Raw genomic sequence first — 56,970 nt, 5'->3', positions numbered from 1 at the left:
CAGGGCTGTGGGCGGTCGAACCCCACCTCGGATTCCGGGGTACGGGCGCGAAGTTCGAGGAGATCCTGGTCGTCACCGACTCCAAGGACCCCGAGCAGAGCGCCTTCTGGCTGGACGACGATCTGCCGCATGTGCGGCGCTGGGCCGAGGAGAAGGTGGCGGCGTGAGTCTGCAGGGAGCGCGCGAGCGCCGGGTACGTACGGGTGGCGTCGAGCTCTGCGTCGCCGAACTGGGCGACGCGGACCGGCCGACGGTGGTGCTGGTGCACGGATACCCGGACAGCAAGGAGGTCTGGTCCGAGGTCGCCGTGCGGCTCGCCGAGCAGTGGCACGTCGTGCTGTACGACGTCCGGGGCCACGGCAGGTCGACAGCGCCCAGGCCGCTGCGCGGCGGCTTCACCCTGGAGAAGCTGACCGACGACTTCCTCGCGGTGATCGACGCCGTCAGCCCGGACCGGCCGGTCCATGTGGTCGGGCACGACTGGGGGTCCGTGCAGTCCTGGGAGTTCGTCACGGTCGGGCGGACCGAGGGCAGGATCGCCTCCTTCACCTCGATGTCGGGCCCCTCCCTGGACCACTTCGGGCACTGGATCAAACAGCGGATGGCCCGGCCCACCCCCCGCCGGGTCGGCCAGCTGCTCGGCCAGGGCGCCAAGTCCTGGTATGTCTACATGCTCCATACGCCGGTGCTGCCGGAGCTGGCCTGGCGCGGGCCCCTCGGCAAGCGGTGGCCCGGGATCCTCCAGCGGCTGGAGAAGGTGCCCGCGGGCGACTACCCGACCGCCTCCCTGCCCGACGACGCGGCGCACGGGGCCTGGCTCTACCGGGACAACGTCCGCGCCCGGCTGGGCAGGCCGCGCGCCGACGCCTACGCCCACGCGCCGGTCCAGCTCATCACGCCGACCGGCGACTCCTTCCTCTCCGAGCGGCTCTACGACGACCTGGAGCAGTGGGTCCCCCGCCTGGTGCGCCGGTCGCTGCCGGCCAAGCACTGGGTGCCGCGCACCCGGCCCGACCAGCTGGCCGCGTGGATCGGTGAGTTCGCCGCCGCCAACGAGGCGGACGGCCAGGAGGGGTTGCCGGCCCAGCAGCAGACGGCGAAGGGGCCGTACGCGGAGCGGTTCGGCGGTCAGCTGGTCCTGGTGACCGGGGCGGCCTCCGGGATCGGGCGGGCCACGGCCTTCGCGTTCGCCGAGGCGGGCGCCCGGGTGGTGGCCGTGGACCGCGATGCGGAAGGGGCCGCCAGGACGGCGGAGCTGGCCCGGCTGGTCGGGGCTCCCGCGGCCTGGGGCGAGGCGGTCGACGTCGGTGACGAGGCGGCGATGGAGAAGCTCGCCGACAAGGTCGCCGCCGAGTACGGCATCGTCGACGTCCTGGTGAACAACGCCGGGATCGGGCTCTCCGGCTCGTTCCTGGAGACCACCAGCGAGGAGTGGAAGAAGGTCCTCGACGTCAATCTCTGGGGCGTCATCCACGGCTGCCGGATCTTCGGCAAGCAGATGGCCGACCGGGGTCAGGGCGGCCATATCGTCAACACCGCGTCGGCCGCGGCCTTTCAGCCCTCCCGGGCACTGCCCGCGTACAGCACGTCGAAGGCGGCCGTGCTGATGCTGAGCGAATGCCTGCGGGCCGAGCTGGCGGAGAAGTCGATCGGGGTCAGCGCCATATGCCCCGGCATCGTCAACACCAACATCACCGCCACCACTCGCTTCGCCGGAACCGACGCGGCGGAGGAGCAGCGGCTGCGGAAGCGGACCACCCGGCTCTACGGCCGGCGCAACTACCCGCCGGAGAAGGTCGCCGACGCGATCCTGCGGGCGGTCGTCCGCAACCAGGCCGTGGTGCCGGTGACTCCGGAGGCGCGTGGTGTCCGGCTGCTCTCCCGGGTCAGCCCGGGTGTGCTGCGGGGGATCGCCCGGCTGAAGCCGCCGCTGTGAGCGGGCGGGGGGCGGGTGCCGAGTACCGGATCGAGGACCTGGCCCACGCCAGCGGGGCGACGGTCCGCACGATCAGGGCGTACCAGGACCGCGGGCTGCTGCCGACGCCCGAGCGGCGCGGACGGGCCAATGTGTACGGGGAGACGCATCTGGCCCGGCTGCACCGGATCGCGGACCTGTTGGACCGCGGCTACACCCTGGCCAGCATCAAGGAGCTGCTGGAGGCGTGGGACGCGGGGCGGGGGCTGGGCGGGGTCCTGGGCCTGGCCGCGGAGGTGCACGGCCCCTGGACCGACGAGAAGGCCGACCGGATCACCCGCGAGGAGCTCGACGCGAGGTTCGGCGGTTCGCAGGACGACGAGGCGATCGCCGAGGCGGTGGAGCTCGGGGTGCTGGAGCGCGTCCCCGGCCGGGCCGACGAGTTCCTCGTACCGAGCCCCCAGGAGCTGGCGGTGGCCGTCGAGTTGCACGCGGCGGGCGTTCCGCTGCTCGCGATCTCCGGTCATCTCAAGGAGCTTCGCGGCCAGGTCGAGCACATAGCCTCCCGTTTCCTGGAGTTCACCACCGAGCACGTCTTCGCCCGCTATCTCGGTCACCACCCGCCCACCGACTCCGACGCGGCCGAGGCGGCGTCGATGGTGCGCCGCCTGCGGCCGCTCGCCCAGCAGACCGTGGACGCCGAACTGGCCCGTGCGATGCGGACGTTCGCCACCCGGCACCTGCACCACCACCTCGGGTCGCGCGAGAGCGCCATCGAGGGGAGCGAGACCCGTCCGGTGCTGTTGCCGGCCCGGACAACGCAGGCCGTGCAGGATCTGGTTGGGGCGGAGCAGGTGGCGGCCTTCATCGCGGCGGCCACCGAACGCGAGCTGCAGGCAAGGACCTTGGATACCCTCGCCTCATCTCGCCCAGGAGCCAACAAACTTGACGAAATGGGTTAAATCGCACGCCACTTGTCCACAGAACCGTCAAATAGCCTGTGGATAACCCGAGTTAGCTGTGGATCAAACATCGGTTCGGAGAAAACGGAAAAGAATCCTGTAAGAAATCCGGATGCACCGGTGAACTGCCCACAGGCACTCTGGCGGGATGGACGAACGTCGCACCGTCAAGGTGTCCAAGTACCTCTCGGCCCATCTGCGGCACCAGCCGGAGCGCATCGGCCTCACCCTCGACGACAACGGCTGGGTCGCCGTCGGGACGCTGCTGGACGCGGCGGCCCGCCACGGCTTCCCCGTCACCCGGGCCGAGCTCGACCACGTCGTGGCCGTCAACGACAAACGCCGCTTCACGGTGGACGGCGACCGCATCCGTGCCAACCAGGGCCACACCGTCACCGTCGACCTGGACCTGCCGCCCGCGCAGCCGCCGGCGTACCTCTACCACGGCACGGTCGCCCCGGCGATGGACGCGATCCGGGCCGAGGGCCTGCGCCCCATGGCCCGCCACCACGTCCACCTCTCCCCCGACCGTGAGACGGCCACCCGGGTCGGCGCCCGGCGCGGCCGCCCGCTGGTGCTGACCGTGGACGCGGGCGCCATGCACCGCGCCGGCCATGTCTTCCGGGTCAGCGCCAACGGGGTCTGGCTCGCCGACGCCGTACCTCCGGAATTTCTGCGCCTGCGCGGGTGAACTCCCCCGGTCCTCAGGCCAGCTGGGCGAGCGCCTCGGTCGCGATGCGCTCGTAGACGGCCGGGTCCGTGTCGAAGTCGGAGTCCGGGATCGGGGCGTGGATGGCGATCTCGGTGAAGCCGAGCTCCGCATGGCGGCCCGCGAAGTCGACGAAGGCGTCCACCGACTCCAGCGGGGTGTTGCGGTCGGGGGTGAAGCCGGTGAGCAGGATCCGGTCCAGTTCGGACGCGTCCCGGCCGATCTCCTCGCAGGCGGCGGCGAGCTTCTTGCTCTGCTCGCGGAGGGCCTGGACCGACTGCTCCGGGGTGCCCTCCTCGTACAGCTTCGGGTCACCGGTGGTCACCCACGCCTGCCCGTGCCGGGCGGCGAGCCGCAGACCGCGCGGGCCGGTCGCGGCGACCGCGAAGGGCAGCCGGGGGCGCTGCACGCAGCCCGGGATGTTGCGGGCCTCCACGGCGGAGTAGTGCGTTCCGTGCTCCGTCACCGCGTCCTCGGTGAGCAGGCGGTCCAGGAGCGGGAGGAACTCGCCGAAGCGGTCGGCACGCTCCCTCGGGGTCCAGGCCTCCTGGCCCAGCGCAGTGGCGTCGAACCCGCTGCCTCCGGCGCCGATGCCGAGGGTGATCCTGCCGCCGGAGATGTCGTCCAGGGAGATCAGCTCCTTGGCCAGCGTCACGGGGTGGCGGAAGTTCGGTGAGGTGACCAGTGTGCCGAGGCGCAGCCGCTGCGTGGCCGTCGCGGCGGCGGTGAGCGTGGGGAGCGCGCCGAACCACGTCCGCTCGCGGAAGCTCCGCCACGACAGGTGGTCGTAGGTGTAGGCGGTGTGGAAACCCAGCTCCTCCGCGCGCTGCCAGCGCTCACGGCCCCCTTCGTGCCAGCGGTGGACGGGCAGGATCACAGTGCTCAGGCGCAAGGTCATGCCTCTGAGCCTACGGCCGCCCCCGAGCGGAACGACCTCCCCACGACCGCTTGGCATATGCCTGAGGAATGTTCCGCAGATCAGGGGCGCGCCCACTCACATGTGCGCCCCTCCGCACGCACGTGCACTCCGGTGGGCGAGAATGACGACGTGACCCCAGCTACCGATGCGCCTCTGCCTGCCCTGACCCGGCTGATCGCGACCGACCTCGACGGCACCCTGCTGCGCGACGACAAGACGCTCTCCGCACGCACCGTCGCAGCGCTCGCCGCGGCCGAGGAGGCCGGGATCGAGGTCTTCTTCGTCACCGGCAGGCCGGCCCGCTGGATGGGCGTCGTCAGCGACCATGTGCAGGGCCACGGGCTGGCGATCTGCGCCAACGGGGCCGTCGTCACCGACCTGCGGGCGGACCGCGAGCTGCTCACCGTACGGGCGCTGGAGCGCGAGGCCGCCCTGCACGTCGTGCACACCCTGCGCGAAGCCGCCCCCGGCACCTCCTTCGCCGTCGAGCTGACCACCGGCATCAACTACGAACCGTCCTACCCGCCCTTCCACCTGGACCCGGGCGCCACGGTCGCCGTCGCCGAGAAGCTGCTGCACGAGGACGCCCCGGGCGAGGGCGCCCCCGTGCTCAAACTCCTCGCCCACCACACCGAGATGCCCCCCGACGCCTTCCTCGCCCTGGCCCGCACGGCGGCCGGGGAGCGGGCCTCCATCACCCGCTCCAGCCCCTCCGCGCTCCTGGAGGTCAGCGGGCTCGGCGTCTCCAAGGCCAGTACGCTCTCCGCCTGTTGCGCCCAGCGCGGTATCTCCGCCGCCGAGGTGGTCGCCTTCGGCGACATGCCCAACGACGTCGAGATGCTCGCCTGGGCCGGTGCCTCGTACGCGATGGGCAACGCCCACCCCGCCGCGCTGGCCGCCGCCTCGGGGCAGACCCTCACCAACGAGGAGGACGGGGTGGCCGTGGTCATCGAGCGGATCCTCGCCGCCCGCTGACCACCCGCCCCCCCCACGCTCACCGGGCCGCCCGGTGGCTCACAACGGGGCCTCCCACACCACCGTCGTACCGCCCCCGTCCTCCCCGATCCCCGGGCCGAACCAGCTCGCCCCGCCCAACGACTCGGCCCGGCGGGCCAGATTGCGCAGTCCGCTGCGGCGACCGCCCTCCGGGATGCCCACCCCGTCGTCCGCGACCGACAGGCGCACGGCGGCCCGGCCGTCCGGCAGGGTCGCCGTGGCGTCGACGACCACGTCGATCACGGAGGCCCGGGCGTGCCGGAAGGCGTTGGACAGGGCCTCGCGCAGCGCGGCGACGAGGTTCTTGCCGGTCAGCTCACCCACGAGCGAGTCGACGGCACCCAGGAAGCGGTGCGAGGGCTTGAACCCTAGCGGGACCGCCGCCATGTTGATCTCCCGCAGGACCCGGGTGCGGAGCCCCGAAGGGGCCTCTGCCGGTTCCTGCTGGAGCGCGAAGATGGCCGTACGGATCTCCTGGATGGTCACGTCCAGCTCGTCGACCGCCCGGCCCACCCCCGTCCGCACCTCGGGGACCACCGACCGGCGCTGGGCGCTCTCCAGCATCATCCCGGTGGCGAACAGCCGCTGGATCACGAGGTCGTGGAGGTCGCGGGCGATCCGGTCGCGGTCCTCGTAGACCGCGAGCCGCTCCCGGTCCCGCTGCGCCTCGGCCATCATCAGCGCGAGGGCGGCCTGCGAGGCGAACTGGGTGGCCAGCGTGCGCTCGGTCCGGCTGAACGGGCGCGCTCCCCTGGCCCGGGGCGTCGCCAGGGCGCCGAGCACCCGGCCGCCGCTCTGCAGCGGCAGCAGCATGCTGGGCCCGAAGAGGCCTGCCAGCCGGGTGACCATCCGGCTGTCGGTGGCCGAGTCGTCGATGAAGACCGCCTCGCCCGCCAGCAGCTTCGCCACCACCGCGGAGCGGGCCGGGATGATCACCCCGAGCGAGGACGAGGGATCGTCGGCGGAGACGGCGACGATCTCGAGACCGCCCTCCGCCGTGGGCAGCAGCACGATCCCGGCAGCCGAATCGGCGAGGTGGCGGGCCTGTTCGGCGACCACGGAGAGCGCGTCGTCGGCATCCCCGCCCGAGAGGAGGGCGGTGGTCACCGCCACCGAACCGTCGATCCAGCGCTCCCGCTGCCGTGCCGCCTCGTACAGCCGGGCGTTGCCGATGGCGATCCCGGCCTCGGTGGCGAGCACCCGCACCATGTGCAGGTCGTAGTCGCTGAATTCGGCGCCCTCCCGCTTCTCGGTCAGGTAGAGGTTGCCGAAGATCTCCCCCTGGACCCGGATCGGCACCCCGAGGAAGGTCCGCATCCGGGGGTGGCCCGGCGGGAATCCGGCGTACCGCGGATCGCCGGTCAGATCGGCCAGCCGTACGGGTTCGGGGTCGTGGATCAGTGCACCCAGGAGGCCGTGGTGTCCGTCGGGCCTGCGCCCGATCGCCCGGACGACCTCCTCGGGCACCCCGTACGTGACGAAGTCGGAGAGCCCCTCGCCCGCCTCGTCGACGACGCCGATGGCGGCGTACTGGGCGTGGGCGAGCTCGGCCGCGGTCGCGCAGATGCGGTCCAGGGTGGAGTGCAGCTCCAGTCCCGTGCCGACCGAACGCATCGCTTCCAGAAGCTGCGGAACCCGGGCGGTGAGTTCGGTGGAGAGGCCCTGCAGGCTGCGGGTGGCCTGCGTAGCGGCATCGAGTGAGTCCTGCGGATCCGGCTCTGCCATGGCCTGAGCCTAGTTAGTGGCGATTGGGGAGGAAAGTCGGGTTTCTCTCCATGGGGCACCCTCAGGGCCACAGGGCACACCCGGGGGAGGCCGCACGGCACCACCCGGGAGGGGCCGCACGGCACACCCGGGGGTCGCACCGCACCGTCCGGCCTCAGGCCCCCGCCGCCACCGTCTCGTTCTCCCGCTCCAGCATGCGGCGCAGCGGCCCGTCCTCCGCGGCGAGTTCCGCGTACGGCCCGCGCTGCGCCACCCGGCCCGCGTCCAGCACCAGCACCTCGTCGACCGCCTCGACCCCGGCCAGCCGATGGGTGATCAGAACGGTCGTACGCCCCTCCGTCGCCGCCAGCAGGTCGGCGGTGAGCGCGTCGGCGGTCACCAGGTCGAGGTGCTCGGCCGGCTCGTCCAGGACGAGGACCGGGAAGTCGGCCAGCAGCGCCCGGGCCAGGGCGAGGCGCTGACGCTGGCCCCCGGAGAGCCGGGCGCCGTGCTCACCCACCGGAGTGTCGAGCCCCTCCGGCAGGGAGCGGACCCACTCCAGCAGCCGGGCCCGGGAGAGCGCGTCGTACAGCTCGGCGTCGCTCGCCCCGGTACGGGCGAGCCGCAGGTTCTCGCGGATCGAGCTGTCGAAGACGTGGGCGTCCTGGGCACACAGGCCGACGGAGCGCCGTACGGTGTCGCCGTCCAGGGCGTCCGCCTCCACACCACCGATGCTGTACGTCCCCGACGAGGCGTCCAGGAAGCGGAGGAGCACCTGCGCGAGCGTCGTCTTGCCCGAGCCGGAGGGGCCGACGACCGCGATGCGACGGCCGGGCACCAGCGTCAGGTCGAGCGACCGCAGGGCGTCGTGGCGGGCCCCCGGGTAGCGGGCCGACAGCCCCCGCACCTCCAGCGGGAACGGGGAGGAGGGCGCATCGGCCGGGGCCGCGGGCTCCCGTACGGGTACGGGGGCGTCGAGCACCTCGTACACGCGCTCCGCACTCCGCAGGACCCGCTGGCGGTACTGGACCGCGAGCGGCAGTCCGGCGACGGCCTCGAAGGCGGCGAGCGGGGTGAGCACCACCACCGCGAGCGCGACCCCGGCCAGCCGGCCGTCGTTCACGGCGGGGACGGCGACGAGTGCGGCGGCCACCACCGTGAGCCCGCAGACCAGGGCGGAGAGCCCGCTGCCGAGGGCCGTCGCGGTGGCCGCACGGGAGGCGATCCGGGTCAGCAGCCCGTCGGCGGCCCGCATGTGGGCCTGCCGGGCCGGGAGCGCCCCGGCGACGGTCAGCTCGGCCGTTCCGCCGAGGAGATCGGTGACCCGGGTGGCCAAGGCAGCGCGCGCGGGCGCCAGCTGACGCTCCGTACGGCGGGCGAAGGCACCGCTGACCAGCGGCACGCCGACCCCGGCGACCAGCAGCCCGACCGCGAGGACCACACCCGCCTCGGGCAGCAGCCAGCCGGTGAACCCGGCGGCGGCCACGGAGACCGTGAGCGCGGTCCCGGCGGGCAGCAGCCAGCGCAGCCAGTAGTCCTGGAGCGCGTCCACGTCGGCGACGAGCCGGGAGAGCAGGTCACCCCGGCGCACCGTGCGCAGACCGGCGGGCGCGACGCGTTCGAGGCCCCGGTAGACCGCCACCCGGAGCTCGGCGAGCAGCTTGAGCACGGCGTCGTGGGAGACGAGGCGCTCCGCGTACCGGAAGACCGCCCGGCCGATACCGAAGGCGCGCGTCGCGGTGACGGCCATCATCAGGTAGAGCACCGGCGGCTGTTCGGAGGCGCGGGAGATCAGCCAGCCGGAGACGGCCATGAGCCCCACGGCCGACCCCACCGCGAGGCTGCCCAGCAGCAGCGCCAGGGCCAGCTGCCCGCGCTGTGCTCCCGCCGCTTCACGGACCCGGGCGAGGACCCGCCCGGGGCGGGAGTCGGTCTCCCGCAGCAGTGCGGTGTCCCCCTCCCGTACGTCCCCGGGCTCCAGCAGGTCCGCCGCCTCCAGTACGTCGCCGGGGCGCCGCGCGTCCAGCGGCTCACCACCCGCGAGGGGCTGCGGCACGGGCAGCCCGGGCGCGACGACCGACGCGGCCGGTCCCTGGGCCTCCACCGCTCGCGGCTCCAGCGTCACCACCCGGTCCGCCACCGCCAGCAGCGCCGGGCGGTGGACGACCAGCAGCACGGTCCGGCCCGCCGCCAGCCTCCGTACGGCGTCGACGATCCCCGCCTCCGTCTCCCCGTCCAGGCTCGCGGTCGGCTCGTCCAGGAGCAGCAGCGGACGGTCGGCGAGGAACGCGCGCGCGATCGCGAGGCGCTGGCGCTGGCCCGCGGAGAGCCCGGCGCCGTCCTCGCCCAGCAGCGTCCGCTCCCCGTCGGGCAGCTCCGCGACGAAGTCGTACGCCCCCGCGTCCCGCAGCGCCGCCACCACCGCCGCGTCGTCGGCGTCGGGCCGGGCGAGGCGGACGTTCTCCGCGATCGTGCCCGCGAAGAGGTGCGGCCGCTGGGGGACCCACGCGATCCGGCTCCGCCAGCGCTCCGGGTCCAGCTCCGCGAGATCCCGGCCGCCGACCCGGACGCGTCCCTCGTCGGGTACGGCGAACCCCAGGACCACATTCAGCAGGGTGGACTTGCCGACGCCGCTCGGGCCGACCAGGGCCACGGTCTCCCCCGGCTCGACGGTGAGGGACACGGCGTCCAGCGACGGTTCGGTGCGGCCCTCGTGGCGTACGGTCACGCCCTCCAGCTCCAGGCGCGTCGAGTCCGGGACGTCCTCGGTGCCCGTCCCCCGGGGCTCGGTCTCCAGGACCGCGAAGATCTCCTCGGCGGCCGAGAGCCCCTCAGCCGCCGCGTGGTACTGGGCCCCGACCTGCCGGATCGGCAGATACGCCTCCGGGGCGAGGATCAGGACCACGAGGCCGGTGTAGAGGTCGAGTTCGCCGTGCACGAGACGCATCCCGATGGTGACGGCGACCAGGGCGACCGACAGGGTCGCGAGCAGCTCCAGGGCGAACGAGGAGAGAAAGGCGATCCGCAGGGTGCGCACGGTGGCCCGGCGGTACTGCGAGGTGATGGTGCGGATCGACTCGGCCTGGGCCTTGGCGCGGCCGAAGACCTTGAGCGTCGGCAGCCCCGCGACGACGTCCAGGAAGTGGCCGGAGAGGCGGGACAGCAGCTGCCACTGCCGGTCCATCCGGGACTGGGTGGCCCAGCCGATCAGGATCATGAAGAGGGGGATGAGGGGCAGCGTGACCACGATGATCGCCGCCGAGACCCAGTCCTCGGTGACGATCCGGGCCAGCACCGCCACCGGCACGACGACCGCAAGGCCGAGCTGCGGCAGATAGCGCGCGAAGTAGTCGTCGAGCGCGTCGACCCCTCGGGTCGCCAGCGCCACCAGGGAGCCGGTGCGCTGCCCGCTCAGCCAGCCGGGGCCGAGCTGCGCGGCCCGCTCCAGGAGCCGGCCACGCAGCTCGGACTTGACCGCCGCGCTCGCCCGGTGGGCCGCCAGCTCGGTGAGCCAGGCGACCAGGGCCCGGCCCACGGCCACCGTCGCGAGCAGGAGCAGCGGGGCACGGAGCTCGGTGACCGTGAGCCCGTCCTCGAACCCGCCCACCACGATCTCGGCGATGAGCATGGCCTGGGCGATCACCAGCGCGGCGCCGACCAGACCGAGGGCCACCACGGCCGCCAGGAAGAGGCGGGTGGCCTGGGCGTACCGCACCAGTCGCGGGTCGATCGGTTTCACGTGAAACATCCCCCAGCGGGATCGGCGGGATCTGTGAGGTGAGCTGGGCCGTGTTTCACGTGAAACACGGCCCGGCGGGGCCGGTGCGGATCAGTGCGCATCCGCGATGTGCTGGGTGCCGATCCGCTTGCGGAACACCCAGTACGTCCAGCTCTGGTACAGCAGCACCATGGGTGTGGCGATGCCGGCGCACCAGGTCATGATCTTCAGCGTGTACGGCGTGGACGAGGCGTTGGTGACCGTGAGGTTCCAGGCCTCGTTCAGCGAGGACGGCATGACGTTCGGGAAGAGCGTCAGGAACAGCATCCCCACCGCCGCCACGATGGTCAGCCCCGAGAACGCGAACGACCAGCCCTCGCGCCCCTTGGCGATGGCACCGATCGCCGCCACCAGGGCCACCACCGCCACGATCAGCGCCACCAGGCTCCAGCGGTCTCCGTCGGCGGCCTGGGTCCAGAGCAGGAAGCCCAGCGCGAGAACCGCCGTGGCCAGCCCCAGCTTCAGGGCCAGCGAACGCGCCCGCACCCGGATGTCCCCGGCCGTCTTGAGCGCGGCGAACACCGCGCCGTGGAAGGTGAAGAGGAAGAGCGTGACGAGCCCGCCGAGGATCGCGTACGGGTTCAGCAGGTCGAAGAAGGTGCCGACGTACTCCATGTCGGCGTCGATCTTCACGCCGCGCACGATGTTCCCGAACGCCACGCCCCACAGCACCGCGGGGATCAGCGAGGTCCAGAAGATCGCGTTCTCCCAGTTCGTCTGCCACCGCTCCTCGGTGCGCTTGGCCCGGTACTCGAAGGCGACCCCGCGCACGATCAGGCAGAGCAGGATGATCAGCAGCGGCAGGTAGAAGCCGGAGAACAGCGTGGCGTACCACTCGGGGAAGGCCGCGAAGGTCGCGCCGCCCGCGCTGAGCAGCCAGACCTCGTTGCCGTCCCAGACGGGCCCGATCGTGTTGATGAGGACCCGCCGCTCCTTGCGGTCGCGGGCGAGCAGCTTGGTGAGGACCCCGATGCCGAAGTCGAATCCTTCCAGGAAGAAGTAGCCGATCCAGAGGACGGCGATGAGCACGAACCAGATGTCGTGGAGTTCCATCTCTCAGCTCCTGTGCTCTCAGTACGAGAAGGCCATGGGCCGGTCGGCGTCTTCGTCGTCGTGGCCGTTGATCCGGGTGGGCGGGTTGAGGTCGGACTCGGTGAGCTCCGGCGGCCCGGCCTTGATGTACTTCACGAGCAGCTTGACCTCGATGACCGCGAGCACGGCGTAGATCAGGGTGAAGAGGATCATCGAGGTGAGGATCTCGCCCTGCGATACGCCGGGGGAGACCCCGTCGCGGGTCTGGAGGACTCCGTAGACCACCCACGGCTGGCGGCCCATCTCGGTGAAGATCCAGCCCCAGGAGTTGGCGATGAGCGGGAACAGCAGGGTCCAGAGCGCGGTGAGCCAGTAGAGCTTGGTGAACTTCGGACTGAGCGCCTTGTTCCGGAAGAGGACCAGGTTCGGCACTTCGTCCTCGCCGGTCCGCAGCGCCGGTGGCAGCAGGAACTTCCGCCGGGTCAGCCAGAGCCCCAGGATGCCGAGGCCGAAGGAGGCCATCCCGAACCCGATCATCCAGCGGAAGCTCCAGAACGCGACCGGGATGTTGGGCCGGTAGTCGCCGGGGCCGTACTTCTCCTCCTGCGCCTTGTTGATGTCGTTGATGCCCGGGACGTAGGAGTTCGGGTCGTTGTCGGCGAGGAAGGAGAGCACCCCGGGGAGCGAGATCTCGACGGAGTTGTGGCCCTCGCTGACGTCCCCGTACGCGAAGATCGAGAAGGGCGCGCCGTTCTGTCCGTCCCACAGCGCCTCGGCGGCGGCCATCTTCATCGGCTGCTGGCGGAACATCACCTTGGCCAGCGAGTCGCCGCTGACGGCGGTGAGCAGTCCGGCGATGACGACCGTGACCAGCCCCAGCCGCAGCGAGGTCCGCATCACCGGGATGTGCTTCTTGCGCGCGAGGTGGAAGGCGGCGATGCCGACCATGAAGGCCCCGCCGACCAGGAACGCGGCCGTGATGGTGTGGAAGAACTGGGTGACCGCGGTGTCCTGGGTGAGCACCTTCCAGAAGTCGGTGAGCTCGGCGCGGCCGCGCTCCTCGTTGATGCGGTAGCCGACCGGGTGCTGCATCCAGGAGTTGGCCGCCAGGATGAAGTAGGCGGAGAGGATCGTGCCGAGCGAGACCATCCACATGCAGGCGAGGTGGATCTTCTTGGGCAGCCGGTCCCAGCCGAAGATCCACAGTCCGATGAAGGTGGACTCGAAGAAGAAGGCGATCAGCGCCTCGAAGGCGAGCGGGGCGCCGAAGATGTCACCGACGAAGCGCGAGTAGTCGGACCAGTTCATGCCGAACTGGAACTCCTGGACGATGCCCGTCACGACACCCATGGCGATGTTGATCAGGAACAGCTTGCCCCAGAACTTGGTGGCCCTGAGGTACTTCTCGTTGTCCGTCCGCACCCAGGCGGTCTGCAGGCCGGCGGTGAGCGCGGCGAGCGAGATCGTCAGCGGAACGAAGAGGAAGTGGTAGACGGTGGTGATGCCGAACTGCCATCGCGCCAGGGTCTCCGGCGCCAGAGCGAGGTCCACGTCGTCTTTCTCCTTACGTCGCCGTGGTGACACCACGTCGCCGTGGTCACACCGGGCACTCTGCCCCTTTAATCCCACTGATCGTGGGAGGAATGGGGGCACGCTTGTGAACGCGTTCACATTCACAAGCAATTATGGCGCACACACTTTCGGACCGTTCGCCGGGGGTACCCCTTTTCGGCCGGAGGCGCCCCCGGACATACGCGGAAGGCCCCGGACCTCGTCGATCGAGGTCCGGGGCCACCGGCCGTACAGGCGCCCGCAGCGCGGTGCGCCGGGTCGCTACTGCTCCGAGCGGAACGCCTCCGCCGCCTTCAGGAAGATGTCGTTGCCCTCGCTCTCCCCGATCGAGACCCGTACGCCCTCGCCCTTGAACGGGCGCACCACCACGCCGGCCCGCTCACAGGCGGCGGCGAAGTCGAGGGTCCGGTCACCGAGGCGCAGCCAGACGAAGTTGGCGTGCGACTCCGGAACGGTCCAGCCCTGGCGCACCAGCTCCTCGCTCACCCGGCTCCGCTCGGAGACCAGCGAGCCGACCCGGCCCAGCAGCTCGTCCTCGGCGCGCAGCGAGGCGACCGCCGCATCCTGGGCGAGCTGGCTGACGCCGAAGGGGACGGCGGTCTTGCGCAGCGCCGCGGCCACCGGCTCATGGGCCACGGCGAACCCGACCCGCAGCCCCGCGAGGCCGTACGCCTTGGAGAAGGTCCGCAGCACCGCCACATTGGGCCGGTCCCGGTAGATCTCGATGCCGTCGGGCACGTCGGCGTCCCGGATGAACTCCTTGTACGCCTCGTCGAGCACCACCAGCACATCGCTCGGCACCCGGTCCAGGAACCGCTCCAGCTCCGCCCGGCGGACCACGGTCCCGGTGGGGTTGTTCGGGTTGCAGACGAAGATCAGCCGGGTCCGGTCGGTGATCGCCCCGGCCATCGCGTCGAGGTCGTGCACCTCACCGCCGGTCAGCGGGACCTTCACCGAGGTCGCACCGCTCACCTGCGTGATGATCGGGTAGGCCTCGAAGGACCGCCAGGCGTAGATGACCTCGTCGCCCGGGCCCGAGGTGGCCTGGAGCAGCTGCTGGGCCACGCCGACCGAACCGGTGCCGGTGGCGAGGTGCGAGAGCGGCACACCGAAACGGTCGGACAGCTCGTTCATCAGCCCGGTGCAGGCCATGTCCGGGTAGCGGTTGAAGCTGCCCGCCGCGCTGATCGCCGACTCCAGGACCCCCGGCAGCGGCGGATAGGGGTTCTCGTTGGAGGACAGCTTGTACGCGACCGGTCCGCCGGCCGCCGCAGGCTTGCCCGGCACATAGGCAGGAACGCCGTCCAGCTCGGCGCGCAGCTTGGGGCTCGTCTCGCTCACCGCAGGTCCTCCTCGACCGTCGTACACATCAATACTGCTCACCTTATGAGGATTGGGCTCCGCTGCGAATGGCCCGGGAGCGGAATCTCCCGCAGTGCCGGGAATGGTCCGCGTGGTGGGCCTCCCCAGGGGGGAGCGTTTCCGGTTCCGGCGCGCGCCCGTGTCTCACGCCGTGGCGCGCGTCCCCCGAAGTGGTGAGTTGAGACCTCTTCGAGACATCGACCATTCAGCAGGCCGTCAGCCGTCAATGCCTGATACACCAATGTCAAGACGGTCAACGGCCTTGCTTTGCACGGGATTTGACGGCGAATGACCATGCAGAAACGTGCCTGTCAATGCGTGCATATGCGACCGGACCGACCGCCCCTCGGAGCCCTACTATCGGCTCGCCATGACAGCAGCAGGGAAGCACCAGGTGAGCCGGACGGAGACCCCCCGGCGCAACGGCCGGCCAGGACGGGCGGGGATCCGTGACGTGGCCGCCGCGGCCGGAGTCTCGATCACGACCGTCTCCGACGCGCTCAACGGCAAGGGCAGGCTCCCGGACGCCACCCGCAGCCATGTCCGCGAGGTCGCAGAGCGCTTGGGCTACCGCCCCTCCGCCGCGGCCCGAACCCTCCGTACGGGCAAGTCGGGGCTCATCGGCCTGACCGTGACCACGTACGGGGATGAACCTTTCACCTTCACCGAATTCGCCTACTTCGCGGAGATGGCGAGAGCCGCGACCTCGGCGGCGCTCGCCCGGGGCTACGCCCTCGTCATCCTCCCCGCCACCTCCCGGCACGACGTCTGGTCGAACGTCGCGCTCGACGGGACCGTCGTCATCGACCCCTCCGACCAGGACCCGGTCGTCACCGAACTCGTCCGCCAGGGGCTGCCCGTCGTCTCGGACGGCCGCCCGGCCGGGACGCTCCCCGTCACCGCCTGGGTCGACAACGACCACCGGGCCGCCGTACTCGACCTCCTCGACCACCTCGCCGCCGCCGGAGCCCGCCGGATCGGCCTGCTGACCGGCACCACCACCGACACGTACACCCGGCTCTCCACCACGGCCTATCTCCACTGGTGCGAGCGGGTCGGCCAGGACCCCGTCTACGAGTCCTACCCGGCGCACGACCCCTGCGCGGGCGCGGTCGCCGCCGACCGGCTGCTCGCCCGCCCGGACCGCCCCGACGCGGTCTACGGGCTCTTCGACCCCAACGGGACCGATCTCCTCGCGGCCGCCCGCCGCTACGGCCTGCGGGTCCCTGAGGACCTGCTGCTGGTCTGCTGCAGCGAGTCCACCGTGTACGCGGCCACCGAACCGCCCATCACGACCCTCTCGCTGAAGCCCCGCCGCATCGGCACGGCCGTCGTCCAGCTCCTCATCGACGCCATCGAAGGGGTGGAGCACGACGGGCCGGTGGAGCAGGTGATACCGACGGAGCTCATCGTCCGGACCTCCTCGCAACGCCGTCCGCCGCGCACCACGGTCAGCCCGCCTCGCTCCCCCAGCAGGGACTGATCGGCTCTTTTCGGACCAATCGGCCGGTGAACCGTACGTGCGCGCGGATTCACCACCCCTGGTGCGTCACACAGATCGATCCGCATTCCTATGATGGGCGCACGACACCGCGGACCACCTCTACCAGGCAGGGCCCGTCAGGTGTACGGCGGCGCGACGGTGGTGGAGGGGTCGATGACTCAGGGGGCCGGTCAGGAACCCGTGGTGCGGACGGCGACGTTGCGTGACTTCCGGGTTCCGCCGTATGCGCAGACGCCCGTTCCACCGCAGACGGCCGGCGCGGTGCCGCACCCGTCACTGCCCCCGCGTGCGCCGGAGCCGCACGCGCCGACGCCGTACGCCTCCGTGCAGCCGCCCGCGGCTGCACCGCCCCAGCTGCCGCATCCCGGCAACGTGGCCGTCGGGGACGAACCCCCGGAGGGGTACACCCCCACCGAGCGCGATCTCCCCGTCATCAACCGCGGCGACACCGTCCAGGTGCAGGCCGTCCCCGAACCCCGCCCCGCCACCGGGGAGGGGCTCGGCCCGCTCTTCGTCGTCGGCGACGTCCACGGCTATCTGGACGAGCTGCTGGCCGCCCTCGCCGAACAGGGCCTCATCGACGCCGACGCCAACTGGGCCGCGGGCAACGCCCGGCTCTGGTTCCTGGGCGACTTCACCGACCGCGGCCCCGACGGCATCGGGGTCATCGACCTCGTCATGCGGCTCTCCGCGGAAGCCGCCGCGGCCGGGGGCTACTGCAAGGCCCTGATGGGCAACCACGAGCTGCTGCTCATCGGCGCGAAGCGGTTCTCCGACACCCCCGTCAACTCCGGTGCCGGCACCGCCACCTTCCAGGCCGCCTGGCTGCTCAACGGCGGCCAGAAGAGCGACATGGACCGCCTCCAGGACGTGCACCTCCAGTGGATGTCCCGGCTCGACGCGGTCGTCGAGGAGGACGGGCATCTGCTGATGCACTCCGACACGACGGCCTACCTCGACTACGGCTCCACCATCGAGGACGTCAACGACACGGTCCACGCCATCCTCACGCGTAACGACGCCGACGAGTGCTGGGACCTCTTCCGCAAGCTCACCAAGCGGTTCGCCTTCCGGGACGAGGGCGGCGCCGAGGCGGTGCGCGAGCTGATGACGACGTACGGCGGACAGCGCGTCGTCCATGGTCACAGCCCCATTCCGTATCTCCTCGGCGAGGTCGGCACGGAGGACGGCGAGAACGGTTCGGGGCCGGTGGTGAACGGCCCGCACGTGTACGCCGACGGGCTCGCCATCGCCATGGACGGCGGAGTGACCATGGCCGGAAAGCTACTGGTCGTCCAACTTCCCCTGCATGACTGACCTTCGGCGGGGAAGACGCTCCTGGATCGGACCGTGCCGATCATCGGGCCTATTTCCGGAAACACCCTGTCACCCCGCGCCGTGAGCGCTCTACCATCGGCTCATCAGTAGCAGGCTCTCCTCCGTTTCCGCCCGATCGCCCGGTCAACGCGGGCTGCCGGGCCCGACGGAGCATCGGGGGATGCAGATGACAAGCGCTCCGCACCTGCTGGCCGAGGACGGTCCCGAGTACGCGCGGATCCTGGGCGACGCACTGCGTCACGCCCACGACCGCCCGGACCTGGAGGGCGTCGGTGACCGGCTCAACACCGAACAGCTGCGCACGATGGCGCTCGACGCCACGGCGCTGATCACCGCGGCCGCGGCCACCGAGTACGAGCACTACGTGAAGGCCCGTGCCGAGCGGCGCGCCGCCGGAGCCACGGTCCAGGAGGGCGAGAGTTACGCGGACGGCTCGGGAGCGGCCGGTCCGGGCGCCGGCATAGGAGCGGTCCTCACGGTCCTGACGCCGCTGCTCGCGGGCACCGCCGCCGTGATCTTCCTGCTCGTCGGCTATCTGCTGGAGGCGGTCAGTCCTTCGGTCGCCTTCGGCACCACCATGGTCGCGGCCGGGTGGTTCTTCGCGGCCGTCGCCGCCGCGGCCATCCTGGTCGCCGCCGTGGGACTGCTCGTCACCGCCCTGCGCAACGGCTCGACCTCACTGGCCGCCGAGGACGAGGAGCAGGGGCTGCCGGAGGAGGTCGCCCGGGCCAGGGAGGCCTGGCGGCACGCCCTGCTGGAGCGCGGCATCCTGCCGTTCCTCCGGGACGCCCTGGCCGACCCGACCGCGGGCCCCGCCGCCCGGACCCCGCACCCCTCGCCCAACCGCATCCCGAAGATCGGCTACAGCAGGCCGGACTTCTCCGGCCCGGAGGACGGCCCGTCGGCGGGCCCCCGGCCCACCTTCACGAGCCCCGACTTCACCAGCCCGGACTTCGGCGGCCCCGAACATCGCCCGGAGTAAGGCCCGAGGGTTCCGCAAACGCCACAGGCCGGGGCGGCAAGTGCCGCGCCCGGCCTGTGTGATGCTCCGGCCGATGCCGGAGCGAGTGGTTCAGCCCACCTGCGGAGCAAGCTTCGGGTTGGTGCCGTACTGGTTCGGCTCCTGCTTGCCCTCCGAGGCGAGGAAGACGATCAGGACGATGAAGCCGACCAGCGGGATGATCGCGATGAGGAGCCACCAGCCGGTGCGGCTCGTGTCGTGCAGGCGGCGCACGCTGACCGCGAGCGTCGGGACGAGGATCGCGACGGCGTAGATGTAGGACAGGAAGTCCGCGCCGATCAGGCCACCGATGATCGACAGCACCAGGCTGATCACGAAGCTGATGAGCGTGAACATCCAGTACTCCTTGCGGCGCGCGCGCCCGCTGAAGCCTGCGTAGTTCTTGAGTACTGCCAGGTACCAGTCCATGGTGTTTCCCTCCCCGGGCCCCCCGTGCGAGGGCCGCCAAAATTCAGCCAAGCAAGCCGGAAAGTAAGCCACAGATAAGGAACAGGTCAAGCCCAGTTGACGCAACTGCGAAACGTACATCCAGCTGCCACACGACTGTGTCCATACTGTCGCCTGACAAGGGGTCGAACCACGCCAGAAGGTGTTCAAACGATCAAGAGGCCCATAAGGGACGGAGTCTGGCGGTACGTTCATCGTCGTGCAGCACCGCGCAGCACGGCTTCCGTGCCGCCTCGTGATCGAATACCCGCTGGCGCCCGTCTGGTTGCACGGATAGCGTCGGCCCCTCATCGACATCTGTCCGGGGGGACGCATGCAACCGCGCGGGACACGGCTGACGGCTACAGCCGCAGGAGCAGTCATAGGGCTGTTCCTCGCTTCGGGGTGCGCCCCGGCGCAGGACCCGAAGTCTGCCGCCGAAGCACCGTCCACCACCCCTTCGGCCGAGGCCCCGGCGAGGCCCCTGACGATGGCCCAGCTCAAGAGCGTCGCGTTCAAGGAGGGGGAGGTCCCGCAGGCACGCGAGCCCCTCGCGGTACAGGAACCCCTGCCGGAAGGAAGCGGACGCTCCTTCCCTCCCGTCTCCGTACCCGCCTGCCAGACCCTCATCGATGTCCGCAACAGCGAGGCGTCATTCGCTCGTGTCTTCCAGCACTTCAACTGGAAGGAGAACATCATGGGCGGCGGCTCGACCCTCGCCTCCTACGAGGACGGCCAGGCCGAACAGCGCTTCGCGGAACTCAAGCGGGCCCTCGCCACCTGCCGTCGCTACGAAGGCGAGGGATACGTCGGGCCGTTCGAGGCGACGGTGACGACGCAGGCATCACCGGAGTACGGCGAAGAGGCGGTGACCTTCCGCGAGATCGTCCCCATGGGCCCGGAGTACGGCGGCGACCGCAACGAGCAGTTCGTCGTGGTCCGCACAGGGAACACCATCGCCACCTTCTCCGAGCTCAGCATAGGCAAGGACCTCTTCTTCCCCCCAGAGGTGATCACCCGGCAGGTGGAGCGACTGCGGAACGCTCAACGCCCCTGACCACAGACACCTACGGCCGGCCGGCCCCCGTGGGCGCCGACCGGCCGTAGGTGGCAGGTCAGTCGGCGATCGGCAGGTAGACCCGGTTGCCCGCGGCCGCGAACTCCTTCGACTTCTCGGCCATGCCCTCCTCGATCTCCTCCTGCGAACCACCGTGCTGACGCCGGATGTCCTGGGAGATCTTCATCGAGCAGAACTTCGGCCCGCACATCGAGCAGAAGTGCGCCGTCTTCGCCGGTTCGGCGGGCAGCGTCTCGTCGTGGAACTCCCGGGCCGTATCCGGGTCGAGGGCCAGATTGAACTGGTCCTCCCACCGGAACTCGAACCGGGCGTCGGACAGCGCGTCGTCCCACTCCTGCGCGCCCGGGTGCCCCTTGGCCAGGTCGGCCGCGTGTGCAGCGATCTTGTAGGTGATGACGCCGGTCTTCACATCGTCCCGGTTGGGCAGCCCCAGGTGCTCCTTGGGCGTGACGTAGCAGAGCATCGCCGTACCCCACCAGGCGATCATCGCGGCGCCGATGCCCGAGGTGATGTGGTCGTAGGCGGGCGCGACGTCCGTGGTCAGCGGGCCGAGCGTGTAGAACGGCGCCTCCTCGCAGATCTCCTGCTGGAGGTCGATGTTCTCCTTGATCTTGTGCATCGGGACGTGCCCGGGGCCCTCGATCATCGTCTGGACGCCGAACCGCTTGGCGATCGTGTTCAGTTCGCCCAGCGTGCGCAGCTCGGCGAACTGCGCCTCGTCGTTGGCGTCGGCGATCGAACCGGGGCGCAGCCCGTCACCGAGGGAGTAGGTGACGTCGTACGTCGCGAGGATCTCGCAGAGCTCCTCGAAGTGCTCGTAGAGGAACGACTCCTTATGGTGCGCCAGGCACCAGGCCGCCATGATCGAGCCGCCGCGCGAGACGATGCCGGTCTTGCGGCGGGCCGTCAGCGGCACGTACGGCAGGCGCACTCCGGCGTGCACCGTCATGTAGTCCACGCCCTGCTCGGCCTGCTCGATGACGGTGTCCTTGTAGATCTCCCAGGTCAGCTCCTCGGCCCGGCCGTCCACCTTCTCCAGCGCCTGGTAGAGCGGGACGGTGCCGATCGGCACGGGGGAGTTGCGCAGCACCCACTCGCGGGTGGTGTGGATGTTGCGGCCGGTGGACAGGTCCATGACCGTGTCGGCGCCCCATTTGGTCGCCCAGGTCATCTTGTCCACCTCCTCCTCGATGGAGGAGGTGACGGCCGAGTTGCCGATGTTGGCGTTGACCTTCACCAGGAACCGCTTGCCGATGATCATCGGCTCGATCTCGGGGTGGTTGACGTTGACCGGCAGCACGGCCCGGCCCGCCGCGATCTCCTCGCGGACGACTTCGGCCTCGACGTTCTCCCGGATCGCGACGTACTCCATCTCCGGGGTGATCTCCCCCCGCCGGGCGTACGCGAGCTGGGTGACGGGACGTCCGTCGCGGCTGCGGCGCGGCTGGCGCGGGCGGCCGGGGAAGACGGCGTCGAGGTTGCGCAGTCCGCCCCGCGGCGAGGTGTGCTTGAGCCCGTCGTCCTCGGGGCGGACCGGGCGGCCCGCGTACTCCTCGGTGTCGCCGCGGGCGATGATCCAGTTCTCCCGCAGGGGCGCGAGGCCCCGGCGGACATCGGTGTCGATCCCGGGATCGGTGTACGGCCCCGACGTGTCGTACAGCGTCACGTCCTTGCCGTTGGTGAGGTGCACCTGTCGGACCGGCACCCGGAGGTCCGGGCGCGAGCCCTGGACGTACCCCTTGTGCCAGCCGATGGACTTCCCGGCCTCGTCGTTCGGAGTGCCGTCCGGCGTTCCGTCGTTCTGCTTCGAGGCAGGCGTGCGTGCGTCCGCTGTGGTCATGAGACCTACTCCCTACGCCGGCATTACCCGGTAACAGGTTCGGCGGTCGGCGCAGCGTGTCCCGTACGGAAGTACGGCGGTCAGCGCCCTCTCAGCCCGGTGCTCCGAGCTCCCGCGTGTGCAAAGGTGCCTCCACGCTAGCGTCCTTTCCGGCGAGCTGACCAGAGGGCCCTCCCCTTCTTGCGATGATCGCCCCGTGACCTCCCCCCAAAGCGACCCCGCACCCCAGCCGCCGCCCCAGGGCCACAGCCACGGCCACACGCACAGCCACGGGCCCGCCGCCCCGGTCTCCAAGCACCTGCGCAAGGTCATCGCCGCCGTCGTGATCCCGTTCGCCACGGCGGTGGTCGTCGGCCTGATCGCGTTCTGGCCCGGCGGCGTCCCCGACCACGAGCGCACCGGCGTCGGATTCGACCGGCAGACCCAGGACGGCAAGGTCGTCCAGGTCGTCCGGGTCGACTGCGCCGACGTCAACGCCGCGCAGGTCCCCCCCACCGGTGACACCTCCACTCCCTCGGGCCGGGAAGCCGTGAACGAGCAGGAGGGGGAGTGCAAGAAGGCGACCATCGAGGTGACCAGCGGCGACGACAAGGGCCGCAAGTTCGTCGAAGTGGTCCAGCCGGACGCGCCCCGGCAGCTGAAGGAGGGTCAGGGCGTGGTCGTGGCGTACGCCCCCGACGCGCCCCGCGACCTCCAGTACTCCGTCACCGATGTGAACCGCAAGGTCCCGATGACGCTGCTGGCCGCGATCTTCGCCCTGGCGGTGGTCGCTGTGGGCCGGCTGCGCGGGGTGATGGCGCTGGTGGCGCTGGCCGTCTCGTTCGCCGTACTGACCCTGTTCATCCTGCCGGCGATCCTGCAGGGATCGAACCCGCTGGTGGTGGCGGTGATCGGGGCCAGCGCCATCATGCTGGCGGCGCTCTACCTGTGCCACGGGGTGACGGCCCGTACCTCCGTCGCGGTCGTCGGCACGCTGATCTCACTGCTGCTGATCGGGCTGCTCGGCTCCCTCTTCATCGGCTGGGCGAGCCTCAGCGGCAACACCGACGACAACACCGGTCTCATCCACGGTCTTTACCCGGACATCGACATGAGCGGTCTGCTGCTGGCCGGCATCATCATCGGATCGCTCGGTGTGCTCGACGATGTGACGGTCACCCAGACCTCCGCCGTCTGGGAACTGCACCAGGCGGACCCGCAGATGGGTTGGCGCGGGCTGTACCGGGCAGGTATCCGCATCGGACGGGACCACATCGCCTCGGTCGTGAACACCCTGGTGCTGGCGTACGCGGGCGCGGCGCTGCCGCTCCTGCTGCTCTTCTCCATCGCGCAGAGCAGTGTGGGGACGGTGGCCAACAGCGAGTTGGTCGCCGAGGAGATCGTCCGGACGCTGGTCGGTTCGATCGGTCTGGTCGCCTCGGTGCCGGTGACGACGGTGCTCGCCGCGCTGGTGGTCTCCGCGGACCGCCCGGGCGCCCGCACCTCCTCGTCCACGGCCGCCGCCCCCGCACGGACCGGCAGGGGCCGCCGCCGTAAGGCGTGAGGCGGAGAGGCGCGGGGCAGGGGTGCAGGGGCCGCTCAGCCCGCGTTCTGCTCCTCGGCGAGGATGCGGCCGAGCGCCTCCTCCAGGTTCCCGTCGAAGTCACCCAGCGTGTGCTCCTGACCGAGGGGCACCAGTTTGTCGGTCCGGTCGAGAAACGCCACCAGCGGTGCCGTACCGGCCCGGAACAGCGCGCGGTCCGCGCCGACCTGAAGACGGATGTGCACATCGCCGAGGCCCTCGGGTTCGGTCGGCCCGATGTGCACATCGCCGTCACCGCTGGGGCTGTTGAGCCCGTCCAGCAGCAGCTCACGACCGAATGCCCAGGTCACAGGGGCATCGCCGGGCAGATGGAACGTCATCCGGATGGCGTAGGGATCAGCCACCTCGTACCGGAGCTCCACCGGAATACGGAACGAGAGCTCCTCGGAGACGAGGAAGCTCATCATGACCTCTGCTTGAACCGACTCGCGCATCGTTCAACCCCGCAGTAGATGAAACTGGCCAGGAATGATCCCCCATGGCCCTATTGACGCCATCGTGGTGCACGCGATAGCAGATCACAAGGAGTGATTTTTCAGATACTGATAGAGAACACGAACGAACGCAAGAGGCTCGCCACTTCGCCACGTAGCTGTTCGACTGCGGGAAGTAACCGTTCTTCCCGGTCCAGGGGTACGGAAATGGCCATCGCCGCAATGGTGGCACCGGCTGTGACGGGAATGGCGGCGCAGACGGTCCCCAGTGCGTACTCCTGGCGTTCGATGACCGGTTCACCCCGGCGCAACGTCCGCAGCCGCTCCAGAAGAGCCGCGCGATCTCGCACTGAGTAACGAGTGAGGGGCCGTACGGGGTGCCGGTCGAGGTGATCCTCGCGGTCCTTCTCGTCGAGCTGGCCGAGAAGGCACTGCCCGATCGCATGCGCGTGCCCGGTCTCCCGGAAGGAGGCCCACTCGTCCACCGCGGGGGCGTCGGGGGCGTCCGCGACCGCGATGAGCTCGATCTCGCCCTCGCGGTAGACGGCGCAGTACACCGGGACCCCGATGGCGTCCCGCCAGTGCGCGAGGGAATCGGTGACGGTGGAGGGACGGCTCCTCGACCCGCGGGCGGCGGTCAGGTTCTCGGCGGCCGCGCCGAAGAGGAAGACGCCGTTCTCCCGGCGGAGATAGCCCTCATGGGTGAGGGTGCGCAGCAGGTGGTACGCGGTGGGCAGCGGTAGGCCCGCTTCACGTGCGAGTTGCTTGGCGGGCGCCCCGTCCCTATGGGTGCCCACAGCCTCCAGCAGCCTCAACGCCCGCTGAACCGAACCGATCAACGTCGGGACAGCGGTGCTCGATGCCGTGGTCAAAGGTCACCCCCAGGCATGGTGACGGGCCGTCAGCCCACCCGTGGAGGCCGCCCCCACGGGACTGCCGCACCAACGACCGGGCTGTCGTACAAACCACTGGTCACTCGGTCGGTTCGGTGACAGAAGGTCACATTCCAGAGGGCGGCAGCGTTATGTCACTGTATCGGCCGCCCCTGGCAGGAGGGGGTTTTCCTTCTGGACTTAGCTCAGCTGGGCTAATCCGCAGGCCTGTGCGCACCCCCGCACCGCACCGGCCCGCGGGGCCTCCGCTACCAGTCGCCGCGCGAGGACGACGAGGAGGTGAACTTGCGTACGACGAAGATCAGACCGCCGACCAGCACGACGAAGACCAGCGCCTTGAAGAGGAGGCTGATCACGAAGCCGACCACGCTGGCGATCAGCCCGCCGAACACGAAGATCGCGATGACGGGCACCGCGATCCACTTCACCCACCAGGGCATCCCCGCGTATATCTCCCGCACGGCCATCGCCATCTACCTCGTCTCTCTGGGTTGCTGCCTCGATGCTAAGGGCGCGGGGGAGCCCGGCGGGGGCCTCGCAGCCCTTGAAGACCCCTGATCGAACCCTTAGGGAACCCGGGGTTCAGCCCTCCGGCGGGGAGAAGACGACCATCACGCGCAGGTCCTCGGTGATGTGGTGGAACTTGTGGGCCACTCCGGCCGGCACATAGACGACGCTCCCCCGGCCGACCTGCGTGGTCTCCATCCCGACCGTGATCGAAGCCCGGCCGCTGACGACGAAGTAGACCTCGTCCTGTTGGTGCGGCTGCTGCGGGTCGAGCGCGCCCGCGTCCAGGGCGTACAGGCCGACGGACATGTTCCGCTCCCGCACGAACTGCAGGTAGGCGCCGTCGTTGGCGGCCCGTTCCGCCTCCAGCTCGTCCAGTCTGAATGCTTTCATGGCCCGTCCGCCCCTTGTGACCCGTGCTACCGGTTCCGCGTGCGCTGTCGGTGTCCACCACCGATCATGTCTGCCACGATCAGACACATGAAGAATTTCGTAGTCAAGACGATCGCCAACGCGGGTGCGCTGGCCGTGGCCATCTGGCTGATCGGGAACATCACGCTGGAGGGCGGCTCCACCGGCCGCAAGGTCCTCACCCTGATACTGGTCGCGCTGATCTTCGGCGTGGTGAACTTCCTGGTCAAGCCGGTGGTCCAGCTCCTGACGTTCCCGCTGTTCATCCTGACGCTGGGGCTGATCACCCTGGTGGTCAACGCCCTGATGCTGATGCTGACCTCCTGGCTGGCCGGCGTCTTCGATCTCAGCTTCCACGTCGAGGGCTTCTGGACCGCCGTGCTCGGTGGCCTGATCATCTCGGTCGTCTCCTGGGCCCTCAACATGGTCCTGCCGGACGAGGGCTGACCCCGGCCCTCCCGGACCACCTGACTACTTACGGAGCAGCATGAGCACCATGGGCGACGGAACGCGCGCGGTACGCGCCGGACTTCCCGAACCGGAGCAGTACGAGCCGACCCTGCCCGGTCCGGTCTTCGCCGCGCACTTCCACCTCTCCGGCGAGCCGGTGGGTCCCTACACGTACGGCCGGGACACCAACCCGACCTGGACCCATCTGGAGCGGGCCATCGGCGAGCTGGAGGCGCCCGGCGAGGAGGTGAGCACGACGGTCTTCGCCTCCGGTATGGCGGCGATCACCGCCGTACTGCTCTCCCAGGTCCGCACGGGCGACACCGTGGTGCTGCCGGACGACGGCTACCAGGCGCTGCCGCTCGTACGGGAGCAGCTGACGGCTTTCGGCGTCGAGGTCAAGACCGCGCCGACCGGCGGCGACGCCCAGCTGGCACTCCTTGAGGGGGCGAAGCTGCTGTGGATCGAGAGCCCGTCCAACCCGGGGCTGGACGTCTGCGACATCCGTCGGCTGGTGGCGGCGGCGCACGAGGCGGGTGTGCTGGTCGCCGTCGACAACACCCTGGCCACCCCGATCGGCCAGCGCCCGCTGGAGCTCGGCGCGGACTTCTCGGTGGCCAGTGACACCAAGGGCATGACCGGGCACGGCGACATCCTGCTGGGCCATGTCACCTGCCGTGATCCTCTGCTGACCGCCGACGTACGGCGCTGGCGCAAGGTCGTCGGGGCCATCCCGGGCCCGATGGAGGCCTGGCTCGCCCACCGTTCGCTCGCCACGCTCCAGCTGCGCATCGACCGGCAGTGCACCACGGCTCTGGCCCTCGCCGAGGTGCTGGCCGGGCGGGCCGAGGTCACCGGGCTGCGGTATCCCGGACTGCCCGCCGACCCGTCGTACGGGGTCGCCGTGCGCCAGATGCGGCGCTTCGGTTCGGTGGTGTCGTTCGAGCTGGCCGACCGGGAGACGGCGGAGCGCTTCCTCGCCGCGCTGCGGCTGGTCGACGACGCGACGAGTTTCGGCGGTGTACGTTCCACCGCCGAGCGCCGGGGCCGTTGGGGCGGTGACGCCGTGCCGGAGGGCTTCATCCGCTTCTCGGTCGGCGCGGAGGACCCGGAGGACCTGCTGGCGGACGTCGAGCGGGCGCTGGACGAAGCGGTCGGGCGGGCTGGGGGAGTTTCAGACGGGTCCGCGCGGGCCACTCTCTTGCCATGACCGAACGTCCTGTGGTCAAGCGCACCGCACGCGCCATCCTGCTCGACGGCGACGACCTCGTCCTCATCAAGCGCACCAAACCGGGGGTCGATCCCTACTGGCTCACGCCCGGCGGCGGGGTCGAGCCGGAGGACGCCACGGTCGTCGAAGCCCTGCACCGCGAGGTCGACGAGGAGCTCGGCGCCAAGATCGTCGATGTGGTGCCCTGCTTCGTCGACACCGTCGAGCACATCGCGGACGGCGGTGTGACGGGGGTGAAGGTCCAGCACTTCTTCGTCTGCCGGCTCGCGTCGATGGACGTCACCCAGCGGCACGGACCGGAGATCGACGAGCCGTGCGGGGAGTACGAGATCGTCCGGGTGCCGTTCAGCCGGGTCGGGATCGCCGCCGTGCACCTCGTACCGCTCTCCCTGCGCCACTATCTGGACGGCAACATCGAGGGCGTACGGGCGATGCACGCCCCCGACCTGAGCTGACAACCCCCGGGTGTGTGGCCCCCGCGCGCGGCTGTGCTCCATGTTTCACGTGAAACCGAGTGGCCGAACAGCTTCGGTTCTCGGCCAGTTCCGGGAAACCGGTGGACGGGCGATCATCGCGTCGGACAGCCTGACCCCATGCACAGCCGATCACCCCTGCCCCTCGTCGACCTGCCCGTACGGCGCCTCACGCGGGGAGACCTGGTCTCCTGCGCCGACCTCAGCGAGGACCGGGGCTGGCCACGCGACGAGCACCGATGGGGGCTGCTCCTCTCCGCCGGTACGGGGTACGGCATCGCGGAACCCAAGGGGAAGGGCCTGGTGGCGGCCTGTGTGGTGACGTCGTACGGGCCCCGCCTGGCAGCCGTCGGCATGCTCCTCGTCGCCGAACGCCACGCCCGGCAGGGGATCGCCCGGCGGCTCATGCGCCATGTGATGGAGGAAGCCGGGTCCACCCCGCTCGCGCTGTACGCCACACCTCAGGGACAGCGCCTCTACGAGGAGCTCGGCTTCGCCCATGTGGGCCGGACCGAGCGGGTCCGCGGCCGGTTCCGTGCGGAGGCCCTGGGCTCGGCGGTGGCCACACGTCCGGCCGCCGCGGACGATCTGCAGGCGATGGTCCGGCTCGACCTGCCGGTCTTCGGTATCGACCGCACGCACATCATCGCCCGGCTCCCGGCCTTCTCCGACCGGCTCCAGGTCGCCGAGGAGAACGGCGAGCTGACCGGTTACGCGGCCCTCTGGCCGAGCGGCGAGGCCCACGTCGTCGGTCCGCTGGTCGCCCGGGACACCACCACCGCAAAGGCCCTCGTCACCGCGCTGGCCGCCACGACGGACCGGCCGCTGCGGACCGATGTCGACGCACGCCATGAGGAGTTGCTCGGCTGGCTGGTGGAGCGCGGCCTCGAGCCGGGCTCCCGGACCGCGGTGATGACGTACGGCATTGCGGAGCTGCCGGGCGACGCGACCCGCAGGTTCGCCCCGCTCACCGTAGCGACGGGCTGACGCACGGCAGCCGCACCGCCGGGTGGGCGGTGCGGCTGTGCTGTGGTGCGGCTCCTCCGCCTCAGACGAGGGAGGCCGCCGCGGCAGCCGCGAACCCGTGGTCCTGCTCGGGAGCCCCGCCGCCGACCCCGATGGCGCCGATCAGACGGCCGTCGCGGTGCAGGGGGATGCCGCCGGCGATGAAGAGCAGCGGGCGGTCGAGTGCGGTCGGCAGGGTGTGGAAGAGCCCGCCGGGCTGCACGGCGTCGACCAGGTCCGCGGTGGGGGCGTCGAGCTGCAGAGCGGTGAACGCCTTACGGGTGCTGGTCTCTCCGGCGATGAGGACCGCCCGGTCGTCGCGCCGGAAGGCCAGCAGGTGGCCGCCCGCGTCCACGACGCTCACGGCGACGGCGACACCGGCCTCCTCGGCGGCGCTGCGGGCCGCCCCGACGAGGGCCTCGGCGTCCTGGATGGTCAGCGGGGCGACAGCGGTGGTGGTGCTCATGGAACTGCTCCTGTTCGGTGCGTGGTGGGGCGGGGTGTGGGGATGGTCGGTGGGGGGCTCGGTGCCGGGCCCTGAGGGGCCCGGTGAGGCTCAGTGCCGGGCCGTGGCGGCGACCGGCTCGGGGGTGCTTCCGGCGACGCTCCCGCCTGTGGCACGGGAGGTCCGGCGCTCCAGCAGGCTGGAGACCACGGCCAGGACCAGGGCGGACGCGGCGAGGACCGCGCCGACCCAGTTGGGGGCGGTGTAGCCGAGACCGGCGGCGATCACGAGGCCGCCGAGCCAGGCGGAGAGGGCGTTGCCGAGGTTGAAGGCCCCGATGTTGACGGCGGAGGCCAGGGTCGGAGCTCCTGCCGCCTGGTCGAGGACCCGCTTCTGCAGCGGGGGCACGGTCGCGAAGCCCAGGGCGCCGATCAGGACGATCGTGACGGCCGCGGCGACCTTGTTGTGGGCGGTCACGGTGAACAGGCCGAGGACAACGGCGAGCGCGCCCAGCGAGACGTACAGCATCGGCATCAGATGGCGGTCGGCGAACCTTCCGCCGACCAGGTTGCCGCCCACCATGCCGAGGCCGAAGAGGACCAGCAGCCAGGTGACGGACGAGGCCGAGTAGCCGGCGATCTCGGTCATCATCGGGGTGATGTAGGTGATCGCGGCGAAGACTCCGCCGAAGCCCAGGACGGTCATGGCCATCGCGAGCAGGACCTGGACGTTGCGGAACGCGGCCAGCTCGTGGCGGATGCGTACGCCTTCGGGCTTGGGCTGCTCGGGGATGAGCTTCGCGACTCCGAGGAGCCCGATCACGCCGAGGAGGGCGACGATGACGAACGTGGTGCGCCAGCCGGCGGACTGTCCGATGTAGGTGCCGAGCGGAACGCCGACGACATTGGCGACCGTGAGGCCGGTGAACATCATGGCAATGGCTCCGGCCTTCTTCTGCGGGGCGACCAGATCGGCCGCGACCACCGAGCCGATGCCGAAGAAGGCACCGTGCGCGAGGGAGGCGATCACCCGCCCGGCGAGCATGACGCCGAAGACGGGGGCGAGGGCGGACACCAGGTTGCCGACGATGAAGAGCCCCATCAGGAGCATCAGCATCCGCTTACGGGTGACCCGGGTACCCAGCAGGGTCATCAGCGGGGCACCGAGGACGACCCCGAGCGCGTAGCCGGTCACCAGGAAGCCTGCGGTCGGGATCGAGACCTGGAAGTCCGCGGCAACCTCGGGGAGCAACCCCATGATCACGAACTCGGTCGTCCCGATCCCGAATGCCCCGATGGCCAGGGCGAGGAGCGCGAGCGGCATGGGTTTCACCTTCCCTGAAGATTGCGTCTGCGCCTTACGAGCGTTCACAATAATTGCAGGCGCGGGCTAAATGCAAGCGCGGGCTATTGCAGGCGTCCCCTATCCTGGAACCACGCAGCTCCCGCACGGAGGAGAGACCATGACCGCGACCGACCCCGCCCTGACCGCCCTGGCCCAGGGTTGGTGCGCCCTCTCCCTGCTCCACGGGAAGATCGAGTCCCGCATCGAGCGATCCCTCCAGGCGGGCCACGGGCTCAGCGCACGCGAGTACTCGCTGCTGGACGTGTTGAGCCGGCAGCACAGCGGCCCCGGCGGCCATCTCCAGATGAAGCAGGTCGCCGACGCGGTGGTGCTCAGTCAGAGCGCCACCACCCGGCTGGTCACGAGGCTGGAGGACCGCGGGCTACTGACCCGGTATCTGTGCGACACCGATCGGCGGGGCATCTACACCGATGTCACCGAGGCCGGTCTCACCCTGCTCGCGGAGGCCCGGCCGACCAACGACAGCGCCCTGCGGGCGGCGCTGGACGAGGCGTCGGACAACCCCGAGCTCGCTCCCCTGGTCCGGGCGGTCGAAGAGCTGAAGGTCGCGGTCTGACAGGGGCGGGCCGGTACTCTGCCGCTCATGAGCGATCTTGAGATACGTCCCGTCGTCGAGACCGACCTGGACGCCGTGGTGGCCATGCTGGCCGACGACCCTCTCGGCGCGCAGCGCGAGTCGCCGGACGACCTCACCCCGTACCGGGCCGCGCTCCGGCGGCTGGCCGACGACCGGAATCAGCACGTCGTCGTGGCCGTCCGCGAGGACCGCGTGGTCGGGACCCTCCAGCTGACCGTGGTCCCCGGGCTGTCCCGGCAGGGCGCCACGCGCTCGATCATCGAGGCCGTGCGCATCCACGCCGACGAGCGGGGCAGCGGGCTCGGTACACAGCTGATCCAGTGGGCGGTGGACGAATCCCGCCGCCAGGACTGCCAGTTGGTGCAGCTGACCTCGGATGTCACCCGCGAGGACGCGCACCGGTTCTACGAGCGGCTCGGATTCACGGCAAGCCACGTGGGCTTCAAGCTCGCTCTCTGACCGACAACGGCCGGTGGGGTGGGTGTTTCACGTGAAACACCCACCCCACCGGCCGTCACAGCTCAGGCATCAGCCGCCGAGCCCCCTCCACCCTGCCGGGTCCAGCCCACCGGGAACATCCGCTCCCGCCTCATAGGGCTCACGGGTGAAGGTGAACGAGCCGAGGTCGAGGTGGTCGACCGAGCCGTCGTCCCGGCGTACGACCCGGAGGGTCTCCCCCGTGTAGTAGTCGTGCAGGCCCGTCCAGGTGCCGTCCGGCCGGGGGACGAAGGACGCTCCGCGACCGGTGCCGCCCAGCGGCCTGAGTTCCAGCCCCCGGCCACCGGTCAGCCTCAGCGTGAACGTGTGGGTCCCCCAGTGCCAGATCCCGGTCAGGGCCAGCAGCTCCTCGTCTGCCTCGGGCAGCGGGCGCCAGGGCTCGGGGATCCGCGGTTCCGCGTCGGCGACGATGCTCAGGAGTTCGGCGGCCACCGTGCCGGCGGGCAGCCCCGAGGTGGCGTTGGCGAGGGCGACCGCCGCGACGTCGTCGTCCTCGCTGAACCACAGGCCGGCGACGAATCCGGGCAGCGAACCCGCGTGCCCGAAGAGGACGCGGCTGTCGGTCTTCACGACCTGGAGGCCGAGACCGTAGGAATTGCCTCCGCCCTCCGCGGCGGGCGAGGCGGGCGTCCTCATCTCCCGTACGGAAGCGGCCGACAGAACCCGGTCGTCGCCCTTCGCCAGGAACCCGGCGAACCGCAACAGGTCGGCGGCGGTCGACCACAGCTGACCGGCCGGCGCCATCAGTCCGAGATCCTCGGCCGGCTCGCTCACCACCACATCGGCCCAGGGGTGCACGGCCCAGCCCTCCGCGTACGGAGCGACCGGCCCGGCCGTCGTACGGTGCATGCCCAGCGGCTCCAGGATCTCGCGACGCAGGGCCTCCTCCCAGGAGACCCCGCGTACCGCTTCGATCAGCGAACCGAGCAGGGTGTAGCCCGGGTTGGAGTAGTGGAAGCGGCGGCCTGCCGGGTGCATCTGCGGCTGCTCGCCGAGCACATCGGCGAGCTCCGGCCGCAGGGATCCCGGGGTCCGCTCCCACCAGGGGGCGGGCGCCTCGGCACCGAGCCCCGAACTGTGGCCGAGCAGCTGGAAGACGGTCGCACCGCCCGCTCCGGTGCCGGAGAGGTGCTTCTCCAACTGGTCGTCCAGGTCGATCAGCCCCTCGTCGCGCAGCCGTAGGACCAGAACCGCGGTGAACGTCTTGGTGATCGAGCCGATCCGGTACTGCGTATCGGCGTCCGGGGCTGGCCCCTCCAGACCCGTACGGCCCCCGCTCCAGACGATCCGGCCCTCCCGCCGCACGGCAGCCGCGAGGGAGGGCGCCCGGCCCTCGCGCTGTGCGGTGGCAACGCGATGGAGGAGGGTTCGCCGGGTGCCGGGGAGCAGTTCTTCACTGGGAGAAGTCATGGTCAACCCATACCCGACGGGCTGCCGCCTGACGAGGGGATTACCGGGCAGGAAGACCGCTCCTGGAGCAGCTCCCGCCCAGGCTCAGCGCTTCCGGCTGTACGTCCGCACCAGAACCCCGTTCTCGAACGTACGGACCTTCTCCAGCGTGAACTCGTCGGCGGCGAAACCGGATCCGAACATCGGCATCCCGGAGCCGTACACCAGCGGATAGGTCTTGATCACGAGCTCGTCGATCTCGTCGATCAGCTCCCCGGCCAGCTGGGATCCGCCGCAGAGCCAGATACCCAGTCCGCTCTCCTCCGCCTTGAGCGCCCTGACCCTGCCGACCAGATCCTCCGAGATCAGCTCCACGTTCGGGTCCGGCGCTTCGGTGAGCGTCCGGGAGGCGACGAACTCGCGCATATGGCCGTACGGGCTCGGCAGCCCCATGTCCAGGGCCAGCTGATAGCTGGCCCGCCCCTGGACCACGGTGTCGAACCGCTGGTTCACCAGATCGTGGAGCCCGAGGATCCTGCGACCCTCGGCCGAGATGGTCTCCGGGTACTCCTCCTTGAGGAAGGCGAGGAACTCCTCGTTCACGAAGGCCATCATGGTCTCGGCATCACCCTGCGGGTCACCGATGAAGCCGTCGATCGAACAGGCGATGAAGTACGTGAGCTTGCGCATGTGTTCCCCGTTCCACGTGCCGACGCGGGCCCGACGGCCCAGGACGAGGCGGCGGCCGCATCACGATGACGACGGCCGCAACCACGTCACTTATAGTGCTTCAGGTGTAGTGGTTCTGCAAGCCGCTTTTACGCAAGCCTCTTTTCGGAGGACGACGGGCAGGGAGAAGAGCTCATGGCGAAGAACCCCGAGCGCAGGGTGGCGCTCACGGACGCGGCCATCGACGTCCTGGCACAGGAAGGGGCCCGCGGCCTCACGTTCCGCGCCGTCGACGCCCGGGCCGGCGTGCCGGTGGGCACCGCCTCGAACTACTTCAGCAGCCGCGACGACCTGTTCATGCAGACGGGAGCCCGCATCCACAACCGGATGACCCCGGACCCGGCCCAGGTCGAACAGGCCCTGCGCCCCGCCCCCTCCCGCGAGCTGGTCGCCGAGCTGATGCACTGGCTGGTCCGGCGCATGACCGATGACCGGACGGGCTACCTGGCCATGCTGGAACTTCGCCTGGAGGCGACCCGCCGCCCGGAACTGCGCACCCGGCTGACCGGGACGATCCGCACGTCGTTCGAGGAGAGCGCCGCCTTCCACCGCGACACGGGCCTCCCCGGCGACCACTCCGCGTTCCTCGTCCTCTACCTGGCGATGACCGGCGTGCTCCTGGAGCACTTCACCCTGCCGGACGTGCTCGGCGACATCGCCCTCGACGCCCTGGTGAACACGGTCGTGGAGCGCATCATCCCCGCCGGGTGACCGTCACCGCACCGGGCTCACGACGGGCGTCATACGACCCCTCAGGTCTGCGCCATGTCCACGAAGCGGGAGTAGTGGCCCTGGAAGGCCACGGTGATGGTGGCCGTCGGGCCGTTACGGTGCTTGCCGACGATGATGTCGGCCTCCCCCGCGCGCGGTGACTCCTTCTCGTACGCGTCCTCGCGGTGGAGCAGGATGACCATGTCGGCGTCCTGCTCGATGGAGCCGGACTCACGCAGGTCGGACACCATCGGCTTCTTGTCCGTGCGCTGCTCGGGACCACGGTTGAGCTGCGAGAGCGCGATCACCGGGACCTCCAGCTCCTTGGCCAGCAGCTTCAGGTTTCGGGACATGTCCGAGACCTCCTGCTGGCGGCTCTCGGAACGCTTCGACCCGCCGGCCTGCATCAGCTGCAGATAGTCGATGATCACGAGCTTGATGTCGTTGCGCTGCTTGAGCCGACGGCACTTGGCGCGGATCTCCATCATCGACAGGTTGGGGGAGTCGTCGATGTAGAGGGGGGCTGCCGAGACCTCCGGCATCCGGCGCGCAAGCCGCGTCCAGTCCTCGTCCGTCATCGTGCCGGACCGCATGTGGTGCAGGGCCACCCGCGCCTCCGCCGACAGCAGACGCATCGCGATCTCGTTGCGCCCCATTTCGAGGGAGAAGATGACGCTGGGCAGGTTGTTCTTGATCGACGCGGCGCGCGCGAAGTCCAGCGCGAGCGTCGACTTGCCCATGGCGGGACGGGCCGCGATGACGATCATCTGGCCGGGGTGCATGCCGTTCGTCAGGGCGTCCAGGTCAGTGAAGCCCGTCGGGACGCCGGTCATCTCGCCGCTGCGCGAACCGATGGCCTCGATCTCGTCGAGCGCGCCCTCCATGATGTCCCCGAGGGGGAGGTAGTCCTCGCTGGTGCGCTGCTCGGTGACCGCGTAGATCTCGGCCTGCGCGGAGTTGACGATCTCGTCGACGTCCCCGTCGGCCGCGTATCCCATCTGCGTGATCTTCGTGCCGGCCTCGACGAGCCGGCGGAGGACCGCCCGCTCGTGGACGATCTCCGCGTAGTACGAGGCGTTGGCCGCGGTCGGGACGGACTGCACCAGGGTGTGCAGGTACGGAGCACCACCGACCTTGGTGATCTCCCCGCGCTTGACCAGCTCGGCGGCGACCGTGATCGGGTCGGCCGGCTCGCCCTTGGCGTAGAGGTCGAGGATCGCCGTGTAGACGGTCTCGTGCGCAGGGCGGTAGAAGTCGTGGCCCTTGATGATCTCCACGACGTCGGCGATGGCGTCCTTGGACAGCAGCATGCCGCCGAGGACCGACTGCTCCGCGTCCAGGTCCTGGGGCGGAACCCGCTCGAACCCGGGGGAGCCGCCGTCCCAGCCCTCGTCCGAGCCCCGGTCGTGCCGATCCTCGCGGTTCCCCTTGCGCTCCCCGCGGCGCGGACGGGAGACAGGCAGACGGTCGCCGGGACCAGCCTCGGTCCAGGGGTCGTCCAAAGGCTCGGGAATGCTCACCGGGCCACCTCCTCCCGTCCGCTTCGCGGACCTAGCCGTGCCACTCTTTCTTACGGCACGGCACCGACAAACAAGTCGCCCGACTCCGCTTCCGGCGCGTCTGGTTCTGCTGATTCCGGTGCCGGAACGGAGTGCGGGCGCCGGTCCACGGTAGGCCTGTCTCCACCGTCAGCCAATCTGGTTATCCACAGGGCATGTGGATGACGGATCAGATGCTGTGGAGAACTGCTCAGAACCTGTGCACGGACCGGGGGACAGCACTGTGGACAAACTCATAGCCGGACGACGACCACCAGCTTGACCTGCACATTCTCCGTCCACCGACTGTGGGGGAGAAAAACTTTCGCCCTGATTTCAAGATCACTGCGAACGGCGCCCGGATGAGCGCCGCACGGGAGCAGAAGTAAGGGACAATAGGCCATTGCATCTCTTACCTGTGGAAGATTAGATTGACCCCCATGACCCCGGCCCCCACCACCCCTCGAACAGGCCGCCGACGGCACGACCGCGAGATCGTCGCCCTCGCCGTTCCGGCCTTCGGCGCACTGGTCGCCGAGCCCCTGTTCGTCATGGTCGACAGCGCCATCGTCGGCCACCTCGGCACCCCGCAACTGGCCGGTCTCGGGATCGCCGCGGCCCTGCTGATGACCGCCGTGAGCATCTTCGTCTTTCTCGCCTACGCCACCACGGCCGCTGTCGCCCGACGCGTCGGGGCGGGCGATCTGCCGGCCGCGATCCGCCAGGGCATGGACGGCATCTGGCTCGCCCTGCTGCTCGGCGCCGTCGTCGTCGCGCTCGCCATCCCCTCGGCCCCCTGGCTCGTCGACGTCTTCGGGGCCTCCGACACCGCCGCCCCGTACGCCATCACGTATCTGCGGATCTCCAGCTTCGGCATCCCGGCGATGCTCGTCGTCCTCGCCGCCACCGGCGTGCTGCGCGGACTCCAGGACACCCGCACCCCGCTGTACGTCGCCATCGGCGGTTTCACGGCGAACGGCATCCTCAATGTGGTCCTCGTCTACGGGGCCGGGTTCGGCATCGCCGGATCCGCCTGGGGCACGGTGATGGCCCAGGTGGGCATGGCCGTCGCCTACCTGATCGTGGTCGTCCGCGGAGCCCGTAAGCACGGCGCATCCCTCCGCCCGGACGCCGCCGGCATCAGGGCAAGTGCCCGGGCGGGTGTCCCCCTCCTGGTCCGAACGCTGTCGCTCAGGGCCGTTCTCATGATCGCCACCGCGGTGGCCGCCCGGCTCGGTGACAGCGACATCGCCGCGCACCAGATCGTCCTCTCCCTGTGGAGCCTGACCGCCTTCGCACTCGACGCCATCGCCATCGCGGGCCAGGCCATCATCGGCCGCTACCTGGGAGCCGGCGACGAGAAAGGGGCACGGGAGGCCTGCCGCCGCATGGTCGAGTGGGGCATCGGCTGCGGTGTCGTGCTCGGGGTGCTGATCATCCTCGCCCGGCCTCTCTTCATCCCGCTCTTCACCAGCGACCCGGCGGTGAAGGACACGCTGCTCCCCGCGCTCCTGGTCGTGGCCCTCTCGCAGCCGATCGCCGGGGTGGTCTTCGTCCTGGACGGCGTCCTGATGGGAGCGGGAGACGGACGCTATCTCGCGTGGGCCATGTTGGTGACGCTTGCCGTCTTCGCTCCCGTCGCGCTCCTGGTGCCGTCCCTCGGCGGCGGCCTCACCGCACTCTGGTGGGCGATGACGCTGATGATGGCCGTCCGGCTGATCACCCTGTGGGTGCGCGCCCGCTCGGGCCGGTGGATCGTCACCGGCGCGACCCGCTGATACACGGGCTCTGCGGGCTGTTTCACGTGAAACGGTCCGCCCGATTGCCGTCCGGCTCGCGCCCAAGTCCCGCCCGAGTCCCGTCCGGGCGCGTGAACGGCTGGCGCTGTTTCACGTGAAACAGCCCGCCCCGGCACAGAGCGAAGGGCCGCACCCCCAACGGGATGCGGCCCTTCACCTGCTCTGCTGAGCTCTGCCCTTAGGCAGCAACGACCTCGACGCCGAGCTTCGCTGCGACCTCGGGGTGCAGACGGACGGACACCTGGTGTCCGCCGAGCGTCTTGATCGGCGAGCCGAGCTCGACGCGACGCTTGTCGACGTCGGGACCACCGGCGGCCTTGATCGCCGAAGCGACGTCCGCCGGGGTGACCGAGCCGAAGAGACGGCCGGCGTCGCCGGAGCGAACAGCCAGACGGACCTTCACGCTCTCGAGCTTGGCCTTGATCTCGTTGGCCTGCTCGATCGTCGCGATCTCGTGGATCTTGCGGGCGCGGCGGATCTGCGCCACGTCCTTCTCGCCACCCTTGGTCCAGCGGATGGCGAAGCCACGCGGAACCAGGTAGTTGCGGGCGTACCCGTCCTTGACGTCGACGACATCGCCGGCGGTGCCGAGGCCGGAGACCTCGTGGGTGAGGATGATCTTCATGCTGTTGTCACCCTTCCCTTATCGCGCGGTGGACGTGTAGGGCAGCAGCGCCATCTCACGGCTGTTCTTGACAGCCGTGGCGACGTCACGCTGGTGCTGCGTGCAGTTGCCGGTGACGCGGCGGGCACGGATCTTGCCGCGGTCGGAAATGAACTTCCGCAGCATGTTCGTGTCCTTGTAGTCCACGTACTGGGTCTTGTCCTTGCAGAACGCGCAGACCTTCTTCTTAGGCTTGCGCACAGGCGGCTTCGCCATGGTGTTTCTCCTGTGTGATCAAGAAGTGGGGGTACGAGCCCGCCCTAGAAGGGGGGCTCGTCCGAGTAGCCGCCGCCAGAGCCGCCGGAACCACCGGAGCCGCCGGAACCACCGGGGCTTCCGCCCCAGCCGCTCCCGCCGCCCTGCTGGCCACCGCTCTGCGGGCCGCCTGCCGGCGCGCCGGTCGCCCACGGGTCGTCGGCGGGAGCACCGCCGCCGCCCTGCTGGCCACCGCCACCGGGACCGCCGCCCCAGTTGCCGCCACCCTGCTGGCCACCGCCGCCGTATCCGCCCTGGCCGCCCTGACCGCCGCGACCGGTGGTCTTGGTGACCTTGGCCGTGGCGCTCTTGAGGCTGGGGCCGACTTCCTCGACGTCCAGCTCGTAGACCGTGCGCTTGACGCCCTCACGGTCCTCGTAGGACCGCTGCTTCAGCCGGCCCTGCACGACGACGCGCATGCCTCGCTGGAGCGACTCCGCGACGTTCTCCGCCGCCTGACGCCAGACCGAGCAGGTGAGGAACAGGCCTTCGCCGTCCTTCCACTCATTGGTCTGCCGGTCGAAGATGCGGGGAGTGGACGCGACACGGAACTTCGCGACCGCCGCACCGGACGGGGTGAAGCGCAGCTCGGGGTCGTCGACGAGATTGCCGACGACCGTGATGACGGTCTCGCCTGCCATGGGTGAACCTCTCGGCGGGGATTGCTTCTGGCTGCTTGCTGCTACTCGGACCCGAAAACCGCTGAGCTAGATGCTCAGTGGATCTCGGGACGGAGGACCTTGGTCCGGAGGACCGACTCGTTCAGGTTCATCTGGCGGTCGAGCTCCTTGACGACCGCAGGCTCGGCCTGCAGGTCGATGACCGAGTAGATGCCCTCGGGCTTCTTCTTGATCTCGTAAGCGAGCCGACGACGGCCCCAGGTGTCGACCTTCTCCACCTTTCCGTTGCCCTCACGGACAACGGAGAGGAAGTTCTCGATCAGCGGGGAGACTGCTCGCTCCTCGAGATCGGGGTCGAGGATGACCATCACCTCGTAGTGACGCATGTGGAACCCACCTCCTTTGGACTCAGCGGCCACGGTCGTTCCGTGGCAGGAGGGTCGTGATGCGTGTTGCAACGGCGTCTCCGAAGAGAACACCCAGCACTGACAATCCGCTCCCGGGATGTTCCTGGGGGAGGGGTTCGCCGTGCCGGCCTGGGCAGACACCGGTGCAGACCGTACAGACTACCTGCAGACCGGCTTCCGGTTGAAATCCGGAGCTCAGGGGGCACATCCGGACCACATCCCGGAGGGCAGATCCGGGGTCCGGGGGGCACAATCGAGACAGATGCGGTGTGAGAGGCGCTACATTCCACCGCCCGTCCGGCCAGGAGGTACTCCATGGCACAGACCATTCGTCCCGCCGGCTCCCGGTCCGCCACCGGGCGCCCCGCCACCGGCTCGCTCTTCGCGACGGACGGCAGGCCGCACCCCGTCCAGGACGTCCTGATGGTGGTGACCGGGGTGCTCGGCGTCCTCGCCTTCGTGACGGCGATGTTCCACCATCTGCACCTGATCAGCTCCTGGGCTGGGCTGGTCGGCATTCTGACCGGCCTCTACGGCCAGTACATCTCGAAGACCACCTGGGAGAGGTTCGGACTGATCATGGGGATCGGTGCCTCGGCGGTCGGCTTCTACCTCGGTATGGCGCACGGCGGCCTCTTCGGCGGCGTCATCACCTGACCGGCCCTGCGTCCGACGCGGCTGCCACGGCGGCCGCGCCGGTCTGCCGCGGGCGGTCCGGCCCTACGCGGCCAGGCCGGGTACCCCTCGGTCACAGTAGGCTTCGGCGCGAGAGCCGGAGCCCCTGACCGATGGGGACACACCTGCCGAGGAGCGCCCCGCATGAGCCTGACCCTGAGGACCATCAGCCGAGAGCAGCATCTGGCGTACATCCAGAACCTGCCCTCGGCCAGTCACTGCCAGGTCCCGGCGTGGGCTGATGTGAAGACCGAATGGCGCTCGGAGAACCTGGGCTGGTTCGACAAGAACGGCGAGATGGTCGGTGCGGGCCTCGTCCTGTACCGCCAGCTGCCCAAGATCAAGCGCTACCTGGCGTACCTGCCCGAGGGCCCGGTCATCAACTGGTACGCCCCCAACCTGGACGACTGGCTCCAGCCGATGCTGGCCCACCTCAAGCAGCAGGGCGCCTTCTCGGTGAAGATGGGCCCGCCGGTGGTCATCCGGCGCTGGGACTCCACGGCCATCAAGTCCGGCATCCAGGACCCGGACGTGAAGCGCCTGCGCGACGTCGAGGCCACCCACATCGAGCCGCGCGCCTTCGAGGTGGCGGACCGGCTGCGGAAGATGGGCTGGCAGCAGGGCGAGGACGGCGGCGCCGGATTCGGTGACGTACAGCCCCGTTACGTCTTCCAGGTGCCGCTGGCCAATCGCTCCCTGGAGGACGTCCTCAAGGGCTTCAACCAGCTGTGGCGCCGCAACATCAAGAAGGCCGACAAGGCCGGTGTCGAGGTCGTCCAGGGCGGCTACGAGGACCTGGCCGAGTGGCAGCGGCTCTACGAGATCACGGCCGTGCGCGACCACTTCCGCCCGCGCCCGCTCTCGTACTTCCAGCGCATGTGGACGGTCCTCAACTCCGAGGACCCCAACCGGATGCGGCTCTACTTCGCCCGCCACAACGGCGTGAACCTCTCCGCCGCCACGATGCTCGTCGTCGGCGGGCACGTCTGGTACTCGTACGGTGCCTCCGACAACATCGGGCGCGAGGTCCGGCCGTCGAACGCCATGCAGTGGCGGATGCTCCGCGACAGCTACGCGATGGGCGCCACCGTCTACGACCTGCGCGGCATCAGCGACTCGCTGGACGAGAACGACCACCTCTTCGGCCTGATCCAGTTCAAGGTCGGCACCGGCGGCGAGGCGGTCGAGTACGTCGGCGAGTGGGACTTTCCGCTCAACAAGCTGCTCCACAAGGCGCTCGACATCTACATGTCGCGCCGCTGACCCGCTTCGACACCCCTCTCGGCACACCCCGTTCGCTCCCTGATTCACCGCAGCCACCAGAAAGGTTCCGGGCCGGCCATGGCGCTCTCCCTCTACGTCGACACCGCGCGCTGGCGGGCGCACCAGAAGTCCGTGATCAACCAGTTCCCCGGGCTCGTACCGGTCTGCAAGGGCAACGGTTACGGCTTCGGCCACGAGCGGCTCGCCGACGAGACGATCCGCTTCGGCTCCGACACCCTGGCCGTCGGCACCACGTACGAGGCCGCCACGATCAAGGACTGGTTCAGCGGCGACCTGCTCGTCCTGACCCCGTTCCGGCGGGGCGAGGAGCCCGTACCGCTGCCGGACCGTGTCATCCGGTCGGTCTCCTCCGTCGACGGGGTGCACGCCCTGGTGGGCGCCCGGGTCGTCATCGAGTGCATGAGCTCGATGAAGCGCCACGGCGTCAAGGAGGAGGAGCTCGGGCTGCTGCACGCGGCGATCGAGGACGTACGACTCGAAGGCTTCGCGCTGCACCTGCCGCTGGACCGCACCGACGGCTCGGACGCCGTCGAGGAGGTCATAGGGTGGATGGACCGGCTGCGCGCCGCCCGCCTGCCGCTGCACACCATGTTCGTCAGCCACCTGCGCGCCGAGGAACTGGCCCGGCTCCAGCAGCAGTTCCCGCAGACCCGCTTCCGCGCCCGCATCGGGACCCGGCTCTGGCTGGGTGACCACGAGGCCACGGAGTACCGGGGCGCCGTCCTGGACGTCACCCCCGTCGTCAAGGGCGACCGGTTCGGCTACCGCCAGCAGAAGGCCGCGTCCGACGGCTGGCTGGTCGTCGTCGCGGGCGGTACGTCCCACGGGGTCGGCCTGGAGGCGCCCAAGGCGCTGCACGGGGTGATGCCGCGGGCCAAGGGCGTCGCGCGGGCAGGTCTGGCCACGGTCAACCGCAACCTGTCGCCGTTCGTCTGGGCGGGCAAGCAGCGGTGGTTCGCCGAGCCGCCGCACATGCAGGTGTCGATCCTGTTCGTGCCCTCGGACGCGCAGGAGCCGCGGGTCGGCGACGAGCTGGTCGCCCATCTGCGCCACACGACCACCCAGTACGACCGGCTCGTCGACCACTGAGCGAGCCGCCCCGGGTCAGCGCTCCCGGGCCGCGCCCCACTCCACCTGAGGTCCCGTGACCGCCGGGGCCGTGTGCCCGGGCGGACGGGCCTCGGGCGCCAGCACGAACGCGTCCGGCGACCCGTCGAGCACCCCGCCCGACGGGTCGTCCGACCCGTCCCTGCGCACCGGGTCCTTCTCCGGCAGCAGGATGTCCCGGACGACCAGGGCGCACAGGTAGAGCGTGCCCAGCAGGTGCAGGGCGATCGCGAGCTGGTACCCCTCCTGCGGCAGCCCCTGGTGCTTGTCGCCGCCGCTCGTGTACGCGAGGTAGAACCAGATCCCCAGGAAGTACATGACCTCGCATGCCTGCCAGATGAGGAAGTCGCGCCAGCGCGGCCGGGCCAGGACGGCGAGCGGGATCAGCCAGAGCACGTACTGCGGTGAGTAGACCTTGTTCGTCAGGATGAACGCGGCCACCACCAGGAACGCCAGCTGGGCGAAGCGCGGCCGGCGCGCGGCGGTGAGCGCCAGGCCCGCGATGCCCGCGCAGAACACGACCATCAGGACCACGGAGGCGGTGTTCACCGTCTCCACATCGATGGGCTTCCCGGTGCGCTGGGTGATGATCAGCCAGAACGAGCCGAAGTCGATGGGCCGTTCCTGGCTGAAGGTGTAGAACTTCCGCCACCCCTCGGGGGCGTAGAGCATCACCGGCAGGTTCACCACCAGCCAGGCCGCCCCCGCACCGAGCAGGGCCGTGGAGAACTCACGCCACCTGCCCGCCCGCCAGCAGAGCACCAGGAGCGGGCCGAGCAGCAGGACGGGGTAGAGCTTGGCGGCCGTCGCGAGGCCGATGAGGATGCCGAAGGCGAGCACCCGGCCCCTCGACCACATGAGCATCGCCGCGGCCGTCAGGGCGACGGCCAGCAGGTCCCAGTTGATCGTGGCGGTGAGCGCGAACGCGGGGGCCAGCGCGACCAGCAGGCCGTCCCAGGGGCGCCGCCGGTGCGTCCGTACGGTGCACACGGCGATGACCACGGCGCAGATCATCAGCATGCCCGCGTTGACCATCCAGTACATCTGCTCGCGCTGCTGGATGGGGTCGCTGTCGGGCGTCAGCGTCAGCCAGGCGGCCACCTGCATGAACACCCCGGTCAGTACGGGGTACTCCAGGTACTGCATGTCGCCGCTCAGCCGGTCGAAGTACGGCACCAGACCGTCGGCGAAGCCGCGTCCCAGGAAGAGGTGCGGGATGTCGGAGTAGCAGGCGTGCGTGTACTGCGAGGTCGCTCCGCGGAACCAGGCCCACTCGTAGCAGGGGATCTTCTGCACCATGCCGAGGGCGAACATCCCGATCGCGACCAGGGCGACGACCCGTACGGGCGTCAGCGGACCGTCGCCGAGCCGCGCCCAGCGCCCCACCCGCCCGCCGAACAGCTCACTGCCGGCCGCCGCGACCTCGTCCTGATCCGTGGGCCGCACGACGGGCCGCTCCTGCTGCTGCACGCTCGTGTCCTCTGCGCTGGGGCTTGGCATGCCGCACATCCTGCCGTACGGGGCTGTGGCCGGGGCATGGACCGCCCCGGGACACGGAAGGGGAAGCGGAGGAACACCTACGGGGTACGGGGCGGCTCCCACCGCCCGTGAAAGCGGCGAGGGCCGCCGCACCCCGTCCGGTGGCGGCGGCCCTCGTCCTGCGGGCGTCCAGGGCCTGTCAGAGGCCCACTGCGGTGTGGCTGTCAGCCGTTGGCACCGCTCCATAGGCCGCCGCCACCGTTGTTGTTGCCACCGTTCCCGCCGTTGGCACCTTCGGTGGCTCCTTCCGTGGTGCCGGTATTCGCACCGCCGTCGGCTCCGGCGTTCGCACCACCTTCGGTGGTGCCTGTATTGGCCCCACCGTCCGCTCCCGCGTTCGCACCGCCGTCGGCTCCGGCGTTCGCTCCACCGCCGTTGGGGTTGTTGCAGTCCCAGTCGAAGGGCTCACAGGTCTTGCTCGGCGTCGGCGACGGGGTGGTGGGCGTCGGGGACGGCGTCGGCGGCTCCGGCTCCTCGCTGGAGGACGTCGGGGAAGGCGTCGGGCTGGGCGTCGGGCTCGGGCTGGCCGCGCCACCGCCCCAGACGGTCTCGCCGATGGGCTGCGGCTCCGGGAACGAGAGAACCTTCTTCCCCTTCATGGCCGCGGTCATGTAGTCGTGCCAGATGGACGCCGGGAACGAGTTTCCGTGGATCTTCTTCTCGCCGCCGGTGCCGAACATCTCTTCGAACTTGCGCTTGGTGTTGGTCTCGTCGTCGTCCAGCCGGAACATGCTGATCGCCGTCGAGAGCTGCGGGGTGTAGCCGACGAACCAGGCGGACTTGTTGCCGTCCGTCGTACCCGTCTTGCCCGCCGCCTCACGTCCGGGAAGCCGCGCGGGCTTGCCCGTTCCGTTCTCCACCACGTTCTTCAGCACGTCCGTGACGTTGTCCGCGATCAGCGGGGAGAAGGCGCGCTTGGGCTGCTTCCGGTGCTGGAAGACGACCTCGCCCTTCTTCTTCACCTCGGTGACCGAGTACGTCGGGTTCTGCTGACCGCTCGTGGCGAAGGTGGCGTAGGCGCCCGCCATCCGGATGGCGCTCGGCGAGGACGTACCGATGGAGAACGACGGAACGGTGGAGTCCGCCATCATGTCGTCGTCCTTCAGACCGGCGGCGACAGCGGCTTCCTTGACCTTGTCCGTCCCGACGTCCATGCCGAGCTGCACGAAGGGGGAGTTGGCCGACTGCTCCATGGCGTGCCGCAGGTCGACCTCACCGTGGTCGTAGTCGCCGTCGTTGGTCTGGAGCCACTCGTTGTCGTCCTTGTCCCTCCAGACCTCACCGTTGTAGTTCTTGATCCGCAGCTTGTTGTCGCCGTTGTAGATGCTCTCCGGCGAGACGACGGTCCGCTGGGAGGCGTCCTGGTCAGGCCCGAGCTTCGGGTCGCGTACGCCGTACTGCATCGCCGCGGCCAGGACGAACGGCTTCCACGTGGAGCCGACCTGGGCGCCGGTCGCGTCGGCGTTGTTGGTGAAGTGCTTCGTGGCGTCCTGCCCGCCGTACGTGGCGAGGATGGCGCCCGTCTTGGTGTCCACCGAGGCGCCGCCGAACTCCACATGGGTGTCCGTCTTAGGACGCTCATCGGGCCGGATCTTGGCCTTGTAGACCTTGTCCACCGCCGCGCTGAGCTGCTTCACCTTCTTCTCGTCGAAGGTGGTGTGGATCTCGAACCCGCCGAGCTCCATGTCCTTGGCGGTGTACTCCTTGTTGTTGGCGAGGAAGTACTTGCGCGCCAGCTCCACCAGGTAGCCGGTCTGACCGCCGAGCTGGGCGTCCTTCCTCAGCGGCTTGGGCATCGGGAACTCGGTGATCTTGTCCCGCTCCGCCTTCTCCATCGTGCCGTCCTTGACCTGCTCGTCAAGGATCCACTTCCAGCGTTCCTCGGCGCGCTCCCTGTTGGCCTCGGGCGTCGCGTTCTTGTCGATCTCCACGGCGCCGGCGGGGTCGAAGTAGCTCGCGCCCTTGAGCAGCGTCGCCAGGAAGGCGCACTCGCTCGGGGTCAGGTCCGTGGCGTCCTTGTCGTAGTACGTACGGGCCGCGGCCTGGATACCGGAGGCGCCGCGTCCGTAGTACGAGACGTTCAGGTAGCCGGCCATGACATCGCGCTTGTCCTCGTTGCCGGCCACCTTGAGCGTGATGAAGAGCTCTTTGAACTTCCGGGAGAGCGTCTGGTCCTGGGTGAGGTGCGAGTTCTTCACGTACTGCTGGGTGATGGTCGACCCGCCCTGGGTCTGACCGCCCGTGGCCATGTTGAACACAGCGCGGCCGATGCCCTTGGGGTCGATGCCCCGGTCCGTCCAGAAGCTCTTGTTCTCGGCCGCGACCACGGCGTTGCGCATCGCCACGGGGATCTGCTCGTAGCTGATCACCTGGCGGTTGACCACACCACCGGTCGCCACCATCTGCCGGCCGTCGGCCCAGTAGTAGACGTTGTTCTGCGCCTTGGCCGCGTTCTGGATCTTCGGCGTATCGACCAGGGCGTACGAGACGCCGGCCACGCCCATCAGCATGCCGAGGAAGCCCACGCAGAGTCCCGAGACGAGCTTCCACGAGGGCAGCCAGCGGCGGAATCCGTACTTGCCGTAACGCGGGTAGTCGATCATCCGCTTCTTGCCGGGAGGCCCGGCAGCGCCCCGGCCGTGCGGCCCGTCGCCTCCGCCCCGCCGTCGGCCCCCGCCGCGCTGGGCCGCGCGACGGGCCTCGGCACGGCTGCCGTACTGGCGGTCCTCGCCGTGCGACTCGGAAGGGGATTCGGAAGGTGATACGGAAGTTGCTCTGCGTGACGGGACTGCTCGGCGTCCCGTCGACTGCTGGGCGGCTCGTCTGGCCGCGGCCCGCCCGCCACCTTGCGGCTGAGGCGATTTGCGACGGTGCTCGCTCATGGAACGACTACTCCTCGGGCAGGCGAGAGCGCCTGGAAGCGGCAGTTGAGATCCGGTCCCCCCGAATTACGGACCAGCCCTGCGGAAGGCTCATCCGCAGTACATCCGGCAGTCCGCGATGACTGACGCACAACGGCGCCTCACGGTTCCCGGTGGTCTGCATGCCGCACAGACTACGCACGGTCAAAACCCTCCTAGGGCCGAAGTTCACCCCAAACGACGCAAGTCGCTTCCTACGAATTGACGATGTGACGCCGCTCACGAAGGTCACCCTTGTCCAACCCGTCGGACCGATCTATCGTGCTGATGTATCGAGTCGATACATCAGTGCGGCATAAGTACGTCAGCGGGTCCGGCGGACGGCCCCCGCGGAACCAGCGGCAGAAGGAGGAGACGCCCGTGAGCCGACGCTCCGGCATCCTCGAGTTCGCCGTTCTCGGGCTGCTCCGCGAGTCTCCGATGCACGGCTACGAGCTGCGCAAACGCCTCAACACCTCGCTGGGGATCTTCCGTGCGTTCAGCTACGGAACCCTCTACCCCTGCCTCAAGACGCTGGTGACCAGCGGCTGGTTGATCGAGGAGCCCGTCGGCGACCCGGCGGACACCACACCCGCCTCCTCCCTCACGGGACGCCGGGCGAAGATCGTCTACCGGCTGACGGCAGAAGGTAAGGAGCACTTCGAGGAGCTGCTCTCGCACACCGGTCCGGACGCCTGGGAGGACGAGCACTTCGCGGCACGCTTCGCCTTCTTCGGGCAGACCGAACGCGAGGTGCGGATGCGGGTGCTCGAAGGCAGGCGCAGCAGGCTGGAGGAGCGCCTGGAGAAGATGCGCGCCTCCCTCGCTCGCACACGTGAACGACTCGACGACTACACACTTGAGCTGCAGCGACACGGCATGGAGTCCGTGGAGCGCGAAGTGCGCTGGCTGAACGAGCTCATCGAGAGCGAGCGGTCGGGACGGGATCAGAGACGATCCTCGCCCGAGGGCTCTGCTCAGCAGGACACATCAGGAGAGACGGGCGGCCTGCCCCGGCACCGGGGTAACACCCCGCCGGATCCGTCCGACGACACCGCCAAGTGAAGTCACCGCATTCCGCGGGGACTTCATCGGAAACACCGATTACACAGGGAGCAACCGGAATGGGTTCGGTTCGCGTAGCCATCGTAGGCGTAGGCAACTGCGCCGCCTCGCTGGTGCAGGGCGTCGAGTACTACAAGGACGCAGATCCGGCCGGCAAGGTGCCCGGCCTGATGCACGTCCAGTTCGGCGAATACCACGTCAGCGACGTCGAGTTCGTCGCCGCCTTCGACGTCGACGCGAAGAAGGTCGGCCTCGACCTCGCGGACGCCATCGGCGCCAGCGAGAACAACACCATCAAGATCGCGGACGTGCCGAACACGGGCGTCACCGTCCAGCGCGGCCACACCCACGACGGTCTGGGCAAGTACTACCGCGAGACGATCGAGGAGTCCGCGGACGCCCCGGTCGACATCGTCCAGGTCCTCAAGGACAAGCAGGTCGACGTTCTCGTCTGCTACCTGCCCGTCGGTTCCGAGGTCGCCGCGAAGTTCTACGCGCAGTGCGCCATCGACGCCAAGGTCGCCTTCGTCAACGCTCTCCCGGTCTTCATCGCCGGCACCAAGGAGTGGGCGGACAAGTTCACCGAGGCCGGTGTCCCGATCGTCGGCGACGACATCAAGTCCCAGGTGGGCGCCACCATCACGCACCGCGTGATGGCGAAGCTCTTCGAGGACCGGGGCGTCGTCCTGGACCGCACGATGCAGCTGAACGTCGGCGGCAACATGGACTTCAAGAACATGCTCGAGCGTGAGCGCCTGGAGTCCAAGAAGATCTCGAAGACGCAGGCCGTCACCTCGCAGATCCGTGACCGCGAGCTCGGTGCGGACAACGTCCACATCGGCCCCTCGGACTACGTGGCCTGGCTGGACGACCGCAAGTGGGCGTACGTGCGCCTCGAGGGCCGCGCCTTCGGTGACGTTCCGCTGAACCTGGAGTACAAGCTCGAGGTGTGGGACTCCCCCAACTCGGCCGGCGTCATCATCGACGCCGTCCGTGCGGCGAAGATCGCCAAGGACCGCGGCATCGGTGGCCCCATCCTCTCCGCGAGCAGCTACTTCATGAAGAGCCCGCCCGTGCAGTACTTCGATGACGAGGCCCGCGAGAACGTCGAGCGGTTCATCAACGGCGACACCGAGAGCTGAACCGGCCTTCACGGCTGACAGCCTCACCGGAGCGCTGAGCGGCGACGTTCACCTCCTCCTGCCGCACGTCGGGGGTCCCCGGGCAATCCGCCCGCGGACCCCCGACGTGTGTGACGCTTGCTCACATGTCTGTCGCGCGTGATCTGCGCACCCTCCTGCGCCTGCGGAACTTCCGCCGCCTGCTCACCGTGCGGCTGCTCTCCCAGTCCGCCGACGGCGTCTATCAGGTCGCCCTCGCGGCGTACGTCGTCTTCTCCCCGGAGAAGCAGACCTCGGCGGCCGCCATCGCCTCGGCCATGGCGGTGCTCCTGCTCCCGTACTCCCTGGTCGGCCCCTTCGCAGGCGTCCTGCTGGACCGCTGGCCCCGCCGCCAGGTCTTCCTGTACGGGAACCTCCTGCGCGCCGCCCTGGCCTGCTGCACGGCCCTGCTGATCCTCGCCTCGGTGCCCGACTGGCTCTTCTACGCCTCGGCCCTCTGTGTCACCGCCGTCAACCGCTTCGTGCTGGCCGGGCTCTCCGCCGCGCTGCCGCGGGTGGTCGACACCGAACAGCTCGTCGTCGCCAACTCGCTCTCCCCGACGGCCGGCACCCTCGCGGCCACCGCGGGCGGCGGCATCGCCTTCGTTGTACGGCTGGTGGCCGACGAGTCCGATGCGGCGGTCGTCCTGCTGGGAGCCATGCTCTATCTGCTCTCCGCACTGGCTTCGCTGAGCCTGCCGCGAGCGCTGCTGGGGCCCGATCCCGACGGAACGCCTCTGCGGCTGCGGGCGGCCCTGACCGTCACGGCCCACGGGCTGGTCGCCGGAGTGCGCCACCTGCGGGAGCGGACCCACGCCGCCCGCGCGCTGGCCGCGATGACGGTGCTCCGCTTCTGTTACGGCGCGCTCACCGTGATGGTGCTCATGCTCTGCCGCTACGCCTGGGCGGACGAGGAGTCCGACGGACTGGCCCTCCTCGGCCTGGCGGTCGGGGCCTCCGGTGCGGGATTCTTCGTCGCCGCCGTGGTGACCCCCTGGGCGGTGGGACGGTTCGGACGGTACGGGTGGATCGTGGTCTGCGCCGGATCCGCGGCCGTCCTGGTGCCGGCTCTGGGGCTCTCCTTCGCCCCTGTGCCGATGCTGATCGCCGCCTTCGTCCTCGGTGTCGTGACCCAGGGAGCGAAGATCGCGACGGACACGGTCGTCCAGACCTCGGTGGACGACTCCTTCCGCGGCCGGGTCTTCTCGCTCTACGACGTGCTCTTCAACGTCGCGTTCGTGAGCGCGGCGGGGGTGGCGGCGGTGATGCTTCCGCCGGACGGCAGGTCCGTCGCCGTGGTGGCGGGAGTGGCCGCGCTGTACGCGGCCGTCGCGGTGGCGATGTTCCGCAGGCGGTACACCAGCAGCGCCGGGTAGCGGGTCCCGGGTGTGCCGAGGGGCGTTGTTTCACGTGAAACAACGCCCCTCGGCACACCTGGAGCGGGTGATGTTTCACGTGAAACATCACCCGCTCCGGCTCAGCTCTGTTCCGCCCACCATTCCTTGAGCGCTGCCACCGCCGCGTCGTGCCCCATCGGGCCGTGCTCCAGCCGCAGCTCCAGCAGGAACGCGTACGCCTTGCCGATCACCGGACCGGGACCCACCCCGAGGGCCTGCATGATCTCGTTGCCGTCCAGGTCGGGGCGGATGGAGTCGAGCTCCTCCTGCTCCTGGAGCATGGCGATCCGCTCCTCCAGACCGTCGTAGGTCCGGGAGAGCGCGTTCGCCTTGCGCTTGTTCCGGGTCGTGCAGTCCGACCGGGTCAGCTTGTGGAGGCGTTCGAGGAGCGGTCCGGCGTCGCGCACGTAGCGACGGACGGCGGAGTCGGTCCACTCGCCGTCGCCGTACCCGTGGAAGCGCAGGTGGAGCTCGACCAGCCTCGACACATCCTTGACCAGGTCGTTGGAGTACTTCAGCTCGGTCATGCGCTTCTTGGCCATCTTGGCACCGACGACCTCATGGTGATGGAAGGAGACCCGGCCGTCCTTCTCGAAGCGCCGCGTCCTCGGCTTTCCGATGTCGTGAAGCAGCGCAGCCAGGCGCAGGACGAGGTCGGGGCCGTCCTCCTCCAGGTCGATGGCCTGCTCCAGAACGGTCAGCGAGTGCTCGTAGACGTCCTTGTGACGGTGATGCTCGTCACTCTCCAGCCGCAGAGCGGGGAGCTCCGGCAGCACATGATCGGCCAGTCCGGTGTCGACGAGGAGCCCCAGGCCCTTGCGCGGGTGGCTGGAGAGAATAAGCTTGTTGAGCTCCTCACGGACCCGCTCGGCGGAGACGATCTCGATCCGGCCGGCCATCTCCGTCATCGCGGTGACGACATCGGGGGCAACCTCGAAGTCCAGCTGCGCGGCGAACCGGGCGGCGCGCAGCATGCGCAGCGGGTCGTCCGAGAAGGACGCCTCGGGCGTCCCCGGGGTGCGCAGCACGCGCTCGGCCAGATCCTTCAGACCGCCGTGCGGGTCGATGAACTCCTTCTCCGGCAGCGCGACCGCCATGGCGTTGACCGTGAAGTCGCGGCGCACGAGGTCTTCCTCGATGGAGTCGCCGTAGGAGACCTCCGGCTTGCGGGAGGTTCTGTCGTACGCCTCCGACCGGTAGGTCGTGACCTCGATCTGATAGCCGTCCTTCTGCGAGCCGACGGTGCCGAAGGCGATCCCGACCTCCCACACCGCGTCGGCCCACGGACGGACGATGGTCAGTACGTCCTCGGGGCGGGCGTCGGTGGTGAAGTCCAGGTCGTTCCCGAGCCGGCCGAGCAGCGCGTCGCGGACCGAGCCGCCGACCAGCGCGAGGCCGAATCCGGCCTCCTGGAAGCGGCGGGCGAGGTCGTCGGCGACCGTGGACACTCGCAGCAGCTCACTCACCGCGCGATGCTGCACCTGGTTCAGTGCACTGGCGTTCTCTTCGTTGGCGTTCGGCACAACAGAAAAGGGTACGTGCCCGGACCGGCCGCGGCGTCATCGTTTATCCGGACCCTGCGGGCGTACCGCGATCATGTGAACCGGACCCCAGCACTTCGGCCCTCCGCACCTCGTTACCATGCGGGGACGCAGGACCGACAACGATCGACAGACTCCGATGACGACGAGGGACGGGTAGGCGCGTGGCCCAGGCGGCAGACATCCAGGGGATGCGTCCCTCTCCTGCCCGCCGATGGCTGCGGCGCACAGCCTCCGTGGCCCTCGGAGCACCTCTGCTGGCCGGTCTGCTGGCCGTTCCGACCGCCGGGAGCGCGGGGGCATCCGCACCGGACAAGGCCCCCACGGGCTCCAGCACGGTCGATGTGTCCCTGGACACGCTCTCCCCCGCCGCCCCTGTGAAGGGGGACACGCTGACCGTCTCCGGAACGCTCACCAACAAGGGCAGGCAGACGATCGACGGCGCCGAGATCGACCTGCGGGTGGGCCCCCGGCTCTCCGGCCGGGGAGAGGTCGACGACGCCGCCAAGCGCAAGGGTTACACGCCCGGCGCCGACCCGGACGCGATCGACGACAAGTACACGGTGAAGATCGCGAAGCTCCCCAAGGGGATCAGCCAGAACTTCACACTCGCCGTTCCCGTCGACAAGCTGGACCTCGACGCGTCGGGCGTCTACCAGCTGGGGGTCTCGGTCTCCGGCCGTACGGCAGCCGCCCCCTTCGAGCAGGTGCTGGGCATCGAGCGCTCGTTCCTCCCGTGGCAGCCCGAGGAGAGCGACAAGAGGACGAAGCTCACGTTCCTGTGGCCGCTGATCGCCTCCCCGCACGTCACCGCGGAGACGCGCTCGGACGAACAGCAGACCCCGGTGTTCACCGACGACGCCCTGGCCGAGGAGCTGGCGCCGGGCGGGCGGCTGCAGCAGATGGTCGCCCTGGGCAGCCGCCTCCCCGTCACCTGGGTCATCGACCCGGACCTGCTGGCGAGCGTCGCCGCGATGGCCGGGGGGTACGAGGTCAAGTCCGGTGACACGACCGTCCCGGGCAAGAACCGGGCCGTCGCCGGACAGTGGATCACCGCCCTGCAGAAAGTGGTGGAGGACGGCAAGGTGATCGCGCTGCCGTTCGGTGATCCCGACCTGGCCTCCATCGCCCACCGGGGCAAGGGCGTCTCCGGGACCCTCAGCCATCTGCAGAACGCCTCCACGGTGGGCGCCTCCACGGTGGAGACCATCCTCCATGTGAAGCCCTCCACGGACTTCGCCTGGCCCGTGAAGGGCGCGGTCGACCCGGGCATCGTGGATGTGGCGACCTCCGCGGGCGCCCACCACGTGATCGCCCGCAGCGACAGCTTCAAGGAGACCGGCAGCCTGCCGTACACCCCGACGGCGGCCCGGCCGATCGGCGGGGGCACCACCGCGGTCGTCGCCGACCACCGGCTGTCGACCGCGTTCGACGGCAGCCTGCTCAGGGCCGACGCCTCGACCCTCGCGGTCCAGAAGTTCCTCGCCCAGACGCTCACGCTGAACGAGCAGGCGCCGGACAACGAGCGCAGCATCGTCGTGGCACCGCAGCGGATGCCCACGACCGCTCAGGCACAGACGATGGCCCGCGCCCTGGAAGCCCTGTCGGGCAACCGCTGGACACAGCCGCAGGACCTGGTCGCCGCGTCCGAGGTCAAGCCGGACCCGCTGGCGACCACCAAGGTGCCGCGGGCCTCGGCGTACCCGAAGAAGCTCCGCAACCAGGAGCTGCCCACCCAGGCGTTCCAGGACATCCGGACCACCCAGGGCTCCATCGACAGCTTCGAGACCATCCTCACGCAGCCCGAGCGCGTGGTGACGCCCTTCGGCAACGCGGTCAACCGCTCGATGTCGACGTCCTGGCGGGGCCGCTCCCTGGAGGCACAGGCCTACCGGGACGCCGTGCTCACGTATCTCAAGGACCTCACAGGAGAGGTCCAGCTGATCGACAAGTCGGATGTCACGCTCTCCGGCCGCAGCGCGACGATCCCCGTGACGGTCCAGAACAAGCTGGTGCAGGGCGTCGACCGGCTCGTCCTGAGGCTGAAGTCGGACAACATCCGGCTGAAGTTCAACGACGACGGGACGATGGCCGAACTGCCGGTCCGTATCGGGGGCGGGCACAGCCAGTCGGTGAAGTTCGACACGGCGACCAGCGCCAACGGACGTGCCCAGGTGACCGCCCGGCTCTTCACCGAGGACGGCACGCCGTACGGCGAGGAGATGACCTTCACCGTGAAGGTCTCCGAGGTCACCCCCACCGTCCTGCTCGTCATCGCCGGCGGACTGCTGCTCCTGGTGCTGGCCGGGGTCAGGATGTACAGCCACCGCAAGCGCGCCGTGGCAAGCGACACGGCGAACGGCGGCGGCGGCGAACCCGAGCAGCCGAGTGACCCGACCCCGGACACCGGACCGGAAAGCGGGGCCCCGTCGGGAACGGGTGAGAAAGTGGACCGTTGAGCGATGTCTGTCGTGGCCGGTCGGCCGGGGACGATGAGGTAGGGGTTTCGATGAACGCGCCGTACGACGGTGACCGCGGCCAGGGCGCCGGCGGAGCGGGGTCCCCGTCCGGGCCCCCGGTTCCTCCGGGCGCGGATCAGGACGGCCGGCAGGTGCCGCCCGACCCGTACCTCCAGCACGCCTATGAGGACGACCCCTACCGGGCGCAGGACCTCGCGGCCCAGGACCCGGTGGGCGAGGCGCTCTACGACCGGGCGTCCCATCCCCCGCCGCCCCCCGGTACCTACCAGGAGCCGCAGGCGCTCTACCAGCAGCCGCCCGCGGCCCCGTACGCCCCCGACCCGCGTATCTGGGCCCAGACGCCGCCTCCCGAGCCCTCGGGGCCCTCCCGCCACCTCCCGTACGGCGACCGTCCGGCGACCACCCAGTTCGTCGGCGTCGACGACCTGGTCACGCAGGCGTCGGACGACCGGCAGGAGCCGGACGCCTTCGCCCACCTCTTCCGGGACCAGGAGGGTTCGGGGAAGCCCCCGGCCCCGCCCGAGCCGGAACCCGCCCCCGCCCCCGTCCCGCCGAAGTCGGGCGGCGGCAAGTTCTCCGGGGTGCTGAAGTCGAGCGCGCTGATGGCGGCCGGCACCCTCGTCTCCCGGCTCACCGGGTTCATCCGCTCGCTGGTGATCACTGCGGCTCTCGGCGCCGCGCTGCTCGGTGACAGCTTCACCATCGCGTACACCCTGCCGACGATGATCTACATCCTCACCGTCGGCGGCGGTCTCAACTCGGTCTTCGTCCCGCAGCTCGTCCGCGCCATGAAGGACGACGAGGACGGCGGCGAGGCCTTCGCCAACCGGCTGCTGACCCTGGTGATGGTCGCGCTCGGCCTGATCGTGGCCGTCGCGGTCCTCGTCGCGCCGGTGCTGATCCAGCTGATGTCGAACACCATCGCCGACGACGTGGCGGCCAACAGCGTCGCCGTCACCTTCGCCCGGTACTGCCTGCCCACCATCTTCTTCATGGGTGTGCACGTGGTGATGGGTCAGATCCTCAACGCCCGGGGCAAGTTCGGCGCGATGATGTGGACCCCGGTCCTCAACAACATCGTCATGATCATCACGTTCGGCCTCTTCATCTGGGTCTACGGCACCTCCGCCGAATCCCGGATGGGCGTGGACACCATCCCGCCGGAGGGCATCCGGCTGCTGGGTATCGGCACCCTCCTCGGGCTGGTCGTCCAGGCGCTGGCGATGATCCCCTACCTGCGCGAGGCGGGCTTCCGCTTCCGCCCCCGCTTCGACTGGAAGGGCCACGGGCTCGGCAAGACGGTCAAGCTGGCCAAGTGGACCGTGCTGTTCGTCCTGGCCAACCAGGCGGGTGTCCTGGTCGTCACCCAGCTCGCCACCTCGGCGGGCAAGCTGGCAGGCCGGGACGGCACCGGGTTCCTGGCCTACTCCAACGCCCAGCTGATCTGGGGCATGCCGCAGGCCATCATCACCGTCTCCGTCATGGCCGCGCTGCTGCCCCGCATCTCCCGCGCCGCCCACGACAACGACCCCGGGGCGGTCCGCGACGACATCTCGCAGGGGCTGCGCAACTCCGCCGTCGCCATCGTCCCGGTCGCCTTCACGTTCCTGGCGCTCGGCCTGCCGATGTGCACCCTGCTGTACGCGTCCAGCGGCGCCGAGGCGGCCCGGTCCATGGGCTTCA

50 protein-coding genes (2 of these 50 only partly in view) are annotated in these 56,970 nt (G+C 69.9%); 26 read left to right on the top strand and 24 right to left on the bottom strand.

Going from position 1 to position 56,970, the window contains the following annotated elements:
• The 4 genes from IE264_RS07885 to IE264_RS07870 all read left to right on the top strand — a co-directional run.
• A protein-coding gene (locus tag IE264_RS07885; protein ID WP_051821772.1) for a M24 family metallopeptidase crosses the window boundary here: on the top strand, positions 1-167 show its 3' portion. 709 nt of this gene lie to the left of the window's left edge; only the last 167 of its 876 coding nucleotides appear in the window; its start codon lies off the left edge, out of view; its stop codon occupies positions 165-167.
• Positions 164-1,936 carry an SDR family oxidoreductase gene (locus IE264_RS07880; protein WP_032755829.1) on the top strand — a complete coding sequence of 591 codons (1,773 nt, stop codon included), beginning with the start codon at positions 164-166 and terminating at the stop codon, positions 1,934-1,936. The genes IE264_RS07885 and IE264_RS07880 overlap by 4 nt, the downstream gene beginning before the upstream one ends.
• Complete coding sequence (locus IE264_RS07875; protein ID WP_032755830.1) at positions 1,933-2,877, top strand: MerR family transcriptional regulator; 945 nt, start codon at positions 1,933-1,935, stop codon at positions 2,875-2,877. Before IE264_RS07880 ends, IE264_RS07875 begins: the two co-directional genes overlap by 4 nt.
• Positions 2,878-3,025: 148 nt before the next feature.
• On the top strand, positions 3,026-3,568 hold the full coding sequence (locus tag IE264_RS07870) for an RNA 2'-phosphotransferase (RefSeq protein WP_032755831.1): 543 nt from the start codon (positions 3,026-3,028) through the stop codon (positions 3,566-3,568).
• Positions 3,569-3,581: 13 nt separating this feature from the next.
• Here the strand turns inward: IE264_RS07870 and IE264_RS07865 are convergent, their stop codons facing one another.
• Positions 3,582-4,484 carry an LLM class flavin-dependent oxidoreductase gene (locus IE264_RS07865; protein ID WP_031122581.1) on the bottom strand — a complete coding sequence of 301 codons (903 nt, stop codon included), beginning with the start codon at positions 4,482-4,484 and terminating at the stop codon, positions 3,582-3,584.
• Positions 4,485-4,634: 150 nt separating this feature from the next.
• Between IE264_RS07865 and IE264_RS07860 the strand changes: the two genes are divergently transcribed.
• A complete protein-coding gene (locus IE264_RS07860; protein WP_032756169.1) occupies positions 4,635-5,480 on the top strand; it encodes a Cof-type HAD-IIB family hydrolase in 846 nt (281 codons plus the stop codon).
• Positions 5,481-5,519: 39 nt separating this feature from the next.
• Here the strand turns inward: IE264_RS07860 and IE264_RS07855 are convergent, their stop codons facing one another.
• The 5 genes from IE264_RS07855 to hisC all read right to left on the bottom strand — a co-directional run bounded on the left by IE264_RS07855 (position 5,520) and on the right by hisC (position 14,928).
• Entirely contained in the window at positions 5,520-7,226 is a 1,707-nt protein-coding gene (locus tag IE264_RS07855) for a GAF domain-containing sensor histidine kinase (protein ID WP_015609895.1), read from the bottom strand.
• A gap of 154 nt (positions 7,227-7,380) precedes the next feature.
• Positions 7,381-10,944, bottom strand: coding sequence for a thiol reductant ABC exporter subunit CydD (gene cydD, locus IE264_RS07850; RefSeq protein ID WP_032755832.1), 3,564 nt, complete (start codon positions 10,942-10,944; stop codon positions 7,381-7,383).
• Positions 10,945-11,034: 90 nt separating this feature from the next.
• Positions 11,035-12,036 carry a cytochrome d ubiquinol oxidase subunit II gene (cydB, locus tag IE264_RS07845; protein ID WP_032755833.1) on the bottom strand — a complete coding sequence of 334 codons (1,002 nt, stop codon included), beginning with the start codon at positions 12,034-12,036 and terminating at the stop codon, positions 11,035-11,037.
• Between the two features lie 18 nt (positions 12,037-12,054).
• Positions 12,055-13,566, bottom strand: a complete 1,512-nt coding sequence (locus IE264_RS07840; RefSeq protein WP_032755834.1) for a cytochrome ubiquinol oxidase subunit I — start codon at positions 13,564-13,566, stop codon at positions 12,055-12,057.
• Between the two features lie 282 nt (positions 13,567-13,848).
• On the bottom strand, positions 13,849-14,928 hold the full coding sequence (hisC, locus tag IE264_RS07835; RefSeq protein ID WP_031122575.1) for a histidinol-phosphate transaminase: 1,080 nt from the start codon (positions 14,926-14,928) through the stop codon (positions 13,849-13,851).
• A gap of 391 nt (positions 14,929-15,319) precedes the next feature.
• Here hisC and IE264_RS07830 point away from each other — a divergent pair, with 391 nt between their 5' ends.
• The 3 genes from IE264_RS07830 to IE264_RS07820 all read left to right on the top strand — a co-directional run bounded on the left by IE264_RS07830 (position 15,320) and on the right by IE264_RS07820 (position 18,773).
• Positions 15,320-16,432 carry a LacI family DNA-binding transcriptional regulator gene (locus IE264_RS07830; RefSeq protein WP_031122574.1) on the top strand — a complete coding sequence of 371 codons (1,113 nt, stop codon included), beginning with the start codon at positions 15,320-15,322 and terminating at the stop codon, positions 16,430-16,432.
• A gap of 174 nt (positions 16,433-16,606) precedes the next feature.
• Positions 16,607-17,770 carry a metallophosphoesterase gene (locus IE264_RS07825; RefSeq protein WP_032756171.1) on the top strand — a complete coding sequence of 388 codons (1,164 nt, stop codon included), beginning with the start codon at positions 16,607-16,609 and terminating at the stop codon, positions 17,768-17,770.
• Between the two features lie 181 nt (positions 17,771-17,951).
• The gene (locus IE264_RS07820; RefSeq protein ID WP_032755835.1) at positions 17,952-18,773 is read left to right on the top strand and encodes a hypothetical protein; all 822 of its coding nucleotides are present in this window, start codon (positions 17,952-17,954) and stop codon (positions 18,771-18,773) included.
• A gap of 90 nt (positions 18,774-18,863) precedes the next feature.
• Here IE264_RS07820 and IE264_RS07815 read toward each other — a convergent pair whose 3' ends face one another.
• Positions 18,864-19,220: a DUF805 domain-containing protein gene (locus IE264_RS07815; protein ID WP_015609887.1), complete on the bottom strand. Its 357-nt coding sequence runs from the start codon at positions 19,218-19,220 to the stop codon at positions 18,864-18,866.
• Between the two features lie 508 nt (positions 19,221-19,728).
• On the opposite strand from IE264_RS07815, the gene IE264_RS07810 reads away from it, so the two are divergent.
• Positions 19,729-20,295 (top strand): hypothetical protein, encoded by a 567-nt coding sequence (locus IE264_RS07810; protein ID WP_229887437.1) that lies wholly within the window; start codon positions 19,729-19,731, stop codon positions 20,293-20,295.
• Between the two features lie 58 nt (positions 20,296-20,353).
• Here IE264_RS07810 and thiC read toward each other — a convergent pair whose 3' ends face one another.
• A complete protein-coding gene (gene thiC, locus IE264_RS07805; protein ID WP_032755836.1) occupies positions 20,354-22,156 on the bottom strand; it encodes a phosphomethylpyrimidine synthase ThiC in 1,803 nt (600 codons plus the stop codon).
• A 196-nt stretch (positions 22,157-22,352) separates the two neighbouring features.
• On the opposite strand from thiC, the gene IE264_RS07800 reads away from it, so the two are divergent.
• A complete protein-coding gene (locus tag IE264_RS07800) occupies positions 22,353-23,699 on the top strand; it encodes a YibE/F family protein (RefSeq protein WP_032755838.1) in 1,347 nt (448 codons plus the stop codon).
• A gap of 35 nt (positions 23,700-23,734) precedes the next feature.
• Here IE264_RS07800 and IE264_RS07795 read toward each other — a convergent pair whose 3' ends face one another.
• The 4 genes from IE264_RS07795 to IE264_RS07780 all read right to left on the bottom strand — a co-directional run bounded on the left by IE264_RS07795 (position 23,735) and on the right by IE264_RS07780 (position 25,965).
• On the bottom strand, positions 23,735-24,172 hold the full coding sequence (locus IE264_RS07795; protein WP_015609883.1) for an SsgA family sporulation/cell division regulator: 438 nt from the start codon (positions 24,170-24,172) through the stop codon (positions 23,735-23,737).
• A 101-nt stretch (positions 24,173-24,273) separates the two neighbouring features.
• Positions 24,274-25,044 carry an IclR family transcriptional regulator gene (locus IE264_RS07790; protein ID WP_015609882.1) on the bottom strand — a complete coding sequence of 257 codons (771 nt, stop codon included), beginning with the start codon at positions 25,042-25,044 and terminating at the stop codon, positions 24,274-24,276.
• Positions 25,045-25,313: 269 nt separating this feature from the next.
• Positions 25,314-25,526, bottom strand: coding sequence for a DUF5326 family protein (locus IE264_RS07785; RefSeq protein ID WP_032756174.1), 213 nt, complete (start codon positions 25,524-25,526; stop codon positions 25,314-25,316).
• 121 nt (positions 25,527-25,647) lie between these two features.
• A complete protein-coding gene (locus tag IE264_RS07780; protein WP_015609880.1) occupies positions 25,648-25,965 on the bottom strand; it encodes a cupin domain-containing protein in 318 nt (105 codons plus the stop codon).
• Positions 25,966-26,052: 87 nt separating this feature from the next.
• Here IE264_RS07780 and IE264_RS07775 point away from each other — a divergent pair, with 87 nt between their 5' ends.
• The 4 genes from IE264_RS07775 (at position 26,053) to IE264_RS07760 (ending at position 29,124) form a co-directional block, all read left to right on the top strand.
• Positions 26,053-26,430: a phage holin family protein gene (locus IE264_RS07775; RefSeq protein ID WP_015609879.1), complete on the top strand. Its 378-nt coding sequence runs from the start codon at positions 26,053-26,055 to the stop codon at positions 26,428-26,430.
• 40 nt (positions 26,431-26,470) lie between these two features.
• Positions 26,471-27,643: a cystathionine gamma-lyase gene (locus tag IE264_RS07770; protein WP_032755839.1), complete on the top strand. Its 1,173-nt coding sequence runs from the start codon at positions 26,471-26,473 to the stop codon at positions 27,641-27,643.
• Positions 27,640-28,119, top strand: coding sequence for an NUDIX domain-containing protein (locus IE264_RS07765; RefSeq protein WP_031122564.1), 480 nt, complete (start codon positions 27,640-27,642; stop codon positions 28,117-28,119). Before IE264_RS07770 ends, IE264_RS07765 begins: the two co-directional genes overlap by 4 nt.
• Before the next feature lie 138 nt (positions 28,120-28,257).
• A complete protein-coding gene (locus IE264_RS07760) occupies positions 28,258-29,124 on the top strand; it encodes a GNAT family N-acetyltransferase (RefSeq protein WP_032755840.1) in 867 nt (288 codons plus the stop codon).
• Between the two features lie 61 nt (positions 29,125-29,185).
• Here IE264_RS07760 and IE264_RS07755 read toward each other — a convergent pair whose 3' ends face one another.
• Both IE264_RS07755 and IE264_RS07750 read right to left on the bottom strand, forming a co-directional pair.
• Positions 29,186-29,608 carry a GlcG/HbpS family heme-binding protein gene (locus IE264_RS07755; RefSeq protein ID WP_015609875.1) on the bottom strand — a complete coding sequence of 141 codons (423 nt, stop codon included), beginning with the start codon at positions 29,606-29,608 and terminating at the stop codon, positions 29,186-29,188.
• A gap of 90 nt (positions 29,609-29,698) precedes the next feature.
• Positions 29,699-30,910 carry an MFS transporter gene (locus tag IE264_RS07750; RefSeq protein WP_032755842.1) on the bottom strand — a complete coding sequence of 404 codons (1,212 nt, stop codon included), beginning with the start codon at positions 30,908-30,910 and terminating at the stop codon, positions 29,699-29,701.
• 139 nt (positions 30,911-31,049) lie between these two features.
• Between IE264_RS07750 and IE264_RS07745 the strand changes: the two genes are divergently transcribed.
• Both IE264_RS07745 and IE264_RS07740 read left to right on the top strand, forming a co-directional pair.
• On the top strand, positions 31,050-31,508 hold the full coding sequence (locus tag IE264_RS07745) for a MarR family winged helix-turn-helix transcriptional regulator (RefSeq protein WP_015609873.1): 459 nt from the start codon (positions 31,050-31,052) through the stop codon (positions 31,506-31,508).
• Positions 31,509-31,535: 27 nt separating this feature from the next.
• Complete coding sequence (locus IE264_RS07740; RefSeq protein WP_032755843.1) at positions 31,536-31,988, top strand: GNAT family N-acetyltransferase; 453 nt, start codon at positions 31,536-31,538, stop codon at positions 31,986-31,988.
• 69 nt (positions 31,989-32,057) lie between these two features.
• Here the strand turns inward: IE264_RS07740 and IE264_RS07735 are convergent, their stop codons facing one another.
• Both IE264_RS07735 and IE264_RS07730 read right to left on the bottom strand, forming a co-directional pair.
• The gene (locus IE264_RS07735) at positions 32,058-33,437 is read right to left on the bottom strand and encodes a serine hydrolase domain-containing protein (RefSeq protein ID WP_032755844.1); all 1,380 of its coding nucleotides are present in this window, start codon (positions 33,435-33,437) and stop codon (positions 32,058-32,060) included.
• A gap of 84 nt (positions 33,438-33,521) precedes the next feature.
• Positions 33,522-34,106 (bottom strand): dihydrofolate reductase family protein, encoded by a 585-nt coding sequence (locus IE264_RS07730; RefSeq protein WP_015609870.1) that lies wholly within the window; start codon positions 34,104-34,106, stop codon positions 33,522-33,524.
• 174 nt (positions 34,107-34,280) lie between these two features.
• On the opposite strand from IE264_RS07730, the gene IE264_RS07725 reads away from it, so the two are divergent.
• Positions 34,281-34,856, top strand: a complete 576-nt coding sequence (locus IE264_RS07725; RefSeq protein ID WP_032755845.1) for a TetR/AcrR family transcriptional regulator — start codon at positions 34,281-34,283, stop codon at positions 34,854-34,856.
• Positions 34,857-34,897: 41 nt separating this feature from the next.
• On the opposite strand, the gene dnaB is transcribed toward IE264_RS07725, so the two are convergent.
• Complete coding sequence (gene dnaB, locus IE264_RS07720) at positions 34,898-36,376, bottom strand: replicative DNA helicase (protein ID WP_015609868.1); 1,479 nt, start codon at positions 36,374-36,376, stop codon at positions 34,898-34,900.
• 458 nt (positions 36,377-36,834) lie between these two features.
• On the opposite strand from dnaB, the gene IE264_RS07715 reads away from it, so the two are divergent.
• Positions 36,835-38,172, top strand: a complete 1,338-nt coding sequence (locus IE264_RS07715) for an MATE family efflux transporter (protein WP_032755847.1) — start codon at positions 36,835-36,837, stop codon at positions 38,170-38,172.
• A gap of 199 nt (positions 38,173-38,371) precedes the next feature.
• Here the strand turns inward: IE264_RS07715 and rplI are convergent, their stop codons facing one another.
• The 4 genes from rplI to rpsF all read right to left on the bottom strand — a co-directional run bounded on the left by rplI (position 38,372) and on the right by rpsF (position 40,118).
• Positions 38,372-38,818, bottom strand: coding sequence for a 50S ribosomal protein L9 (gene rplI / locus IE264_RS07710; protein WP_015609866.1), 447 nt, complete (start codon positions 38,816-38,818; stop codon positions 38,372-38,374).
• A gap of 18 nt (positions 38,819-38,836) precedes the next feature.
• A complete protein-coding gene (gene rpsR / locus IE264_RS07705) occupies positions 38,837-39,073 on the bottom strand; it encodes a 30S ribosomal protein S18 (RefSeq protein WP_003967857.1) in 237 nt (78 codons plus the stop codon).
• 44 nt (positions 39,074-39,117) lie between these two features.
• A complete protein-coding gene (locus tag IE264_RS07700; protein ID WP_032755849.1) occupies positions 39,118-39,753 on the bottom strand; it encodes a single-stranded DNA-binding protein in 636 nt (211 codons plus the stop codon).
• Positions 39,754-39,827: 74 nt separating this feature from the next.
• On the bottom strand, positions 39,828-40,118 hold the full coding sequence (rpsF, locus tag IE264_RS07695; RefSeq protein WP_015609864.1) for a 30S ribosomal protein S6: 291 nt from the start codon (positions 40,116-40,118) through the stop codon (positions 39,828-39,830).
• Positions 40,119-40,454: 336 nt separating this feature from the next.
• Here rpsF and IE264_RS07690 point away from each other — a divergent pair, with 336 nt between their 5' ends.
• The 3 genes from IE264_RS07690 to IE264_RS07680 all read left to right on the top strand — a co-directional run bounded on the left by IE264_RS07690 (position 40,455) and on the right by IE264_RS07680 (position 43,187).
• A complete protein-coding gene (locus IE264_RS07690) occupies positions 40,455-40,796 on the top strand; it encodes a hypothetical protein (protein ID WP_015609863.1) in 342 nt (113 codons plus the stop codon).
• 162 nt (positions 40,797-40,958) lie between these two features.
• Entirely contained in the window at positions 40,959-42,077 is a 1,119-nt protein-coding gene (locus tag IE264_RS07685) for a lipid II:glycine glycyltransferase FemX (protein WP_015609862.1), read from the top strand.
• Between the two features lie 78 nt (positions 42,078-42,155).
• The gene (locus tag IE264_RS07680) at positions 42,156-43,187 is read left to right on the top strand and encodes an alanine racemase (RefSeq protein WP_032755851.1); all 1,032 of its coding nucleotides are present in this window, start codon (positions 42,156-42,158) and stop codon (positions 43,185-43,187) included.
• A 15-nt stretch (positions 43,188-43,202) separates the two neighbouring features.
• On the opposite strand, the gene IE264_RS07675 is transcribed toward IE264_RS07680, so the two are convergent.
• Both IE264_RS07675 and IE264_RS07670 read right to left on the bottom strand, forming a co-directional pair.
• Positions 43,203-44,705: a glycosyltransferase family 87 protein gene (locus IE264_RS07675; protein ID WP_051821774.1), complete on the bottom strand. Its 1,503-nt coding sequence runs from the start codon at positions 44,703-44,705 to the stop codon at positions 43,203-43,205.
• Between the two features lie 203 nt (positions 44,706-44,908).
• Complete coding sequence (locus tag IE264_RS07670; protein WP_015609859.1) at positions 44,909-47,347, bottom strand: transglycosylase domain-containing protein; 2,439 nt, start codon at positions 47,345-47,347, stop codon at positions 44,909-44,911.
• A 678-nt stretch (positions 47,348-48,025) separates the two neighbouring features.
• Here IE264_RS07670 and IE264_RS07665 point away from each other — a divergent pair.
• The 3 genes from IE264_RS07665 (at position 48,026) to IE264_RS07655 (ending at position 51,245) form a co-directional block, all read left to right on the top strand.
• A complete protein-coding gene (locus tag IE264_RS07665; RefSeq protein WP_015609858.1) occupies positions 48,026-48,709 on the top strand; it encodes a PadR family transcriptional regulator in 684 nt (227 codons plus the stop codon).
• Positions 48,710-48,768: 59 nt separating this feature from the next.
• Entirely contained in the window at positions 48,769-49,851 is a 1,083-nt protein-coding gene (locus tag IE264_RS07660) for an inositol-3-phosphate synthase (protein WP_015609857.1), read from the top strand.
• A gap of 125 nt (positions 49,852-49,976) precedes the next feature.
• Positions 49,977-51,245 (top strand): MFS transporter, encoded by a 1,269-nt coding sequence (locus tag IE264_RS07655; RefSeq protein WP_015609856.1) that lies wholly within the window; start codon positions 49,977-49,979, stop codon positions 51,243-51,245.
• Between the two features lie 101 nt (positions 51,246-51,346).
• Here IE264_RS07655 and IE264_RS07650 read toward each other — a convergent pair whose 3' ends face one another.
• Complete coding sequence (locus tag IE264_RS07650; protein ID WP_032755853.1) at positions 51,347-52,789, bottom strand: CCA tRNA nucleotidyltransferase; 1,443 nt, start codon at positions 52,787-52,789, stop codon at positions 51,347-51,349.
• A gap of 182 nt (positions 52,790-52,971) precedes the next feature.
• On the opposite strand from IE264_RS07650, the gene IE264_RS07645 reads away from it, so the two are divergent.
• A complete protein-coding gene (locus IE264_RS07645) occupies positions 52,972-55,266 on the top strand; it encodes a DUF6049 family protein (RefSeq protein WP_032755854.1) in 2,295 nt (764 codons plus the stop codon).
• Between the two features lie 50 nt (positions 55,267-55,316).
• On the top strand, positions 55,317-56,970 hold the 5' portion of the coding sequence (murJ, locus tag IE264_RS07640) for a murein biosynthesis integral membrane protein MurJ (protein ID WP_032755855.1). Its footprint extends 512 nt past the window's final position; only the first 1,654 of its 2,166 coding nucleotides appear in the window; its start codon is at positions 55,317-55,319; its stop codon lies off the right edge, out of view.

Origin of the sequence: Streptomyces microflavus (assembly GCF_014650075.1) — a bacterium.
GTDB lineage: Bacteria > Actinomycetota > Actinomycetes > Streptomycetales > Streptomycetaceae > Streptomyces > Streptomyces microflavus.
The sequence above is the reverse complement of the archived record's forward strand: the minus strand, read 5'-3'. Positions and strand labels throughout refer to the sequence as shown.

Bases quoted from the DNA above. Each gene is read 5' to 3' on its own strand.
- IE264_RS07870 (WP_032755831.1), top strand. From the start codon at position 3,026: ATGGACGAACGTCGCACCGTCAAGGTGTCCAAGTACCTCTCGGCCCAT.
- IE264_RS07865 (WP_031122581.1), bottom strand. From the start codon at position 4,484: ATGACCTTGCGCCTGAGCACTGTGATCCTGCCCGTCCACCGCTGGCAC.
- IE264_RS07855 (WP_015609895.1), bottom strand. From the start codon at position 7,226: ATGGCAGAGCCGGATCCGCAGGACTCACTCGATGCCGCTACGCAGGCC.
- cydB (WP_032755833.1), bottom strand. From the start codon at position 12,036: ATGGAACTCCACGACATCTGGTTCGTGCTCATCGCCGTCCTCTGGATC.
- IE264_RS07830 (WP_031122574.1), top strand. From the start codon at position 15,320: ATGACAGCAGCAGGGAAGCACCAGGTGAGCCGGACGGAGACCCCCCGG.
- IE264_RS07825 (WP_032756171.1), top strand. From the start codon at position 16,607: ATGACTCAGGGGGCCGGTCAGGAACCCGTGGTGCGGACGGCGACGTTG.
- IE264_RS07820 (WP_032755835.1), top strand. From the start codon at position 17,952: ATGCAGATGACAAGCGCTCCGCACCTGCTGGCCGAGGACGGTCCCGAG.
- IE264_RS07815 (WP_015609887.1), bottom strand. From the start codon at position 19,220: ATGGACTGGTACCTGGCAGTACTCAAGAACTACGCAGGCTTCAGCGGG.
- IE264_RS07810 (WP_229887437.1), top strand. From the start codon at position 19,729: ATGGCCCAGCTCAAGAGCGTCGCGTTCAAGGAGGGGGAGGTCCCGCAG.
- thiC (WP_032755836.1), bottom strand. From the start codon at position 22,156: ATGACCACAGCGGACGCACGCACGCCTGCCTCGAAGCAGAACGACGGA.
- IE264_RS07795 (WP_015609883.1), bottom strand. From the start codon at position 24,172: ATGCGCGAGTCGGTTCAAGCAGAGGTCATGATGAGCTTCCTCGTCTCC.
- IE264_RS07780 (WP_015609880.1), bottom strand. From the start codon at position 25,965: ATGAAAGCATTCAGACTGGACGAGCTGGAGGCGGAACGGGCCGCCAAC.
- IE264_RS07775 (WP_015609879.1), top strand. From the start codon at position 26,053: ATGAAGAATTTCGTAGTCAAGACGATCGCCAACGCGGGTGCGCTGGCC.
- IE264_RS07770 (WP_032755839.1), top strand. From the start codon at position 26,471: ATGAGCACCATGGGCGACGGAACGCGCGCGGTACGCGCCGGACTTCCC.
- IE264_RS07765 (WP_031122564.1), top strand. From the start codon at position 27,640: ATGACCGAACGTCCTGTGGTCAAGCGCACCGCACGCGCCATCCTGCTC.
- IE264_RS07760 (WP_032755840.1), top strand. From the start codon at position 28,258: ATGCACAGCCGATCACCCCTGCCCCTCGTCGACCTGCCCGTACGGCGC.
- IE264_RS07755 (WP_015609875.1), bottom strand. From the start codon at position 29,608: ATGAGCACCACCACCGCTGTCGCCCCGCTGACCATCCAGGACGCCGAG.
- IE264_RS07750 (WP_032755842.1), bottom strand. From the start codon at position 30,910: ATGCCGCTCGCGCTCCTCGCCCTGGCCATCGGGGCATTCGGGATCGGG.
- IE264_RS07745 (WP_015609873.1), top strand. From the start codon at position 31,050: ATGACCGCGACCGACCCCGCCCTGACCGCCCTGGCCCAGGGTTGGTGC.
- IE264_RS07740 (WP_032755843.1), top strand. From the start codon at position 31,536: ATGAGCGATCTTGAGATACGTCCCGTCGTCGAGACCGACCTGGACGCC.
- IE264_RS07735 (WP_032755844.1), bottom strand. From the start codon at position 33,437: ATGACTTCTCCCAGTGAAGAACTGCTCCCCGGCACCCGGCGAACCCTC.
- IE264_RS07730 (WP_015609870.1), bottom strand. From the start codon at position 34,106: ATGCGCAAGCTCACGTACTTCATCGCCTGTTCGATCGACGGCTTCATC.
- IE264_RS07725 (WP_032755845.1), top strand. From the start codon at position 34,281: ATGGCGAAGAACCCCGAGCGCAGGGTGGCGCTCACGGACGCGGCCATC.
- IE264_RS07715 (WP_032755847.1), top strand. From the start codon at position 36,835: ATGACCCCGGCCCCCACCACCCCTCGAACAGGCCGCCGACGGCACGAC.
- rplI (WP_015609866.1), bottom strand. From the start codon at position 38,818: ATGAAGATCATCCTCACCCACGAGGTCTCCGGCCTCGGCACCGCCGGC.
- rpsR (WP_003967857.1), bottom strand. From the start codon at position 39,073: ATGGCGAAGCCGCCTGTGCGCAAGCCTAAGAAGAAGGTCTGCGCGTTC.
- IE264_RS07700 (WP_032755849.1), bottom strand. From the start codon at position 39,753: ATGGCAGGCGAGACCGTCATCACGGTCGTCGGCAATCTCGTCGACGAC.
- rpsF (WP_015609864.1), bottom strand. From the start codon at position 40,118: ATGCGTCACTACGAGGTGATGGTCATCCTCGACCCCGATCTCGAGGAG.
- IE264_RS07690 (WP_015609863.1), top strand. From the start codon at position 40,455: ATGGCACAGACCATTCGTCCCGCCGGCTCCCGGTCCGCCACCGGGCGC.
- IE264_RS07685 (WP_015609862.1), top strand. From the start codon at position 40,959: ATGAGCCTGACCCTGAGGACCATCAGCCGAGAGCAGCATCTGGCGTAC.
- IE264_RS07680 (WP_032755851.1), top strand. From the start codon at position 42,156: ATGGCGCTCTCCCTCTACGTCGACACCGCGCGCTGGCGGGCGCACCAG.
- IE264_RS07675 (WP_051821774.1), bottom strand. From the start codon at position 44,705: ATGCCAAGCCCCAGCGCAGAGGACACGAGCGTGCAGCAGCAGGAGCGG.
- IE264_RS07670 (WP_015609859.1), bottom strand. From the start codon at position 47,347: ATGATCGACTACCCGCGTTACGGCAAGTACGGATTCCGCCGCTGGCTG.
- IE264_RS07660 (WP_015609857.1), top strand. From the start codon at position 48,769: ATGGGTTCGGTTCGCGTAGCCATCGTAGGCGTAGGCAACTGCGCCGCC.
- IE264_RS07655 (WP_015609856.1), top strand. From the start codon at position 49,977: ATGTCTGTCGCGCGTGATCTGCGCACCCTCCTGCGCCTGCGGAACTTC.